The 42861-nt window shown below is 73.1% G+C and carries 26 protein-coding genes and 1 riboswitch; of the genes, 9 read left to right on the forward strand and 17 right to left on the reverse strand.

The features are described from left to right. Position 1: 1 nt before the first annotated feature. From VF746_28265 to VF746_28280, 4 genes are all read right to left on the reverse strand, one after another. Entirely contained in the window at positions 2-499 is a 498-nt protein-coding gene (locus VF746_28265) for a GNAT family N-acetyltransferase (GenBank protein HEX8696346.1), read from the reverse strand. Next, on the reverse strand, positions 496-1488 hold the full coding sequence (locus VF746_28270; protein ID HEX8696347.1) for an NAD-dependent epimerase/dehydratase family protein: 993 nt from the start codon (positions 1486-1488) through the stop codon (positions 496-498). The genes VF746_28265 and VF746_28270 overlap by 4 nt, the downstream gene beginning before the upstream one ends. A 456-nt stretch (positions 1489-1944) precedes the next feature. Continuing rightward, complete coding sequence (locus VF746_28275; protein HEX8696348.1) at positions 1945-2637, reverse strand: HAD family hydrolase; 693 nt, start codon at positions 2635-2637, stop codon at positions 1945-1947. Positions 2638-2781: 144 nt separating this feature from the next. Next, positions 2782-4248: a trypsin-like peptidase domain-containing protein gene (locus VF746_28280; GenBank protein HEX8696349.1), complete on the reverse strand. Its 1467-nt coding sequence runs from the start codon at positions 4246-4248 to the stop codon at positions 2782-2784. 612 nt (positions 4249-4860) lie between these two features. On the opposite strand from VF746_28280, the gene VF746_28285 reads away from it, so the two are divergent. Next, positions 4861-5079, forward strand: coding sequence for a KTSC domain-containing protein (locus tag VF746_28285; GenBank protein HEX8696350.1), 219 nt, complete (start codon positions 4861-4863; stop codon positions 5077-5079). 81 nt (positions 5080-5160) lie between these two features. On the opposite strand, the gene VF746_28290 is transcribed toward VF746_28285, so the two are convergent. The 3 genes from VF746_28290 to VF746_28300 form a co-directional block, all read right to left on the reverse strand. Beyond that, entirely contained in the window at positions 5161-7284 is a 2124-nt protein-coding gene (locus VF746_28290; GenBank protein ID HEX8696351.1) for a prolyl oligopeptidase family serine peptidase, read from the reverse strand. Positions 7285-7641: 357 nt separating this feature from the next. After that, positions 7642-8679, reverse strand: a complete 1038-nt coding sequence (locus VF746_28295) for an ABC transporter permease (GenBank protein ID HEX8696352.1) — start codon at positions 8677-8679, stop codon at positions 7642-7644. Next, the gene (locus VF746_28300) at positions 8672-9625 is read right to left on the reverse strand and encodes an ABC transporter ATP-binding protein (protein ID HEX8696353.1); all 954 of its coding nucleotides are present in this window, start codon (positions 9623-9625) and stop codon (positions 8672-8674) included. The genes VF746_28295 and VF746_28300 overlap by 8 nt, the downstream gene beginning before the upstream one ends. A 198-nt stretch (positions 9626-9823) precedes the next feature. Between VF746_28300 and VF746_28305 the strand changes: the two genes are divergently transcribed. From VF746_28305 to VF746_28330, 6 genes are all read left to right on the forward strand, one after another. Beyond that, entirely contained in the window at positions 9824-10186 is a 363-nt protein-coding gene (locus VF746_28305) for a hypothetical protein (protein HEX8696354.1), read from the forward strand. A gap of 519 nt (positions 10187-10705) precedes the next feature. Continuing rightward, positions 10706-10802, forward strand: a riboswitch (cyclic di-GMP riboswitch). Between the two features lie 12 nt (positions 10803-10814). Further along, entirely contained in the window at positions 10815-11501 is a 687-nt protein-coding gene (locus tag VF746_28310) for a M23 family metallopeptidase (GenBank protein HEX8696355.1), read from the forward strand. A gap of 544 nt (positions 11502-12045) precedes the next feature. Then, entirely contained in the window at positions 12046-12555 is a 510-nt protein-coding gene (locus tag VF746_28315) for a hypothetical protein (GenBank protein ID HEX8696356.1), read from the forward strand. A 383-nt stretch (positions 12556-12938) separates the two neighbouring features. Beyond that, entirely contained in the window at positions 12939-13247 is a 309-nt protein-coding gene (locus VF746_28320; protein HEX8696357.1) for a PadR family transcriptional regulator, read from the forward strand. A gap of 1 nt (position 13248) precedes the next feature. After that, the gene (locus VF746_28325; GenBank protein HEX8696358.1) at positions 13249-15918 is read left to right on the forward strand and encodes an ABC transporter permease; all 2670 of its coding nucleotides are present in this window, start codon (positions 13249-13251) and stop codon (positions 15916-15918) included. Positions 15919-16132: 214 nt separating this feature from the next. Continuing rightward, entirely contained in the window at positions 16133-17593 is a 1461-nt protein-coding gene (locus VF746_28330) for a surface-adhesin E family protein (GenBank protein ID HEX8696359.1), read from the forward strand. A 580-nt stretch (positions 17594-18173) separates the two neighbouring features. On the opposite strand, the gene VF746_28335 is transcribed toward VF746_28330, so the two are convergent. The 7 genes from VF746_28335 to argC all read right to left on the reverse strand — a co-directional run bounded on the left by VF746_28335 (position 18174) and on the right by argC (position 28287). Beyond that, positions 18174-21362, reverse strand: a complete 3189-nt coding sequence (locus VF746_28335; protein HEX8696360.1) for a hypothetical protein — start codon at positions 21360-21362, stop codon at positions 18174-18176. Positions 21363-21888: 526 nt separating this feature from the next. Then, positions 21889-23307 carry an argininosuccinate lyase gene (argH, locus tag VF746_28340; GenBank protein ID HEX8696361.1) on the reverse strand — a complete coding sequence of 473 codons (1419 nt, stop codon included), beginning with the start codon at positions 23305-23307 and terminating at the stop codon, positions 21889-21891. A 104-nt stretch (positions 23308-23411) separates the two neighbouring features. Then, on the reverse strand, positions 23412-24653 hold the full coding sequence (locus VF746_28345) for an argininosuccinate synthase (GenBank protein HEX8696362.1): 1242 nt from the start codon (positions 24651-24653) through the stop codon (positions 23412-23414). Between the two features lie 133 nt (positions 24654-24786). Beyond that, complete coding sequence (locus tag VF746_28350; GenBank protein HEX8696363.1) at positions 24787-25329, reverse strand: N-acetyltransferase; 543 nt, start codon at positions 25327-25329, stop codon at positions 24787-24789. Continuing rightward, the gene (locus VF746_28355; protein ID HEX8696364.1) at positions 25329-26510 is read right to left on the reverse strand and encodes an acetylornithine/succinylornithine family transaminase; all 1182 of its coding nucleotides are present in this window, start codon (positions 26508-26510) and stop codon (positions 25329-25331) included. The genes VF746_28350 and VF746_28355 overlap by 1 nt, the downstream gene beginning before the upstream one ends. Beyond that, the gene (gene argB, locus VF746_28360) at positions 26507-27286 is read right to left on the reverse strand and encodes an acetylglutamate kinase (protein ID HEX8696365.1); all 780 of its coding nucleotides are present in this window, start codon (positions 27284-27286) and stop codon (positions 26507-26509) included. The genes VF746_28355 and argB overlap by 4 nt, the downstream gene beginning before the upstream one ends. Continuing rightward, positions 27283-28287, reverse strand: coding sequence for an N-acetyl-gamma-glutamyl-phosphate reductase (gene argC, locus VF746_28365; GenBank protein ID HEX8696366.1), 1005 nt, complete (start codon positions 28285-28287; stop codon positions 27283-27285). The genes argB and argC overlap by 4 nt, the downstream gene beginning before the upstream one ends. Positions 28288-28640: 353 nt before the next feature. Between argC and VF746_28370 the strand changes: the two genes are divergently transcribed. Next, positions 28641-28955 (forward strand): hypothetical protein, encoded by a 315-nt coding sequence (locus tag VF746_28370; GenBank protein HEX8696367.1) that lies wholly within the window; start codon positions 28641-28643, stop codon positions 28953-28955. 131 nt (positions 28956-29086) lie between these two features. On the opposite strand, the gene VF746_28375 is transcribed toward VF746_28370, so the two are convergent. The 3 genes from VF746_28375 to VF746_28385 form a co-directional block, all read right to left on the reverse strand. Continuing rightward, complete coding sequence (locus tag VF746_28375) at positions 29087-34099, reverse strand: amino acid adenylation domain-containing protein (GenBank protein ID HEX8696368.1); 5013 nt, start codon at positions 34097-34099, stop codon at positions 29087-29089. 350 nt (positions 34100-34449) lie between these two features. Then, entirely contained in the window at positions 34450-39474 is a 5025-nt protein-coding gene (locus VF746_28380) for an amino acid adenylation domain-containing protein (protein ID HEX8696369.1), read from the reverse strand. Positions 39475-39681: 207 nt separating this feature from the next. Next, the gene (locus VF746_28385; protein ID HEX8696370.1) at positions 39682-40926 is read right to left on the reverse strand and encodes a PLP-dependent aminotransferase family protein; all 1245 of its coding nucleotides are present in this window, start codon (positions 40924-40926) and stop codon (positions 39682-39684) included. Positions 40927-41416: 490 nt separating this feature from the next. Here VF746_28385 and VF746_28390 point away from each other — a divergent pair, with 490 nt between their 5' ends. Next, complete coding sequence (locus VF746_28390; GenBank protein HEX8696371.1) at positions 41417-42364, forward strand: helix-turn-helix domain-containing protein; 948 nt, start codon at positions 41417-41419, stop codon at positions 42362-42364. The last annotated feature ends 497 nt before the right edge of the window (positions 42365-42861 follow it).

The following is a 42861-nucleotide window of genomic DNA, read 5'->3' on the forward strand; positions in this document are numbered from 1 at the left end:
GTCAGTACGGCTCGCCCGAGAAGCGCATGTAGGGGACGGGGACGAAGCCGAGGCGCTCGTAGAGCGGGCGGCCGTCCTCGGTCGTGTGGAGCACCAGGTCGTCGACGCCTGCCTCGCGCGCCCAGGCCAGCAGCTCTCGCATCAGCCCCTCGGCCAGGCCGCCGCGCCGCCACGCCGGCTCGGTGTAGACGTTCACGATCCACCCCTGCACGGGCGCCTCGGCCAGGCGCCCGTCCGCCGTGGGGCGCGGCATCAGCGCGCGGAGCTGCACGCCCGCGCTGGCGGCCACCTCGTCCGGCCGCTCCGCGGGGACGGCGACCCACGCCACGTACTCGCCCGCGGGGATCGCCCGCTCGTAGAAGGCGCGCGACGCGGCCACCAGCGGCGCGTAGAGCTCCTCGGCGAGGCCGCCGATCTCGCGGAACATCTCGGCGCGCTGGCGGGCGAGCGCCTCCGCGTCGGCGGCGGTGGCGCGGCGGACGCCGAAGCGATCGCTCATCCGCCGCTTCCGCGCGCGTGCCACTCGGCCAGCAGCTCCGCCTCGCGCCCGGGGGAGAGGCCGCCGTTGCGCGCCTCCGCCTTCCGCGTGGGCTCCCAGGCCGCCGTGTCGCGCGCGGACTCGGCCAGCGGGCGCAGGCGCAGGCCCGCCTCCACGGCGCGGCGGTTGGAGAGCGTGAAGAAGTCGGCCTCGGACGGGTCGGCCCAGAACGGCAGGTCTTCGCCCCAGGGCTTGAAGCCGCGGGCGTGCAGGAAGGCGTCGTCCACCCAGGTGAAGCGCGCGTCGGAGCCCGCCACGTCGCGGATGGTCTCCAGCATCCCGCCGAGGGTGGTGGGCCGGTCGGGGCCGACGGCGTTGAAGGTGCCGGACGTCCTCTCCGTGGCCGCGTGGAGGAGGAAGGCGGCCAGGTCGCGCGCGTCGATCCCCTGCACGGGGCGCGCGGGATCGCCGGGAGCCAGCACCTCGCCGCCCCGGCCCACGCGGCGCACCCAGTACGGGAAGCGGTCGGTGTAGTCGCCGGGGCCGATCACCACGCCGGGGCGTACGATCGCCGCGTCGGGACGGCGCTCCCGCACCACCGTCTCGCACGCCACCTTCATCGGCCCGTAGGCGCCGCCCCTCCAGCTGGTGCTCGTCCAGTCGGGGTCGTAGAGCGGCCCGTCCTCGTCCATCCCGGCGCGCGGCGCTGCGCTGTAGACGGAGATGGTGGAGACGAACACGTAGTGCCCCGCCGTCGCGGCGGTCGCCTCCACCGAGCGGCGCACCCAGGCGGGCACGTACCCGGAGGTGTCGATCACCGCGTCGAACGTCCTCGCCCCGAGCTGCCCCAGCCCCTCCGCGCGGTCGCCGGCGACGTGCTCCACGCCCGGGAAGGCACGCGGATCCGTCTTCCCGCGGTTGAAGAGCGTCACCTCGTCGCCGCGCGCGAGCGCCATCTCCACCAGGTGCCGCCCGATGAAGCGCGTCCCCCCCAGCACCAGCAGCCGCATCTCTCTGTCTTTCTTGAGATTGTCGAGTCGAAACAGCCAACGGCAACGGCAACTACGGGTTTGGGCGTGTCCCCCTCAAGGGGGCCGGGCTGCGCGCGCCGTAGGGCAACAAACAACGTTGCCCAACGGCGCCGGGCCACGGTCGCGCCAAACCCCACGGCGCGCCCGCGTCCCGGCCCTCCGGGCGCGCATCCCTCACGCGGGGTTCGTCGCACGAAGCGCCTTGCGGTCCGTAGGGGCGAGCATGCGAGTCCGAGCACAGGTGGCATCGGCGCCGAGGCCGCCTGCCGCGCATGTACTGGCATCCGCCGGGCGAGGCATGCCTCGCCCCTACGAGGATCCCGCTCCCGCAGCGAAGCCGCAGAGTCCACCCTCTCCCGAAGTTGGGAGAGGGTTGCCGCTCTAAGGCGGCGGGTGAGGGCCCCCGCGCCGGAGCCCGCCGAGCGCGCGAAGACCTCACCCCGTGATCGCCTCCCACACCGCGTCCACGTCGCCCAGGTCGCGGAAGACGTGGTCGGGCCCGCACGCCGCCAGCTCGTCGAAAGGGTGCTTCCCCGTCGCGACGGCGATGGTGCGCACTCCCAGGTGCGCTCCGCACGCCACGTCCAGCGGCGTGTCGCCGATGATCACGATCTCCTTCCCCGCGAACTCGAGGCCCACCGCCTCACGCGCCCGCCGCGCCGCGATGGCCGGCAGCTCGGGGCGGTGCGCGTGGTCGGACCCGAACGCCCCCACGCGGAAGCGGTCGAAGCCGAGCCCCGCCGCCTCCAGCTTGATGCGCGCGCCCTCGCGCACGTTGCCGGTGAGCAGCCCGGGCACCAGCGGCGCGCCCGCCCCCTCGATGCGCTCCAGGAGCGGGGCCACGCCGGGGAGCGGCCGCACCTCCACCGTGCGGATCTCGCGCTCCAGGTTCTCCACGTAGCGCCGCCACAGCTCCGGCAGCCCCGCGTCGATCGTTCCGTCTTCGATCCCGCCCGCGCGCAGCAGGTCGCGCACGATCTCCGGGTCGGTGCGCCCCGCGAACGAGTATTCGCCGATCGGCCCCGTGGTGCCGAACACCGCCACGAGGGCGTCGCGCACGGCGCGCTTCCCCGCCCCGTCCGCCCGCAGCAGGGTCCCGTCGATGTCGAAGAGGATCAGGCGGCGCATGAACTTCCAGTGCTAAGTGCTAAGTGCGAAGTGCGAAGTGCGTCGGATGGAAGCTCCGTACCGCCGCGCGGGCACCCAACGTAGAGGAGCCCCGGCGGGTCGGCCACCCCGCCGGGGCTCCCCGGACCTGTCTCGTGGCCGCGGCTATCCGCCGATGCTGAACTGCACGGAGCCGACGCGGCCGTTGCGCTCCACGTACAGCACCACCCAGCCGCGCACCTGCTGCAGCACCTGCGCGGCCTCCTCGGCCGAATTCACGCGCACGCGGTTGACCTGCAGGATCAGGTCGCCCTCGCGCAGGCCCACGTTGCGCGCCTCCTCCGAGAGGCCCACGATCAGCGCGCCGCGCTCGCTCGCCAGGCCGCGCTCCGAGCGGATGGCGGGGGTGAGCGTCACCAGCTGGAAGTCGCGCAGCGCCTGGATGCGCTCGGCCGTCATCGAGGGGATGTCGCCCGCCGTCACCCGCACCGAGCGCTCGGCGCCGCCCTCCGAGACGCGCACGTCCACCGTCTGCCCGAACGCCGTGTTCAGCAGCGCCGCGTCCCAGTCCAGGGGCGTGCGCACGGGCTTGCGCCCCACGGCGCGGATCACCATCCCCTCGCGCAGCCCCGAGCGCGCGGCGGGCGAGCCGGGGACCACGCGCGAGATGCGCACCCCCTGCATCCGCCGGAGTCCCTCGGCGGGGACCGCCTCCACCTCGGCGCCCACCCAGGCGCGGCGGATGCGCCCGTCGTCGGCCAGGTCCAGTGCGATGCGGCGCGCCCGGTTGATCGGGATGGCGAAGCCCAGCCCCTCGCTCCCGCCGGTGCTGGAGAGGATCGACGAGTTGACGCCCACCACCTCGCCCAGCGCGTTCACCAGCGGTCCGCCCGAGTTGCCGGGGTTGATGGCCGCGTCGGTCTGGATCATGTCCAGGTAGTAGCCGCGCTGCCCGTCGTTCTGGGGGATGATGTTGCGCCCGGTGGCGCTCACCACCCCGGCGCTCACGCTCGGCTCCGAGTTGGAGAGGAGGAAGCCGAACGGGTTGCCGATAGCCACCACCCACTCACCCGTCATCAGCCCGTCCGAGTCGCCCAGCGGCGCCACCGCGAGCGCGCCACCGCGCACGCCCTGCAGCCGCAGCAGCGCCAGGTCGTTGATCTCGTCGGTGCCCACCACCTCGGCGTCGAGCTCGCGCCCGTCGGCCAGGGTGACCACCACCGCGCTGGCGCCGCGCACCACGTGCTCGTTGGTGAGCACCAGCCCGTCCTCGCGGATGACGAACCCCGAGCCGAGCCCCGCCACCTCGCGCGCGGCGCCCGGCGGCAGCATCAGCTCCTCGAAGATCGAGCGCGGCACCACCCGCTCTCTCCGCACCACGTTCACGCTCACCACCGCCGGCGCCACCCGCTCGGCCGCGGCCACGATCGCCGTCCGCCGCGACGAGTCGAGCTGCGCCGCCGCCCGCTGGCGCGTGAGCCCGGGCTCGACCTTCGGCCACTCGGCCGGGGCGGCGCCGCCGCCGGGGGCCTGCCCGTGCGCCCCCTCCTCGGCGGGGCTCTCGCGGCAGGCGGCCAGTACCAGGAAGGCGATGGCGATGCGGTGCAGGCGCGTCAGGCGTCGCTGGGTCATGGGCTCGCTATCCGTCTGCTGAAGGGGTCGGCAGAGTCGCGCCTGCGTTTGATGCCGGAGAGGCGCGCAGAGTTCCCCACCGTCCGAGCCGACACGATTCCACCCCCCGCCCCGCCGCCGCAAGCCCCGCCGGTGACCCTCACTGGACTCTAATCCTCGGAGACAGCCACCCGCGCGGCCGCCGGCAGCCCCCGCCCCTGGCGCGCTTGGCGCGCGACGGGCGGGACGCAGTCCATCATCGTCAATCAGCCGATGTCATCCCGAAGGCGCCGCTGCACCGATCCCGCATCCGCGCCAGATCTCGGCGGCGCCTGAGGGATCTACTCCGCCTTCCTGGCGGCTGGTCTGATGCGCGACAGGCAGCGCCCAGACTGGTGTTCTCCCTCTCCCGCGCAGCGGGGGAGGGCCGGGGAGGGGGCACCTCGCCCGCCGCCGCACCGATGCCGGTCGGAGCAGAAAGTACCCACGGTGAACACCGGCGCGATCCCGCGCGGCGTCTGTGCTCCCTCGCCACAAGTGTACGAAGTGAACGCTTCTTGCTAGAGGGGTTTCTCCCCGGGCGCCGAGCGGTTTCGGCACCGAGACCCAGGAGCAAGGAGCGGGACCGTGAAGATGCAGCGCGTGGACTCGTCGGCCGTGAGCCGGGTGGGATACGAGGAGCCGGAGCACCTGCTGCGGCTGGAGTTCAGCAACGGCGGCGTCTACGACTACCTGGAGGTGCCCGAGGAGGAGGTCGGGCAGCTTCTCCAGTCCGACTCCATCGGCCGCTACGTGAACCGCCGGATCAAGCCGCGCTACCGCCACCGGCTGGTGCGTCCGCCGCGGGCATAACCCAAGTGCGAAGTGCGAGGTGCGAAGTGCGAAGTGCGCCATCGCAATCAGCACTTCGCACTCAGGACTTCGCACTTCGCACTATTTCTTCAGCACCCGGTCGAAGAACTCCGCGACCGCCGAGTTCACCCGCACCCAGTTGGCGTGGCGCATGAAGTGGTGCGTGTCGTCGGGGATCACCAGCTCCTCGTAGGGGACGCCCGCCGCCTCCAGGCGCCGCGCCAGGTCCACCGTCTGGCTGAAGCGCACGTTGCGGTCGTCGTCGCCGTGGACCAGCAGCACCGGCGACCTCCAGGTGGCCACCGACGCCACCGGCGACGACCGCCACGCCACCTCGGCCGCCTGCTCGCGGTCGTTCTTCTCGTAGCGCCACTCCATCCCCCCGAAGCGCCGCCCGCCGTCGGACGTGAAGTCGTGCACCCCGTGCAGGTCCACCCCCGCCGCGAAGAGGTCGGAGTCGCGCGCCAGGGCCAGCGCCGTGAGGTACCCGCCGTACGAGCCGCCGTAGATCCCGATCCGCCGCGCGTCCACCTGCGGCAGCAGGCGCAGGTACTCCCCGGCCGCCTTCACGTCCTGGTACTCCGCGGCGCCCTGCGCCCCCGCGCTCGGCGGGCGGTGGAAGTCGTGGCCGTAGCCGATCCCCAGCCGGTAGTTGACCGCCAGCACCACGTAGCCCCGGCCGGCCAGGTACTGGTTCACGGCGTACGCGTTCGAGTAGTAGTCCGAGTAGTGCCAGCCCAGCAGCATCTGCCGCGGCGGACCGCCGTGCACGAACACCACCGCCGGCTTCTTCGCCGGCCCGCCGGGGCGCTCGAAGAGCTGCGCGTGCACCACCACGCCGTCCGGCGCGCGGAAGGTCACCTGCCGCGGGACGACGAGCCGCGCCGCCGGGTAGTCCGCCGGGATGCGCTCCTCGCCGATCCAGCGCGCCGCGCCGCCCTCCACCGGCATCACCGCGGCGAGCGGCGGGCGCCGCGCCTCGGCCCCGATGAACGCAATCGCCTGCCCGTCGCCGGTCACCACCGGCGTCCACTCCAGCCCCGCGCCGGGCGTGAGCACCCGGGGCGCGGCGCGGTCGACGGGCACCGTCACCACGTGGCGCCGGTCGATGTCGCCGGGGTCGGAGCCCGCGTTGCCGGCGAACACCAGGAAGCGCCGGTCGGGGCTCAGGATGACGTACTCGGCCATGTAGCCGCCCGGCGTGAGCAGGAGCGGCTCGCCCCCGGTCTCGGCGATCGAGTAGAGGTGCGGCCAACCGTCCAGGTAGGAGAGGAAGACGATCCGCCCGCCCGCGGCCCAGTGCAGGTTGGTGCCGCCGTGCGTGGTGGGGAGCGAGCCGAGGAGCGTCGCGGGGCTCTTCCACAGCAGCCGGGCCTCGCCCGTGGCGGCGTCGGCCGTCCAGATCGCCCACGGGACGGGGCGGCGCTCCAGGACCGGCTCGGGCGGCCCCCCGGCGCCCGGCCGGCGCACGAAGGCGATCCGCCGCCCGTCCGGCGACCAGCGCGGCGAGCCGTCGCGCGAGGTGGAGGGCGCCAGCCAGAGGATCGGGGTGGAGTCGTTTGCGTAGACGCCGACGAACGAGTGGTCGCCGCGGCCGGAGACGAAGGCCAAGCGCGACCCGTCGGGCGACCACCGCGGGTCGCCGTTGTCGCCGCGCGCGGTGAAGAGGCGCTTCGCCGGGGCCGAGCCGTCCACCGGCGCCGTCCACACCTGCCGGTCACGCACGAAGGCGATGCGGTCGCCGCGCGGGGAGAGCACGGGCTCGTCGCCGTCCGCAATGAGCTTCGGCTCGCCCCCCGCGAACGGCACCGACCAGATCTGCACCTTCGGCGGGACGGGCGCGAACGTCGGGTTGACCGGCACGTCCTCGTCGAAGTTGGAGCCGTGGTCCCCGCCGCGCGCGTAGACCACGTACCGGCCGTCGGCCGAGACCTGGATCGCGGTCAGCTCCTGTCCGTCGTCCTCGTCGTACGGCGTGAGCCGGCGCGCCCTCCACTCCGGCCCTTCCGCCACCCAGACGTTGCGCTTCCCCTGCTCGTTGAGCGCCCAGGCGATCCGGCTTCCCGACGCCGAGGCGGCGAGCCCGTTGGGGAACGGGTAGCTCTTCACCTGCTCCATCGTGAAGCCGCCCTGCCCGAGCGCGGGCCCGGCGCAGGCGCCCAGCAGGCAGAGGATGCCGAGGGAGCGGAGGATGGGTTTCGGCATGGGATGGCCTTACGTGGGGGGAGGAGTTGCGAATAGGGTGAATCGTCCTGTCATGCGCGAACCCTCGTTCACCCGTCGCGCGAAGCGCCGAAGTCCCTCCCCTGAAGTTCGGGGGAGGGACAGGCGCCCCAGGCGCCAGGGCGGGGGCTGCCGCGGCCGCGCCGGAGCCGGTGGCGGAACGGAGCCACGGTAGCGAGCTTCGTGCAGAGACTGCCCATAGATCCTTCGGGAGCGTCCAACCATCTGTGCGAATGCAAGTTACGCGCGGACGCCCCCTCAGGATGACATCTCCTTGTGGACACCGGCCCCCTCGCACTTCGCACTTCGCACTTCGCACTTCGCACTTCGCACTCGGACTTACTGCCAGCGGAAGATCCGCAGCGCCAGGACGAACGTGACCACCGTCCACGCGGCCAGGATCGCCACCTCGTGGGCGTACGCGGGGAACGGGAGACCGTCGTTGTAGACGGCGCGCAGGGCGTCGACCATGGCGGTGAGCGGGAGCGCCTGGATGAGCGGCTGCACGGCGTCGGGGTAGCGCGAGGCGGAGAAGAACACGCCCGACACCACGAACATCGGCAGCATCACCAGGTTCAGGATCCCGCTCACCCCCTCGATGGTGCGCGGCCGCGCCGAGCAGAGCAGCCCCAGCCCCGAGAAGGCGATCCCGCCCAGGAGCGCCACCCCCGCCAGCGCCAGCAGCGACCCGCGCACCTGCACCCCGAACGCCAGCCAGGCGAAGATCACGATCGGCGGCACCTCCAGCACGATGAACGACATGCGGGCGACGATCTGCGACACCAGGAAGTCGCGGCGGCGCATCGGCGTGGCGGTCAGGCGCTTGAGCTGCTTCTTGGAGCGCATCTGCACCAGCCCGAAGGCGATCCCCCACATCCCCGTGCTCATCAGGTTCAGCCCGATGAGCCCCGGGATCACCCAGTCGATGTAGCGCCCGCCCGGCTGCCGCTCGCGGTCCTCGCTCGTCGCCACCGGCCGGGTGCCCCCCGCGCCGCGCTGCACCGCCGCGTCGGCCACGAGCCGCGCCGCCCGGCTCTCGTCGCGCGCGGGGTCGTAGCGGTAGACCAGCGTGTCGCGCCCCGCCAGCAGCACCCCCACGTCGCCCTTGCGCAGCGCACGCTCCGCCTCGTCGGGCGAGAGCACGCGCGCCTCCACCTCGGCCGAGGCCCGCAGCGCCGGCAGGTAGCGCTCGGCCACGCTGCCGCGCTCCACCCCCACCCGCGCCCGCTCCGCCGGCGACTCGCGGAAGGCGAGCCCCAGCCCGATCGCCATCATGATCGGGAAGACGAAGGTCCAGAACAGCGCCTCGGGCTCGCGCAGGAAGCTGTTGAGCCGCAGCAGGATCAGCTCGCGCAGGGGGGAGAGCCGCTCACTCATCGCGCAGGGCCCGCCCGGTGAGTGCCAGGAACACGTCGTCGAGCGTGGCGTGGTGGGTGTTGAGGCTGGTCAGCTCGCCGCCCGCGCGGCCGATGAGCGCCAGCAGGGCCGGGACGGCGCGGTGCGGCTCCTCCACCGCCAGCAGCGTGGTGTCGGCGCGCGGGGTGACGCGGGTGATGCCGGGAATCGTGCGCAGCGCCGCCTCGTCCGGCGCCGGCGTGGCGGCGAACTCGATCACGTGCGCGCCGCCCAGCGAGCGGATCAGCTCGGCGGGGGTGCCCTGGGCGATGATCTCGCCGCGGTCCATGACGGCCACCCGGTCGGCCAGGCGCTGGGCCTCGTCCATGAAGTGCGTGGTGAGCAGGATGGTGCCGCCCTTCGCCCGGAACGCCTCGGCCACGTCCCACAGCTGCCGCCGCGACTGCGGGTCGAGCCCCGTGGTGGGCTCGTCCAGGAAGAGCACGTCGGGGCTGCCGGCCAGCGCGCACGCCACCGACAGCCGCTGCCGCTGCCCGCCGGAGAGGCTGCGCACCTGCGTCCTGCGCTTGTCGCCGAGCTGCACGAAGTCGATCAGCTCGTCCACCGAGGGCCCCCGCGGATAGAACGAGCGGAAGAGGCGCACGATCTCCTCGGCGGTGGCCCGGTCGGAGAACTCGCTCTCCTGGAGCTGCACCCCCAGCCGCTCGCGGATGGCGGGGGCGTCGCGCTCCCAGCGCATCCCCAGCACCTCCACCTCGCCCCCGTCGCGCGGGGTGAGGCCCTCCAGGATCTCCACCGTGGTGGTCTTCCCCGCCCCGTTGGGCCCCAGCAGCCCGAAGCACTCGCCGCGGCGCACCTCCAGGTCCAGCGCCTTCACCGCCACCGTGTCGCCGAAGCGCTTGTGCAGCCCCCGGCAGCGGATCGCCGGGGCCCCGTCGGTGGACGCGGTCGGAAGGGTCGAAAACAAGCGGGCGCGGCTCGGTAGAAGAACGTGGCGTCGGGAACGGCGGACAATCTACACGACAAAAGACGGATGGGCAGGAGGGGTCTGGCCCCTCCTGCGTATCCATCGTCTCCTGCCGCCGCTTGTCCACTTTGTCCTTTCCAGATCCGCTGAATCGTGGTACCTTTGGGGAAATCAGCGCTCCCCTTCCAGGAGAACGGCTTGAGCAACAGGAAGATCTCCGTGGAGGTGGACGAAGAAACCGCCCGCCTCATCGAGGAAGTTGTGCGTGCCGAGGAGCGCAGCGAATCCCGGATCGCCGCGGAGGCGCTGGAGCTGTACGTCCGTCTCCCCGACGCCGGGCGTGTATCTCTTCGCTACGTGCTGGCGAACGGGACGCCGGACGACTTCGCCCGCATGCTGCGCGAGGTCGCGCGCGCAATGCTCGATGCCAGGTATGAGATCTCGCACGCCCGTTTGATCGCGTCGATCAAGATCGAAAATCCCGAGCGGTTCCAGACGGAGGAAGACATCATCGCCGAAGCCGTGCGCCTGACCTCGTTCCCGCAAAAGCAGCCCGACTGAGTTCCTCCGCACGTCTGCCCTCCGATTATGCTGACCACCGGCGCGTCGCGGATCTGCACGCGTCCATGGCAGCTCTCCATTTGGATCTCCGCACAGTGTGGATCAGGGAAACGCCGGACAGGTTTATACGCCGATCGTCTGACAGGTAGGCGCGCCCGCAACCGACACTATGACAAGGATCGTTCCAAGATCCGCAACCTTTCTTTCCCGAGCAACGGCGCTTCCGGATCTCCGCACGCCCACGACAGCGACGTCCTATCAGTTTTCAGGGCACCGACTTACGTCGGTCGGTGTATGGGGCGGCGAGCGGAAACTCTGGCGCGTGGGCGGAGGGCGCATTATCATGGGCGGCGTTCCTGCTCACAATCGCGCCACACCGGAGCCACGCCCCCGCGGCGGACGTGTGCGTTCGGCCGTTTCCGTTCACGCCAGGCAGAGGAGACCAGGACCGCGCCGGGCAGTTCGCGGTACGCAGTCCGAGTGGTACGCAGCCCACCCCGGCCCGGAGGAGCCGGGATCTCACGACAACGGCAAACCCGTCGAAAGGCGGGGACGCAAAGCTACGAGGCTACCGCGGGCGCGCCGCACGCACCGCCACGCCAGTCGAGCCGCCGAACGAGACAACGCCATGCACGCCACACTCTCACACCCCCCGATCCGGTTCGTCTTGCGCGTCGTCGTCACCCTGCTCACGCTCTGCTTCGCGGCGGCCGCGGCCTCCGTGAGCCTGTCGGCCCAGACTCCCGCCTCGGCGCGGATGTCGGCGCTGCTCGAGGAGGCGCGCCGCACCTCGGAGCGCACCAATCCGCGCGGGGAGCCGGCCGCCGAGCCCGCGCAGCAGCCCCGGCGCCTGGGCCTGCTGGTCCCCGTGCTGGGGATCACCCCGGACCGCCTGCGCAACACCTACGACGACTCGCGCTCGGGCGGGCGCCGGCACGACGCCATCGACATCCACGCCCCGCGCGGCACGCCGGTGGTGGCGACCACCGACGGCACCATCATCAAGCTGCACAGCGGCGCGCGCGGCGGGCTGTCGCTCTACCAGATGGACGACGACGGCCGCACCCGCTACTACTACGCGCACTTGGACCATTACGCCCCCGGTGTCGCCGAGGGCGTGCGGGTGCGCCGCGGCCAGGTGATCGGCTACGTGGGCGACACGGGGAACGCCCAGCCCGGCGACTACCACCTGCACTTCTCCATCGCCGTGCTGCGCGACCGCTCGCGCTGGTGGTCGGGCGAGAACCTGAACCCGTTCTACATCCTGCGCCGCTCCTACGAGCGGATCACCGGCGCCCGCGACCGCGACAACTAGCGCCGGACGCGCGGGACGATCGAAGACACGGCCGGGGCGAGCAGCCCCGGCCGTTCGCGTTTCTGTCCGGCGTCGGCGCCGGTGCGGCAACCCCCGCCCTGGCGCTGCGCGCGACGAAACCAGGCGCAGAGCGAGGTGGCACGGCGAGGGGTCGGGGAGAACCGGGACCGGGGAGCCGGGGACACGCCGAGCCGCGCGTTCCTCGTTGTGAAAGGTCGAAACCCGCGCTCGACCCCTTGCCTCGGCGCCAGCGAGTGAATATACTCAGGGGCGAGCATTTTAAGACTTAATACGACAAACCGGCACATCGCACCATCCAAACGGTTCGCGAGAATTCACCACGCGGCTCCGCTCATCCTGCGCGCGAGCAAAGCGGGTTACGCGGACTGGCCCAAGCGCGTTTCGAGACTTTTAGCAATCCACTGTGTGCACTCGAGTCGTCCGTTCCCCAGCCGCCCCGGACCGGGACGGACGCACGCGATCCGGGGCAGCCATCTCGGGAGGTTCCACCATGCTTCTGCGTTGCATTCCTCTGGGAGCGGCCGTGGTGCTGGCGCTCGCGGCCTGCTCCGACCAGCCCACCGCGCCCCGCCAGGGCCTCGGCTCGACGCCGCACGCCTCCGTCACGCCGGGCCGCGTGGCGATGCACCGGCTGTTCAATGCGGCCACCAACGACCACCAGTACTCGGTGTACCCGTACACGGACACTCCCCCCTACACCCTCGAGCACTACAACTACTTTTTCCTCGAGCCCGCCCCCACCAGCGGGCACATCCCTCTCTTTATCTGCGTGCCGGGGGCGTCGTCGACGAGCAGCGACCACTGGCTCTCCACCGACCCGGGTTGCGAGGGCCGCGATGTCATCGTGGTGGAGGCGTATTCGGGCTACATGGCCACGTCGCAGCTTCCCGGCACCGTTCCGCTGTACCGCCAGTACAACGCGCTGCTGGATGACACCTTCCACACGATCAGCCTGTCGGAGGCCCAGTACGCGGAGGCCCACTACAACTACTCGACCCCGGTGTTGATGGGCTACGTCTACCTCACGGAGTGAGCCGGCCCGCGTAGGGCGGGGCGCGGGGCGTGGAGCAGGTGACAGCCCGCCGGGCGGGTGGCCCGGCGGGCTGGATTTTTCCCCGTCGGTTCTACTGTCGGTTGCTGCTGCGAGATGCTGAGCGCGGCGGTAGGAATCGTGTGGATTGCGTGCGCACATCCGGTGATTTCGCCGTTTTCCGAGCATCTTGCCGGGGCTGCCGCGGCTTACGTGATCTGCGAGGCTTTCCGTCGTTGTAGCCGCGGCTTTGGCCGCCTTTTCGATCGAGAAGCTTGACAGCGCGGCGGGAGACCGCGCATCTTCCCCTCACGTGATTAGGTGAACGTCTTGAGGGGAGAGATGCCGTGGCCGGGGACGACTCGCTCGACCTGATCTAGGGGACGCTGGCCGTCCTCATCCTGCGCACCCTCTCGTGGGGGCCGATGCACGGCTACGGGATCTCGCAGTGGATCCGCGGCCGCACACAGGAGGTGCTGGACGTGCAGGACGCGGCGCTCTACCAGGCGCTGCGGCGCATGGAGCGCAAGGGGTGGATCGAGGCGCAGTGGGGAGTCTCTGAGAACAACCGCCGCGCCCGCTACTACTCGCTCACCCCCGCGGGGCGCGAGCAGCTGCGCACGCAGACCTCCACCTGGCGGCGCTACGCCGAGGCCGTCTTCCGCGTGCTGGACCCCGCGCCGGAGGAGGCCTGACATGCCGCGCATCCCGGGCGTCCGCCGCGTCTTCCGCCTCCCCTGGCGCACGCGCGCCGACATCGGCGCCGAGGTGGACGAGGAGCTCCAGTTCCACCTGGACATGCGCGCCGACGAGCTGGCGCGCGGCGGGATGGAGCGCGAGGCGGCCCTGGCCCAGGCGCGCCGCGAGTTCGGCGACCTGGAGGAGGCGCGCCGCTTCTGCCGCGACATGGACGCGCGCCTGGAGCGGCGCTCCCGCCGGGCGGACTGGCTGGACGGCCTGGCCCAGGACCTCCGCTTCACCGCGCGCTCGCTCCTGGCCAACCCCGGCTTCACGGCGGCCGCGGTGCTGGCGCTGGCGCTGGGGACGGGCGCGACCACGGTGATCTTCAGCGCGGTGGACACGGTGCTGCTGCGCCCGCTCCCGGTGGCGGAGCCCGGCGGGCTGGTGACGCTGCGGGTGGAGGAGGGCGACGGCTCGCTGGCGGGGGGCGTGTCGTACCCGTTCTACCGCGAGGTGCGCGCGGCGGGCGCCCGCGCGCTGGACGTGGCCGCCGCGCACTACGGCGAGGTCTCCTTCCGCGCCGGCGACCAGGCGGAGGTGGTGCTGGGGGTGGACGCGTCGGACAACTACTTCGGCGTGCTGGGCGTGCGCCCGGCGCTGGGGCGGCTGTTCGGCCCGGCGGAGGAGCCGGTGGGGGCGAGCCCGGCGGTGGTGATCAGCCACGCGTTCTGGCGGCGCCGCTTCGGGGGCGACCCGGGGGTGGTGGGGCGGACGGTGCGGCTCAACCGCGCGCCGTTCACCGTGGTCGGCGTGGCGCCGGAGGGGTTCGGGGGGACGATCGTGGGGGTGAGCGCCGACGTGTGGGTGCCGGTCTCGGCGTACGAGCTCCTGCACCCGGGGCGCTCGCTGGCGCGCGAGCGCGGGGGGCACACCTGGCTCAACCTCATCGGCCGGCGGCGGCCGGGGGTCACGCGCGAGGGGACGGAAGCCGCGCTCGACGCGGCGCTGCGCTCGGTCCCGCCCGAGTTTCCCTCCGCCAGCCCCAACCGCGGCGCGCGGCTGCAGCCGCTGACGGGGGTGCCCCCCCAGGCGCGCGGCGCGGCCACCCTGTTCATGTCGCTGCTGCTGGCCACGGCGGCGCTGGTGATGCTGATCGCCAGCACCAACGTGGCGGGGATGCTGCTGGCGCGCGCCGCGGCCCGCCAGCGCGAGATCGCCATCCGGCTGGCGATCGGCGCGGGGCGGGGGCGGCTGGTGCGGCAGCTCCTCACCGAGAGCGTGGTGCTCTTCCTGTTGGGCGGGGCGGGCGGGACCCTGCTGGCGGTGTGGGCCGTGCGCCTGCTGCGCGGCGTGCGCCTGCCGCTCCCGGTGCAGGTGTCGCTCGACTTCCCCGTCGACCTGCGGGTGCTGGCCTTCGCGCTCTCCGTGTCGCTGGTGACGGGGCTCGTCTTCGGGCTGGCGCCGGCGGTGGCGGCGTCGCGACCCTCGCTGGTGCCGGCGCTCAAGGAGGGGAGCCCCCGGGGCGGGCGCCGCGGCCGGCTGCGGGGCGCGTTCGTGGTGGGGCAGCTCGCCATGTCGCTCCTGCTGCTGCTGTCGGCGGGGCTCTTCGTGCGGGCGCTGCAGCGGGCGCTGGCGGTGGACACGGGGTTCGACCCCGACGGGGTGGTGGTGGCGTCGCTGGACCTGGGCGCGCACGGCTACGACGCGGAGCGTGGGCAGCGGCTGCAGCGCGAGCTGCTGGAGCGCGTCCGCGCCACGCCGGGGGTGCTGGCGGCCGGGCTGGCAACGATGGTGCCGCTCTCGGGGGAGTGGGACGAGACGCGGGTGCGCCCGGCGGAGGGCGGCGACACGGCGGCCGCGGGCTTCAACGCGGTGGACGGCGAGTACTTCCGCACGCTGGGGATCCCCCTGCTGGCCGGCCGCACGTTCACCGACCGGGACCGCACGGGCGCGCCGCCGGTGGTGGTGATCAACCGCACGCTGGGAGAAAGGCTGTGGCCCGGCCGGAGCCCGGTGGGGCAGCGGATGCAGGCCAACGGCATGGAGGCGGAGGTGGTGGGGGTGGTGCCGGACGGGAAGTACGAGTCGATCCGCGAGGAGCCCCGCGCGTTCCTCTACGTCCCCGCGGGGCAGGTGTACAGCGAGCGGGTAACGCTGCACGTGCGGGCCGCGCCGGGCGCGGAGGGCGCGGCACTGGGGGCGCTGCGCCGCGAGCTGCGCGCGCTGGACCCCGACCTGCCGCTCGGCGCGCCGATGCCGATGGCGGCCATGACGGGCGCCGCGCTGGTGCCGCAGCGGATCGCGGCGTGGCTGATCGGGCTGTTCGGGGTGGTGGGGCTGGTGCTGGCGGCGGTGGGCGTGTACGGCCTGCTCGCCTACTCGGTGAGCCAGCGCACGCGGGAGATCGGGGTGCGCATGGCGCTGGGGGCGGAGCGCGCCGCGGTGCTGCGGCTGGTGCTGGGCCAGGGGGCGGCGCTGGTCGCGGCGGGCGTGGCGGTGGGGCTCGCGGGCGCGCTGGCGGCCAGCCGCGTGCTGGCGGGGATGCTGTACGGCCTGAGCGCCACCGACCCGCTCACCTTCGTGGCCGTGCCGCTCCTGGTGGCCGCCGCGGGGCTGCTGGCGAGCTGGCTCCCCGCGCGGCGGGCGACCCGGGTGGACCCGCTGGTGGCCCTGCGGGCGGATTGATACCGATCCGGAAAAATTTGGCGTTCGGGGCGTATGTACATTATCCTTGCCACAGCGATTCGGGGGCGCGGCTGTTGGCGTAGAAAAAAGTCGGCGACCCGGACGACGCTGGAACCCGGGGTTTCCGGAACGAGCTGACGGGGGCGGCCTACCGGGCGCCCGTCGTATTTTCCGGAGCCGCCCCGGCCACCCCCGGCCCTTCATTCGATCACCCGTGCGATACGCTGCATTCCTCCTCCTGCTCATGTCCGCCCCGGTGGCCGCTCAGCCGGCGCCCAGCGCGCCCCTGGCCGATCACTTCCGGTTCCTGGTCGGCTCGTCCGAGCGTCGCTTCGAGGACATCACCGGCGTCGATAGCCTGGGCCCGGGAGTCCGCTCCAGTACGTACCTCTTCCCGGAAGCCCGCATGGCGCGGGTCGAGACCTCGCCCGAGGGGACCCGCTACGTTGCCGTGATGGATCCCGAACCCCCGGCGTCTCTCGATCGCCGCGCCGGGTCTCTCGTTGCGGAGCTGTCGCGGGTACTGCCGGGGTTCACCCTCCTGAAGGACGATACCACGGGGGTGGCGCGCTTCGTCGAGTGCCGGGCGGGGTCCGGGGGCACGACGCTGTCGGTGGGGTCTGCCGGCACGGGTGCCACCCGTTCGCTGACCATCTCTCTGCTGCGCCCGGTGGCCCGGTGCCCGGAGAACACCGGGCCGCAGCCCGTGCCGCTGAGTCTGCCGGATAGCCGCTGGACCCGGGTGGCGGCGTCCGCGGATCACGTCCACGCGGTGGATCTAGGGTCCGTCATTCCGGAGGGCCGGTACCGGCTGGCATGGGTACGGGTCACGCCCCGCACCGCTGGCGGCGCGGGGAAGCCGTCGTACGAGCACCAGTTCCAGCGGAACCGCTATTCCTGTCCCGAGCGGCGGTTCGAGACGGTCCACGGCGCCAACGTGGCCGGCGGTCGGGTGATCTGGGAGACGGGCTCGAATGGACGCTGGACGGAGCCGGCAGATTCGAGCGTCGGTGCTTCCACCGTGGCGGCCGTCTGCGCGGCGGCGCCGGCGGGCACATTCAACGGCGTCGGGGGGGCGCAGGACTTCCCACCCGCCTGGGTCCGCGGCTCAGCCCCTCCCGTCCCGGCCCCGCTCCCGCCGCTGGAGCCGGCTTCCCGCTTCACTCACGTCTATTCGACCCTTCTGGGAGAGCAGTACCTGCTCGATCCACAGACCGTGCAGGCGGTGGATACGCTCCGCTATGCGTGGGTCAAGGTCGTATCCCGCCTCTCCCTGACGATCGAGAACACTCCCTTCGACTACTCCCTGAATCACTTCGCCTTCGACTGCCGGCGCTCTCGGGTGCGGCTGGGACGCGTCGCGTACGTCCGGGCGGACAGCGTCGTGCTTCAGGGCTACGGCGTGGACGAGTGGACCGAGATGCGGTCGAATCCGCTGGTGCGGCGGGTGTGCCGTGCTCGCGTCCCGGCGCCGACGAGCACCCCGCCTTTAGAGGATGGACCCGGAGCCGGGGTACCGAAGCGGGGCGGTGCTGCGGCTGGTGCTGGGCCAGGGGGCGGTGCTGATCGCGGTCGGAGTGCGCTCCGGGTGGCCGCCGCGGGGCTGCTGGCGAGCTGGCTCCCCGCGCGGCGGGCGACCCGGGTGGACCCCCTGGTGGCGTTGCGGGCGGATTGATGAAGACCGGATGATCAGCCGGTGCTGGCTGTCATCCTGAGGCCCAATCACACAGCGCCAGCAAAATGCTGGAATGATCGCAGGGCCGAAGGATCTACCAGCCGCCGCCACGTAGGTGGGGCGCGGCAGCGGCACGGATGGCGACTGCGCTTCATCCCTCGATCGCCAGGTTGTTTCATCCGGATTCGGCTGAACGACAGGCCGATCGGGGGATGTGCCTGGCGGGCATCCGTGCCGCTGCCGCGCCCAACCCACCTGCCAAGGTGAGAAGATTCTTCGGCCCTGCGGTCATTCGTGCCGATGCCGGTTCCGTGTGGCCGGGCCTCAGAATGACAGCGAACGGAACAATGAACAGAGCGGGAGCGGCGAGGGTGACTCGCGGCTCCCGCTCTCACGTCGGTCCGGCTTCGATCTACAGGTGCAGCCGGAGCGCGGCGATCTGGCCGGCGACGGCGTCGGGGGCGGTGCCGCCGGTGCCGGAACGCGCGGCCAGCGACGCCTCGGGCGAGAAGAGCGCGGCGAAGTCGGCGCCCTCGAAGTGCGGCGACAGGCGGGCGAAGACGCTTCAGAGGCTGGGCCCCTAGGGACCGATGGGACCGGGCACCCCCGGCAGACCGGGCAGACCGGGCAGACCGGCAGCCCCAGGCACCCCCGGCACACCGGGCAGACCGGGCACACCGGCAGCCCCGGGCACGCCGGCGAGCCCCTGCGGGCCGATTGGACCGATCGGTCCAATCGGTCCCGGGGGGCCGGCAGGTCCGATTCCCCCCAGTCCGCCCACTCCGCCCGGTACCGCCACGCCCGGCGGCACCGGCAGGAGCGACGGGTGGATGAGGCTGGCCTCGTCCACCAGCTTGTCGGGGTCCACGTTCAGCAGCGTCAGCAGCCCCTTGAGCGCTTCGCCGTACGCGCCCGGCGCCGCGAGCTGCACGATGGTCGCGGCGCCCACGTCCGCCAGCAGGTTGGCCGCGTCGGGGTCGTCGGGCCGCACGTCGGAGATCACCAGGGCGCGGTCGCCCTCGAAGCCCACGATGGGAAGCCGCCACAGCGCATGGTCGCCATCGAAGTTGGCCAGCTCCGGGGCGTCGTCGCGCAGGGCGGGGGACGCCTGCGCCTCCTGCGCCAGGATGCCGAAGTAGTAGGTGCGGTTGCGGTTGATGTGGCGAAACAGCGGGTTGTGAGACGTGTCGATGAACTGCGGATTGGGGTTCAGCTCGCGCTTCTGGGTGGCGTTGGGCGCGGCCACCGTCACCTCCAGCCCCGTCGCGAAGGTCTCCGTCTGCTCCGGCGCCGTCGCGGGCGATCCGCCGAACCAGAAGCGGAGCTGGTTCACCGTCACCCTGGCGCTGGCAAAGATCTGACCGAGGTTGGACCCCAGCAGCGACAGCGGCAACACGGGCGGACGAAGGCTCAGGGAGAGGTCCACCTCCCCCAGCACGCCGGGAAGGGTGGGGGTGATCGCCAGCCAGCGGCGGACGCTTCCCGCGCCCGGGGTGAGGCGCACCGTCACGGTCTGGTCGCCGATGGCGATGCTCAGGTCGGCTTCGAAGAGCGTCGCGGAGTAGTCGACGGCCACGTGCACCGCCGAGATGGGCGCGCCGCCCGCCAGCCGGTTGACGACGGCGTTCCCCAGCACGTCGAAGTGCGGGGCCAGCCGCGGCTCCAGCAGGGCCGGCTCGAAGAGCCGGCGGTACTCGAAGGCGATCTCTTCGTCCGTGAACAGCGGCTGCAGCGGGCCCTGCGCCGGTGCGGCGACGCGCACGCTGGTCACCTCCACCACGTCCTCCACGTGCGTGCTCACGGCATAGTTCTCGTACACCGTCCAGTGCAGCAGGTTGGAGACGCGCGACAGCAGCGGCGACACCTGCCCCACCTGCCGCGCCGCCGTGGTCTGCAGGTCGCGCAGCGCGCTGGACGCCATGCGCACCGTGCGGTTCACCTCGGAACGGGCCGTCTGCAGCAGCGAGTTCACCTGCAGCGAGGTGTTCACCCGGCTGGTGGTGTTGGCCCCGGCAAAGAGGCCGGCCCCGGTGCGGACCCCCAGCTCGGCGCCGGAACTGCCCCCGAAAAGCCCGCCGATCGCCGCGCCCACGGATCCCAGCACGCCTCCCAGCCTGCCGACCCCTTTCCCGCCCAGCCTGCCGAAGCCGCTGGCGCTCACCCGGGTTTCCGAGCGGGTGGCCACGTCGAGCAGCGTGTCCACGCTGGAGGCCTGGTTCATCACGTTGCGCACCAGTTCCTGTGCCAGCGCGGTGGCCTGGTCCACCGACTCGGTCACGCGCTCCGCCGCCTGCTCGGCCGTGCGCACCACGTCCTGCACGATCTTTCCCGGGTCCAGCGCGTCCACCGCGGTGATCTCGCCCAGCGTGTATCCCAGCAGCATCCACTCCTGCCGTAACCGCACCAGGTAGCGCCGGGGCGGGTTGCGCCGCGCCAGGCCCGTGGAAGCGGTGGGCAGGACGTCCCCTCCCTGGTTCGCGTAGGTGAAGGTGGTGGGCGAGGGGACCGCGGTGACGGTGAAGGTGCCGTGGAAGCTGGCGTCGGCCGTGCCGCCGATGCTCACTTTGTCGCCGGGCGCCAGGCCGTGGGGCGTCTCCGTGACGATGGTGGCGACGGCCACGGCCCCCGCACGGGCGATGGACTTCACGTCCGCCCCCACGCTGATGCGCGGGACGGTGAGCCGCCGCACCAGACGCGTGCGCCCGGAGCGAAAGTCGTCGGGCGCCGCCAGGTTGCCCAGGACGGGGTCGGGAAGGCGGCCCATCAGGCGCGTGACGTCCTCGCACAGCTCCACGGTGAAGTCGCTCGGCAGGCGCTCCAGCGGGTTGTCGATCGTGGGAAGCAGCGAGGTCGGAAGACTCGGGACGATGAACTCCACCAGCACGTGCTGCGTGGTGGCGGGAACCGTAACCAGCTGCGACTGCGTGAGGTCCAGCAGCGACACCTCGCCGTCGCTGGCGGTGCCTGCGGCGCGCGTGGGAAAGCGAAGCAGCGCCAGGCCGATGGAGTTGGTGGTGGTGAGGTCCACGAGCTTGGTGCGGATGGCCTGCGCACTTGGTGCGAACGTGGCCGTCACCGATGGCGGGCCCGGGTTCGCGTAGCTGAACGTGTTCGGCGCGGCGGGAACGGTGGGGATCACGGTGACCGCGCCGTCGAAGCTCGCGTCCCCGGTCTGGACGGTCACACTGTCCCCCACCACCAGGTTGTGGGGCAGGGTCGTCGTGATCGTCGCCACCAGGCCGACTGCGTCCCGTGCCGCGGTGCCCACCTGGAACTTCGTGTGCTCCACCAGCCGCAGCCCGATTCCCGGCAGGGTATTTCCGCTGGTGTCGCGCACCAGCGCCAGCACCACGGGCACGCGGCGCCCGTCGCTATGCTGGGTGGCGTAGTGGCTCAGGACGGGCGGGTTGTTGAGCAGCTGCTGCAGGGGGGAGCCGGCCTGGGCGATTCCGGCCGTGAAACCGGGGAAGGCGGTGAGGGCGGCTTTCTGCACGCCGGAATGCAGGAAGAGCTGCGGCGGTTTGTAGGTCGCAAGGTGGTCGGCGATCCCCGCCTGCAGGGTTCCCTGAACCATCGGCCCGATCGCCGCCTTCAGCATCTCCTGCGTCGCGGCGGTCCCGACGCTGTGCGTCACCTGCGTCTGGACGAGCGGCGCGACCTTCTTCGCCACCGCCTCGTCAATCAGCTCCTGGATGTCCGGTGCGGCCGCGGGGGCCGGCGCTCCGGTGCCTGCCAGCAGCTTGCTGAACCATCCGGTACCGTTTGCCATGAAGGAGCCTCAATGAAAGAGATGGATGATACGGAAAGGCCGATTCAGGCATATACGCGCCCAGCAGCCACAAATGCAAGGATTCTGGTACCCGCGTCGAAGGGACACCGGGAAGGCAGGCGGCAGTGAGCGGGAGGGACTGGCGTCCGGAGCGGAGCCGCGGCCTCAAGCGCAGAGGGCCGGCGGCGGATGCGTTGCGTCGGCGGACAAACGCGCGGTACACCATCGGCGCCAGGATCAGCGCCATGCCGAGCAGCTTTGCCAGCCGTGCGCCGCTACCCGCCGCGGGACTCGTCGCCGTCGGCACGGCAAGCACCGGCAGCGCAACTCGCTGTTTGATATCATTCAGGGCGGTGACCCGCGGCTAGTCCTGCAGTGCCGGATTGCTGCCAGGGAGTCAACGGAGAAACGACTCTGCTGACTCCCTTGATTCCGTGTGAAACATTTCCAGATCTCACCTAACGAACAGAGCGGGAGCGGCGAGGGTGGCTCGCGGCTCCCGCTCTCACGTCGGTCCGGCTTCGATCTACAGGTGCAGCCGGAGCGCGGCGATCTGGCCGGCGACGGCGTCGGGGGCGGTGCCGCCGGTGCCGGAGCGGGCGGCGAGCGACGCCTCGGGCGAGAAGAGCGCGGCGAAGTCGGCGCCCTCGAAGTGCGGCGACAGGCGGGCGAAGACGCGCGGCTCCAGCTCGTTCAGCCCGCACCCCAGCTCCTCGGCGGCGCGCACCAGGCGGCCCACCGTGCCGTGCGCCTCGCGGAAGGGCACGCCGCGGCGCACCAGGAAGTCGGCCAGGTCGGTGGCCAGCATGGCGGCGTCGACGGCGGCCCGGCAGCGCCCGGCGTCGATCTCCATCGTCCGCACCGTGCCGGAGACGGCGGGAAGGAGCGACTCCAGGGTGTCGAAGGCGTCGAAGAGGGCCTCCTTGTCTTCCTGGAGGTCCTTGTTGTAGCCGGACGGCAGCCCCTTGAGCGTCGCCAGCACCCCGGTCAGCCCGCCGATCAGGCGCCCGGCCTTGCCGCGGGCCAGCTCCATGGCGTCGGGGTTGCGCTTCTGCGGCATCAGCGAGCTACCGGTGGAGAAGCGGTCCGACAGCGTCACGAAGCCCCACTCCTGCGAGGAGAAGAGCACCAGGTCCTCCGCCAGCCGCGAGAGGTGCACCCCCACCATCGCGGCCACGAACAGCAGCTCCGCCACCCAGTCGCGGTCGGCCACGGCGTCGATGGAGTTGGCCGAGACGCCGTGGAAGCCGAGCGTCTCCTTGAGCAGCACGCGGTCGACCGGGAACGGGCACCCGGCGATGGCGCCCGAGCCGAGCGGGAGCACGGCCACGCGCTCGCGCGCCTCGGCCAGCCGCTGGCGGTCGCGCGCCAGGGGCCAGGCGTGCGAGAGGAGCCAGTGCGCGGCGGACACGGGCTGCGCGCGCTGCAGGTGGGTGTACGCCGGCATCACCGTCGCCCGGTGCGACTCCGCCTGCTCCAGCAGGGCGCGCTGCAGGTCGCGCAGCGCCGCGTCGAGCCGCGCCACCGCGCCGAAGGCCCAGAGGCGCGAGTCGGTGGCCACCTGGTCGTTGCGCGAGCGGCCGGTGTGCAGCTTCCCGGCGACGTCGCCCGCCTCCTCGTAGAGCAGGCGCTCCACCAGCGAGTGCACGTCCTCGTCGGGCGCCGCCTTCCAGTCGTCCTCCGTCCACCGCTCCAGCCGCGCGGCCACGCGGTCGAGCCCCGCGCAGAGGGCCAGCCACTCGGCGTGGGTGAGCACCCCGGCCGCGGCGATGGCGCCCGCCCACGCCTGGCTCCCGGCGATATCCTCGCGCCAGAGGCGGCGGTCGACGGGGAGCGAGCGGTTGAGCCGGTCCATCTCCTGGGCCGGCTCGGCCGCGAACCGGCCGCCCCAGAGGCGGGGGGCGGGGATCGGCTCCGTGGCGAGCGAAAGAGCGGTGTCGGTCATCGGTGCCTCGCGTAGACGAAAAAGTGCCCAGGTTCTAGTGCCCAGTGCTCCGCGCCGAGGCCCCTTTCCTGGGCACTGGGCACTGGGCACTGGGCACTTCCCGTTCAGTCCGCCGCCACGTCCAGCAGCCGCGGCCCCGCCGCGGCGCGCTCCTGCTCCTTCAGCGCGCCCACGCGCATCGGCAGCGCGAAGAGGCGGATGAAGCCGGCGGCGTCGGCCTGGTCGTAGACGTCGTCCTCGCCGAAGGTGACGAAGCGCTCGTCGTACAGCGAGTACGGGCTGGTGCGGCCGGCAACGGTCGCGCTCCCCATGCACAGCTTCAGGCGCACGTCGCCCGTGACCCGCCGCTGGGTGACGTCCACCAGCGCGTCCATCGCCTCCCGCTCCGTCGTCCACCAGCGGCCCTCGTAGACCAGGTCCGCGTAGCGCGGGGCGACGGCGTCCTTGAGCGCCAGCGTGCGCCGGTCGAGCACCAGCTGCTCCAGCTCGCTGTGCGCCAGGTAGAGGAGCGTGCCGCCGGGCGTCTCGTAGATCCCGCGCGACTTCATCCCCACCATGCGGTCCTCCACCAGGTCCACCCGGCCCACGCCGTGCAGCCCGCCCACCTCGTTCAGCCGCTCCAGCAGCGCCACCGGCGAGAGCGCCTCGCCGTCCACCGCGACGGGGTAGCCGCTGTCGAAGGTGATGGTCACGTACTCGGGCTTGGCCGGCGCATCCCACGGTGCGCGGGTGAGGAGGAAGATGTCCTCCGTCGGCTCCCAGCCCGGGTCCTCCAGCGGCCCGCCCTCGTGCGAGACGTGCCAGATGTTGCGGTCGCGCGAGTAGATCTTCTCCCGGGTCGCGGCGACCGGGACGCCGTGCGCGGCGGCGTAGTCGAGGGCGTCCTCGCGGGAGCGGATGTCCCACTCGCGCCAGGGGGCGACCACCTTCATCTCGGGGGCCAGGCAGGCGTAGGTGAGCTCGAAGCGCACCTGGTCGTTGCCCTTCCCCGTGCAGCCGTGCGCCAGCGTGTCGGCGCCGATCTGCCGCGCCACCTCCACCTGCCGCCGGGCGATGATCGGCCGCGCCATCGAGGTGCCCAGCAGGTACTTGCGCCCGTAGACGGCGCCGGCGCGCAGCGTGGGCCACACGAACTCGGTGAGGAACGTCTCGCGCAGGTCCTCCACGTAGCAGGCCTTCGCGCCCGAGGCGAGCGCCTTGGCCTGCAGCCCCTCCAGCTCGTCGCCCTGTCCCACGTCGGCCGCCACGCACACCACGTCGGCGCCGTAGTTCTCCTTCAGCCAGGGGACGATGATCGAGGTGTCGAGGCCGCCCGAGTAGGCGAGGACGATGGTGTTGTTCGGCATCTTCGCGATCCCCCGGTTTATGTCCACGGTTGCTGCTGCTCGTTCTACGGGAGTCCTAAGTCCTTAGTGTTTTAGTCCTTAGTCCTTAGTGACTCACTCCGAATCTCTCGCACTTAGCACTAAGGACTAAGGACTAAATCACTTCCTTCACCACCGCGATCTCGTCGCACGCGTGCAGCTTGGGACAGCTGCGGCAGTCCGACCACACCTTCAGCGGGAACATCTCCTTGGGCACGGTGCGGTAGCCCAGCTTGTGGAAGAAGACGTCCTGCAGCGTGAGCGCGAACACCGTCCCGATCCCGTGGCGGCGCGCCTCGGCCTCGATCGCCGTCACCAGCTTGCGGCCCACCCCCAGCCCGTGCGCGCCCTCGTCCACCGCCAGCGAGCCCAGCTCGGCCAGCTGCGGGGTGTAGACCCGGAGCGCGCTGCAGCCGATGACGCGCCCCTCGTGCTCGGCGACCACGAACTCGCGGAAGTTGCGGCTCAGCTGCTCGACCGTCTTCGGCAGCATCAGCTCGCGCTTCGCGAAGCCGTTGATGAGCGGCTCCACCTGGAGCATGTCGGCCACGCGGGCCGGGCGGACGACCACGGCGGGGGGCACCGCGAGCCCCGGGGCGCCCCCCGGGAACACCCTGCCGGCCAGCTCCACGGCAGAAGCGGTCTCGAGCAGCATCATCAGAGCACCTCGTCCAGGATGTCCACGGCCTGCGCCAGCTCGTCGTCGCCCACCACCAGCGGCGGGACCAGGCGCACCACGTTCGGGCCGGCGGTGCAGAGCAGCAGCCCGGCCTCCAGCGCCCGCGCCACCACGGGGGCGGCGGGCCCGTCCAGCTCGATCCCCCAGAGCAGCCCCGCACCGCGCACGTCCTTGATGGACGGATGGCGCGTCACCAGCTGCTGAAGATGGTTCGCCAGCAGGTGCGACTTGCGCTGGACCTCGGCCAGGAAGCCGGGGTCGCCGATGGTGCGCACCGCGGCCAGCGCGGCGCTCGCCACCAGCGGCCCGCCGCCGAAGGTCGTGGCGTGGTCGCCCGGCTGGATCGCCGCGGCCACCCGCTCGGTCAGCAGCACGGCGCCCATCGGCAGGCCGCCGGCGAGCGGCTTGGCCAGCGTCATCAGGTCCGGCGTGACCCCGGCCTGCTCGTGCGCCCACAGCGTCCCCGTGCGGCCCAGCCCCACCTGCACCTCGTCGAACACCAGCAGCGCGCCGGCCTCGTCGCACAGGTAGCGCAGCGTCTTGAGGAACGCCGGGGGGACGGGGAGCACGCCGCCCTCGGCCTGGACCGGCTCGATGAAGACGGCCGCCGTCCGGTCGGCGCGGATCAGCCGGTCGGCCCCGGCGGTGTCGCCCACGTCGCAGAAGCGCACGCCGGGCATCAGCGGGCGGAACGGCTCCTGGTAGGCGGGGCGGTCGGTGGCCGCCAGCGCGCCCATCGTGCGCCCGTGGAAGCCGCCGTGGAAGGCGACGATCTCGGCCTTGTGCTCGCCGCCCTGCTCGCGCGCCCAGCGCCGGGCGAACTTCAGCGCGCCCTCGTTGGCCTCCGCCCCCGAGTTGCAGAAGAAGACGCGGTCGGCGAACGAGCGCTCGGCCAGCCACTCGGCCAGCTCGGCCGCGGGGCGGGTGTGGAAGAGGTTGGAGGTGTGGATGAGCCCCGCCTCCAGCGCCTCGCGGATCGCCGCGGCGATCGCCGGGTGCCCGTAGCCCAGCGCGTTCACCGCGATCCCCGCGGTGAAGTCCAGGTACGCCCGCCCGTCCTCGTCGATCAGCCGGCACCCCTGGCCGGCGGTGAACACGGGGCCGCTCCTCTTGTAGACCTCCAGCAGCGCGCCCGTGGCATCCAGCGTGGCAGTCGTCATCCTAGCGCCTTTCTCGCCAGCGGCGGCGCCCCCGCGGTGACGCAGGTCCCCGCCCGTGTGTCGTCCAGCATCTCCACCCCGCCGATCCGCACCCGCCCCACCGCGGCCGCGGCCTTCGCGGCGAAGCGGAGCTTGGGCGCCATCCCCCCGGCCGCCGTCCCTTCCTCGATCAGCCGCTCCACCTCTTCGGCGGCGACTTCCCCGACCACCGCGCCGTCCGCCAGCACGCCGGCGACGTTGGAGACGAAGAGGAGCTCCGCGGCCCCCAGCACCGCCGCCACCGCGGCGGCGGCCTCGTCGGCGTTGACGTTGAGCGGCCCGCCGTCCGGCCCCCGCGACACGGGGGAGAGCACCGGGGTGAGCCCCTGCGCCAGCCAGCCGGAGAGCAGCTCCGCCCGCACCGCCACCACCTCGCCCGTGCGCCCCAGCGCGCCGCCGTGGGAGGGGCGGGCCTGGATGAGCCCCGCGTCCTCGCCCGAGACCCCCAGCGCGTCCACCTTCGCGCCGACGAGCGCGGAGACGATGCGCTTGTTCACCAGCCCGGAGAGGACCATCGCCACCACCCGCATCGTCTCCGGCGTGGTCACGCGCAGGCCGTCGCGCCACTCCGGCTCGGCGCCCAGGGTCCGCTGCAGCGCGGAGACCTCCTTGCCGCCGCCGTGGACGATCACCGTCCCCCCGTCCCGGGCCGCGACCGCGCGCGCGAGGCGCTCCAGCCAGGCGGGGTCGTCCACCTCGTGGCCGCCCACCTTCACCACCACGGCCCCCGCGCTCACGCCAGCCCTTCCCGCTCGCAGAGGCCGAACATCAGGTTCAGGTTCTGCACGGCCTGCCCGGCCGCGCCCTTCACCAGGTTGTCGATGGCCGCGAACACGGTGAGCATCGGCGCCGCCACGCCCGCCACGGCCGCCACCCCGAGCGCCACCCGGTTGGTCCCCACCACGTCGGCCAGCGTGGGCGGCCGGCCGGTGACGACGTCGACGAACGGCTCGCCCGCGTAGTCGGCCTCCCACAGCTCCGCCGGGTCGCCCGGGAGCGGCTCGCGCAGGGTGACGTGGATCGTCTCCAGGATCCCGCGCTTCACCGGCAGCAGGTGCGGGGTGAAGACCAGCTCCGGCGCCGCCGCCCCGCCGGGCCCCGCCAGCCCCGCCGCCTGGTCGCGCATCTCGGCCAGGTGCCGGTGCACGTTGCCGACGGAGTAGGCGCGGTAGTCCTCGGCCACCTCGGCGAAGAGCATCTCGCGCTTCGGCGAGCGCCCCGCCCCCGTCACCCCCGACGCCGCGTCCACGATCACCGGCCCGGCGACCATCCCCCGGCGCAGCAGCGGCGCCAGCGCGAGCAGCGCGGCGGTGGGGTAGCACCCCGGGTTGGCCACCAGCTCCGCCCCCGCGATCCGCGCCCGGTGCAGCTCGGGGAGGCCGTAGACGGCGCCGCGCCCCCACTCCGGCGTGCCGGGGCCGACCACCCGCAGGTCGTTCGACAGGTCCACCACCTTCGCGCCGGCCTCGCGCGCCGCCTTCACCCACCGCGCCGACTCGCCGTGCGGCAGGCACGAGAGCACCGCGTCGCAGCGGTGGAGGGGGGCGTCTTCGGCCCGCACCAGCGGCAGGTCGGGCGCGCCGCGCGCCAGCCGTGAAAGAGAAGCCCCAGCCTCCGATTCGGAGCTAGCCAGGGCGATCTCGCACTTCCCGTGTCCCGCCAGGAGGCGGACCACCTCCCTTCCGGCGTATCCCGACGCGCCGAGCACGCCGACGCGCAGGACAGAATCCCTATTCATTGGAGAGAATTTATATCCGCAACCATGAATAGTCAACCGTTTGTGTGAATAGATATCCTGCAGAAGCCGGGCCACTGCTGGAGTAGGAGGGGCGAGGATCGAGGATAATGATGCGAACCGGGGTGTCGCAGGCGGCTGAAGCCACGGCTACAACTACAGAAAGCCTCGCCGACAAGCTTCGGTGCGAGGGTGAGTTTCGTGTGGGCGAGGCTTCAACCGCACGTGGGAGGAGGGCCGGCGCGCGTCGCGAGCGGGCGTGCGGGAGGCATGGAGTCTGGCGGATCGGACCGGCGTGCGTGACCTTGGGGCGCCGGTCGATTGCTCCGCCATCATGCCTCCACCGGAACTCGCCCATGAAGATCCAGTGCGCGTGCGGCTACCTGATCTCCGACGGCGGAGACGCCCTCCCCCACAAGGCGCACTTCATCGCGGACCAGGACTGGGAGGCGTTCTGGAACGAGGTGGACGCGGCGGTGGAGCGGTCGGGGCCGTCCGCGCGGGCGAAGGAGGCCGCCTGCATGCGGCTGCGCAGCCTGGGCATGTTCCGCCAGGCGTGGCAGTGCTCTTCGTGCGGGCGCCTGTGGGTGGACGACGCGTCGCACACCGCGCACCCGTTCGCACCCGAGCCGGGCGAGGCGCCGGCGCGTGTCTTCAGCAGGAAGGGATAGAGGCTGCTGCAAAGATCCGAAAACTGCAAATCTCTCACAGAGGACACAGAGGACACGGAGGAAAAGCAGTTCTCTGTGTCCTCTGTGTCCTCTGTGAGAGACCGGGGTTTCCCAGCCTGGCGCACGAGGATCTATGGGATCTGGTTGGCGAGGAGGCGCTCGGCTTCTTCTTCCGACAGCCCCTCGATCCAGGCGAGCAGGGTCTCGTCGGCGGCCGGGGCGGGGCGGCGGCGCGCCTCGACCAGCGCCGCCAGGTCGCGGACGGTGGGATACTCGAAGAGCGCGCCCACCGGGACCTCGGCCCCCAGCCGCGAGCGCAGCCGGGAGACGACCCGCGTGGCGCGCAGCGAATGGCCGCCCAGGTCGAAGAAGTTGTCCCCGGCGCCCACGCTCTCCACCTCCAGCACCTCGCGCCAGATCGCCGCCACCGCCTGCTCGGTGGCCGTGGCCGGCGGCTCGGACCCGCGGACGGACGCACACGCCTCGGGTGCGGGGAGGGCACGCCGGTCGATCTTCCGCGAGGGGGTGAGCGGGAGCGCGTCCATCCGGACGATCGCGGAGGGGACCATGTAGGGAGGCAGCCGCGAGGCCAGGTGCTCGCGCAGCGCGGCCGCGTCGAAGTCCGTCCCCGGCGCGGGGACCACCCAGGCGGCCAGGTAGCGGTCCTGCGCCGAAGCGCCGCGCGCGGCGGCCGCCGCCTCGGCCACGGCCGGGTGGGCGCGCAGCACGGCCTCCACTTCGCCGGGCTCCACGCGGAAGCCGCGCACCTTCACCTGGTCGTCGAAGCGGCCCAGGAACTCCAGCGCGCCGTCCGCCCGCCAGCGCCCGCGGTCGCCGGTGCGGTACAGGCGCGCGCCCGGCTCGCCCGAGACGGGGTCGGGGACGAAGCGCTCGGCGGTGAGCGCCGGGCGGCGCAGGTAGCCGCGCGCCAGCCCGTCGCCGCCCACGTACACCTCGCCGGGGACGCCCACGGGCGCGGGCCGCATCGCCGGGTCCAGCACGTAGGCGAGCGAGTTCGCGATCGGGCGGCCGATCGGCACCGGGACGCCGGGCTCGGCGTGCCCGATCTCGTGCCAGGTGGACAGGGTGGTGTTCTCCGTGGGGCCGTAGACGTTCAGCACCCGGCGCGGCGGGCGCCCGTCCAGGATGCGCCGCAGCACCGCGGGGTCGGGCGCCTCGCCGCCGGTCACGAGCGCGTCCATCCCGGCGAAGACGTCCGGCTCTTCCGCCACCACGTGCGCCAGGAAGGCGGGGGGGAGGAAGACCGTGCCGACCCCCTCCTCCCGCAGCGTGCGCGCGAGGGCGGGCGGCGACAGCATCTCCTCGCGGTCCAGCACCACCACCCGGCCGCCGTTCAGCAGCGGGCCGAACACCTCCCACAGCACCGTGTCGAAGGAGATGCTGATCCCCTCGCTCACGCGGTCGCCGGGTCCGAGCCGCACGTAGTCCGTCTCGCACACCAGCCGCACGATCCCGCGGTGGACGATCCCGCTCCCCTTCGGCGTCCCGGTCGACCCCGACGTGTAGAGGATGCACGCGAGAGACTCGGGGAAGACGGGGGCCGGGGCGAGCGGCCCGGGATCGTCGCCGCCGAGGCCGCGCGCGAGCGAGAGCACGGGGCCGGCCCAGCCGCCGAGCGAGGCGGGGACTTCGTCGCGGACCACGAGCACGGCGGCGCGCGCGCCGGCCAGCATCAGGGCCAGCCGCTCCGGCGGGTAGGCCGGGTCGAGCGGGAGGAACGCGCCGCCCGCCTTCAGCACCCCCAGGAAGACCGCGATCGTCTCCGGCGAGCGCTCCATCGCCACGCCCACCGGGTCTTCGGGGCCCACGCCGAGCGCGCGGAGCCGCCGCGCCAGCGCGTCCGAGGCCTCGTCCAGCTCCGCGTACGTCAGCGTCCGGCCGTGGTGCGCCACCGCGACCGCGTCCGGCGTCCGGAGCGCCTGCTCGGCGAAGAGCTCGTGCACCGTGGCGTCGCGCGGGTACGGCGTGGGCGCGCCGCCCAGGCGGACCACCTCGCGCTCCTCCTCGACCGACATCAGCCGCAGCTCCGAGACGCGGGCGGCGGGGCGGGCGAGCGCGTCCTCCAGCAGCGCCTGGTAGTGGCCGATCATCCGGCGGATGGTGGCGGCGTCGAAGAGGTCTTCCGCCCACTCCCAGATCATCACCACCTCGTCCAGCCCCGCGCCCTGCTGCGCGCGGGGGATCACGACCACGTTCAGGTCGAACTTGGCCGACTGGTTCCCCAGCCCCTCCTCCACCGCCAGCGCGGCCCCGGGGAGGCGCATCTCCGGATACGGCGCGTGGTGGAAGGAGAACGCCACCTGGAAGACGGGGAGGTGCCCCAGCGAGCGCTCGGGGTGCACGGCGGCCACGATCTCGGCGAACGGCACGTCCTGCCGCGCGAACGCCTCCAGCGCCGCGCCGCGCGCCCGGTCCACCAGCGCCTCGAACGCCGGGTCGCCCGAGACGTCGGCGCGGATCGGGATCGTGTTCACCACCATCCCGATCAGCTCCTCCGTCTCGCGCAGCCGCCGGTCGGCCACGCCGCTGCCGACGCAGAAGTCCGTCTCGCCCGTGTAGCGGTGCAGGAGCGCCTGGAACGCGGCGGAGAGCGTCATGTACAGCGTGACCCCGCGCGCGCGGCTGTAGCCGTCCGCCGCCTCGTAGAGGTGCCGGGGGAGACGGAGCCGGAAGCCGCTGCCGCGGAAGCTCATCTCCGGCGGACGGGGGCGGTCGGCGGGGAGCTCCAGCACGGGGGGCACCCCCTCCAGCCGGCGCTTCCACCAGTCGAGCTGACCCCGCGCCTCGTCGGTCTCCATCCACGCCCGCTGCCACGCCGCGAAGTCCGCGTACTGGACCGCCAGCTCCGGGAGCGGCGACGGCTCGCCGCGCAGGAACGCGGAGTAGATCGCCGTCAGCTCGCGCAGGAACACGCCGAAGCTCCAGCCGTCGTGCACCAGGTGCTGCTCCACGCAGACGAGCACGTGCTCCTGGTCGGCGAGCCGCGCCAGGCTCCAGCGCGCCAGCGGGAGCGCCGCCAGGTCGAACGGCCGCGCGAACTCCTCCTCCAGCAGCCGCCCGAGCGCCGCCTCGCGCTCGTCTCCGGGGAGATGACGGAAATCGGCGACCGGGAGACGGACGGCCCACGGCGGGTGGATGCGCTGCACCGGGGCGCCGTCCACCGCCGGGAAGGTGGTGCGGAAGATCTCGTGGCGGCGGACGATCTCGGTGAGCGCCCGCTCCAGGGCGGGGACGTCGAGGGCGCCGGAGACGCGCACCGTCGCCTGGAAGTTGTAGGAGCGGATGTCGGGGGCGAGCTGGTGGAAGAACCAGATCGCCTCCTGCGGGAAGGAGAGCGGCAGCGGCCCGTCGCGCGGCGCCCGCGGGATCGTCACCCCCCGGCCGTCGCCCGGCGCCACCAGCCGCGCCAGCTCCTCCACCGTGGTCAGCGAGAAGAGCGAGGCCAGCGGCAGCTCGGCGCCCAGCCGCTCGCGCACCCGAGCCGCGATCTGCGCCGCCCGCAGCGAGTGGCCGCCGAGCGCGAAGAAGTCGTCGCGCACCCCGACGCGCTCCGCGCCCAGCACCTCGGCCCAGATCCCCGCCAGCGCCTCCTCGGCCGGCGTGCGCGGGGCCACGTACTCGGCCTCCACGTCGCGCGCGGGGTCGGGCGCGGGGAGCGCCAGCCGGTCCACCTTGCCGTTGGGCGTGCGCGGGAGCGCGGGGAGGAAGACGACGGCCTCGGGCACCATGTAGTCCGGCAGCCGCCCGCGCACGAAGGCGCGCAGCTCGGCCGCGGAGGGCTTCTCACCGTCGACGGCCACGTACGCCGCCAGGCGCCGCTCGCCGCGCTCCTCCCAGGTGGAAACGGCCGCCTCGCGCACGGCGGGGTGGGCGAGGAGCGCCGTCTCGATCTCCCCCGGCTCCACGCGGTAGCCGCGCACCTTCACCTGGTGGTCGATGCGACCCAGGCACTCCAGGTCGCCGTCGGGGAGCCGGCGGCCCAGGTCGCCGGTGCGGTACATCCGCGCGCCGGGCGCGGCGAACGGGTCCGGGCGGAAGCGCTCCGCCGTCATCCCCGGCGCGCCCAGGTAGCCGCGCGCCAGCCCCGCGCCCGACATCCACACCTCGCCCACCTCGCCGGGGGCGGCCTCGCGCAGCTGCTCGTCCAGCACGCGCACCGCCGTCCCGTCCACCGCCCGGCCGACGGTCATCGCCCGCTCGCGGCCGGGCTCGACTTCCTTGCAGGTGGAGTAGGTGGTGTCTTCCGTGGGCCCGTAGAGGTTGAGGACGCGCCGGACGTGGCCGGGGGCGTAGAGCTCCTGCGCCAACTCGTTGCGCAGCGGCTCGCCTCCCAGTCCCAGCACGCGCACGCACGGCGGGACGGCGCCCAGCCGCGCCAGCTCCGCCGCCGCCGAGGGCACCATGCAGGCGGTCGTGACCGGCTCCTCCAGCGTGGCCAGCGACAGCGCGTTCTCCACCAGGACGATGGTGCCGCCCCAGCAGAGCGTCCCGAAGATCTCGGCGATGGAGACGTCGAAGCAGACCGAAGTGGAGGCCAGCACCGACGCGCGCTCCTCGTCCGACAGCGTCTTCCGCAGCCACTGCAGCACGGCCACGGTGCCGCGGTGCTCGATCTGCACCCCCTTCGGCCGCCCCGTGGAGCCGGACGTGTAGATGACGTACGCCAGGTTCTCGGGATGCACCGCCGCGTCCGGCCGCGCCGCATCGAGCCCGTCGATCTCCTCCCGCTCCGCGTCGACGCGGACGACCCGCCCCGTGTAGCCGTCGATCGATTCCGCCCGCGCCGCGTCCGTCACCAGCACCGGCACGCGCGTGTCGGCCAGCATGTAGGCGACGCGCTCCGGCGGGTACGCGGGGTCGAGGGGGACGTACGTGCCGCCCGCCTTGAGCACCGCGAGCAGCGCGGCGACCAGGTCCGGCGTCCTCGGCAGCAGCACCCCGACGGGCACCTCCGCGCCGACGCCCAGCGCGCGCAGCCGGTGCGCCAGCCGGTTGGCGCGCGCGTCCAGCTCCGCGTAGGTAATCGTCTCACCGTGGAAGCGCACCGCCGGCCGGTCGGGCGTGGCGGCCGCCTGCCTCTCGAACAGGTGGTGGATGCAGGCGGCGGAACTATCGTGGGTCATTCGAGGAAACGGAAGGAAGGGCGGGAAGAACTGCGGAACGGTGGGTTTGCCGAATTCATCAGCTCAGCGTGCAACCAGGCTCCCCGAAAGTATGTCATTCCGAGCGGCGCCGCATCGCCGAAGACGTTGATTACACTGAAGCCGTGCGGCGCCCGAGGAATCTACTCACCCCGCGGCGTGGCTGGCTCCGCGCACTGATCCGGCCTCGCCGCAGCCGCGGGTAGATTCCTCGGGAGCCCGGCCGACTTCGGCGGCGAGGGTAGATCGGCGCATCGGGCTCCACTCGGAATGACATCTCTCTTTGAAGACGGCCCGGAGCCGCGACTCTGGACCGCGTGGTCCCGGCGCCCTCAGCCGTCACCGACGGCGCCCTCGGCCAGGAGGCGCTCGGCTTCCTCTTCGGAGAGGCCCTCGATCCACGCGACCAGGGCCTCGTCGTCCACGGGGGCGGGGCCGCGCAGCTCGTCCACCCGCGCCGCCAGGGTGCGCACCGTGGGGTTCGCGAAGATCGCCCCCACCGCGAGCTTGACCCCCAGCCGGGTCTGCACCCGCCAGACGATGCGCGTGGCCCGCAGCGAGTGCCCGCCCAGGTCGAAGAAGTCGTCGTCGGCGCCCACCCGCTCCACGTCCAGCACCTCGCGCCAGATCTCCGCCATCACCCGCTCGGTGGGCGTGGCGGGCTCGGCGAAGGGCGCGGCCGAGACGGCGGCGTCGGCGGCGGGGAGCGCGCGGCGGTCGATCTTCCCCGAGGGCGTGGTGGGGACCCTGTCGACCACGACGAAGGCCGAGGGCACCATGTACGCCGGCAGCCGCGCCGACAGCGCCTCGCGCAGCTCCGCCGGCTCCGGCGCCCGGCCGTTCGCGCCCGCCACGTACGCGGCCAGCCAGCGGTCGCCCGCGTCGTCCCGGCGCACCACCACGGCGGCCTCGGCCACCGCGGGGTGGGCGCGCAGCACCGCCTCCACCTCGCCGATCTCCACGCGGAAGCCGCGCACCTTCACCTGGTGGTCCAGGCGGCCCAGGTAGTCCAGCACCCCCGACGCCAGCCAGCGCGCTTTGTCACCCGTGCGGTAGAGCCGCGCGCCCGCCTCGCCCGAGACGGGGTCGGGGACGAAGCGCTCGGCCGTCATCGCCGGCCGGTCCAGGTAGCCGCGCGCCAGCCCGTCGCCGCCGATGTAGAGCTCGCCGGCCACGCCCTCGGGCACCGGGCGCATCGCCTCGTCCAGCACGTAGAGCCGCGTGTTGGCCACGGGGACGCCGATCGGCACGGACGCCGCGCCCGGCTCCACCCGGTCCACCACGTGCCACGAGGCGTAGGTGGTGCTCTCGGTGGGGCCGTACACGTTCAGGATGCGCCCCGGCGCGCCGTCCCGCAGCACGCGCTCCAGCACCGGGGCCTCCAGCGCCTCGCCGCCCAGGAGCAGGTGCGCCACGCTGGAGAACGCGTCGGGGACCTCGCCCACCGTCTGCCGGAGCGCCGTGGGGGTGAGGAAGAGCGCGCTCACCCGCTCCTCGCGCAGCCGCTGGGCCAGCACCGGCGGGGAGAGCAGCTCCTCGCGCTCGAACACCACCAGGCGGCCGCCGGCCAGCAGCGTCCCCCAGATCTCCCACAGCGACACGTCGAACGACGGCGTGGTCGCCTGCGCCACCACGTCCGTCTCGGAAAGCCGGAGGTAGTCGCTGTCCCGCACCACGCGCACGATGCCGCGGTGCACGATGGCGATCCCCTTGGGCGTGCCCGTGGAGCCCGAGGTGTAAAGCACGCACGCCAGCGACTGCGCGAACGCCGGGGCGCCCTCCCCGTCCGCCAGCGCCTCCGCGGGGTGTCCGGCGAGCCCGGCGAGCGAGACCACGGGGCCGGCGAAGGAGGCGAGCGAAGGGGGGACCTCGCCGCGCACCACCAGCGCGGCGGCCCGCGACTGGTCCAGCACCCAGGCCAGCCGCTCGGCCGGGTGGTCGGGGTCCAGCGGCACGTAGGCGCCGCCCGCCTGCAGCACGGCCAGGAACGCCACCACCATGTCCGCCGAGCGCTCCATCGCCACGCCCACGCGGCTCTCCGGCCCCACGCCGAGCGCGCGGAGCCGCCGCGCCAGCCGGCCCGCCTCGGCGTCCAGCTCCGCGCAGGTGAGCGAGCGGCGCCGGTCGCGGACGGCCACCGCGCCGGGGGTGCGGCGCGCCTGCTCGCGGAAGAGCGCGTGCACCGTGGCCTCGCGCGGGTACGGCGTCGGCGCGCCGCCCAGCGCCACCAGCCGGCGCTCCTCCCCGGGCGGCAGCAGCCGCAGGCGGGAGACCGGCTCGTCCGGGCGGGCCAGCGCGTCGTCCAGCAGCGTCTCGAAGTGCCCCGCCATCCGGCGCACGGTGGACTCGTCGAACAGGTCCTCGGCCCACTCCCAGATCATCACCACCTCGTCGCCCGCCCCCTGCTGCGCCCGCACGATGGCGATCACGTTCAGGTCGAACTTGGCGGACTGGTTCCCCAGCCCCTCCTCGACGTCCAGCGTGGCCCCGGGGAGCCGCAGCTCGGGGTACGGCGCGTGGTGGAAGCTGAACGCCACCTGGTAGACGGGGAGGTGCCCCAGCGAGCGCTCCGGGTGCACCTCGGCCACGATGCGGGCGAACGGCACCTCCTCGCGCGCGTACGCCTCCATCGCCTCGCCGCGCACGCGCTCCACCAGCGCGTGGAAGGCGGGGTCGCCGGAGAGGTCGGCGCGGACCGGGATGGTGTTCACCAGCATCCCGACCAGCTCCTCGGTCTCGCGGGCGTGCCGGTTCGCCACCGCGCTTCCCACGCAGAAGTCCGCCTCGCCCGTGTAGCGGTGCAGGAGCGCCTCGAACGCCGCGAAGAGCGTCATGAACAGCGTGACCCCCCGGGCGCGGCCGTACGCGTCGGCGCCCGCGTAGAGCCGCGGCGGCAGCGCGAGCCGCAGCGACCCGCCGCGGGCGGTGAGCTGCGACGGGCGCGGCCGGTCGGCGGGGAGCTCCAGCACCGGCGGCGCGCCCTCGAGCTTCTCGCGCCACCAGTCGAGCTGCTCGCGCGCCTCGTCCGTCTCCATCCAGGCGCGCTGCCACGCGGCGTAGTCGGCGTACTGGACCCGTGGCTCGGGGAGCGGCGACGGCAGGCCGCGCAGGAAGGCGGAGTAGAGGGCGACGAGCTCGCGCAGGAAGATCCCGAAGCTCCAGCCGTCGTGCACCAGGTGGTGCTCCACCACCAGCAGGACGTGCCGGTCGTCGGCCAGCCGGTAGAGCGTCCAGCGCACCAGCGGGAGCGCGGCCAGGTCGAACGGCCGCCGGAACTCCGCCTGGAAGCGGCGCCGGAGCTCCGCCTCGCGCTCGTCTTCGGGGAGATGACCGAGATCGGTGACGGGGAGATGGACGGCCCAGGGCGCGTGGATGCGCTGCACCGGCGCCCCGTCGGCTTCGGGGAAGGTGGTGCGGAAGATCTCGTGGCGGCGGACGATCTCGCCGAGCGTCCGCTCCAGCGCGGGGACGTCGAGCGCGCCCGAGACGCGCACCGCCGCCTGGAAGTGGTACGAGAGCGTCCCCGGCACCAGCTGCTGGAAGAACCAGACGGCCTCCTGCCCGATGGAGAGCGGGATCGGCCCCTCCCGGGGAGCGCGGGGGATCGCGGCCGCCGCCCTTTCCGCCGGGGCCGCGACGCGCCGCGCCAGCTCCGCGACGGTGGGCATGGCGAAGAGGTCGGCCAGCGACAGCTCCGCGCCCAGCCGCTCGCGCACCCGCGAGGCGATCCGCACCGCGGCGAGGGAGTGGCCTCCCAGGTCGAGGAAGGCGTCGGTGGCGCCCACCCGCTCCACGCCCAGCACCTCGGCCCAGATCGCCGCGAGGGCGGCCTCGGCCTCCGTGCGGGGGGCGACGTATTCGCCGCGGGCGGCCGGCGCGGGCGCGGGGAGCGCGGCGCGGTCCACCTTGCCGTTGGGGAGGCGCGGGAGCGCGGGGAGGAAGACGATGGCGCCCGGCACCATGTAGTCGGGGAGCCGCTCGCCCACGAAGCGGCGCAGCTCGCCGGGATCGGGCGCCTCGCCGGCGGGGACGACGTACGCCGCCAGGAGCTGCGCGCCCCCCTCGCCGCGCGCCGCCGCCGCCGCGTCGGCCACCGCAGGGTGGGCCCGGAGCGCCGCCTCCACCTCGCCGGGCTCCACGCGGAAGCCGCGGACCTTCACCTGCTCGTCGGCCCGGCCCAGGATCTCCAGCTCGCCGCGCTCGTCCAGGCGCCCCAGGTCGCCGGTGCGGTACATCCGCGCGCCGGGCGCCCCGGCGTGGGGGTCGGGGCGGAAGCGGTCGGCGGTGAGGGCGGGCGACCCGGCGTACCCGCGCGCGAGCCCGGCGCCCGCGACCCACACCTCCCCCGCCTCGCCGGGGCCGACGGGGTGCAGCCCGGAATCCAGCAGGTGCACCGCCTTCCCCGGCAGCGGGCGGCCGACGCTCACCGGCCCCTCGCCTGGCGTCAGCTCGCCGCCGGTGGAGTAGGTGGTGTCTTCGGAGGGGCCGTAGAAGTGCATCACCCGGCACGACCGCCCCAGCGCACGCAGGCGCTCCGCGACGTCGGGCGCCATCGCCTCGCCGCCGACGGCCAGGGTGCGCAGCGTGGGCGGCAGGCGCCCGGCGCCGAGCAGCTCCCCCGCGGCGGAGGTGATCACGAAGGCGGCCGTCACCGGCTCGACCTCCCCCGCCAGGGCCAGCACGTTATCCACCAGCGCCACCGTGCCGCCCGACGCCAGCGGTCCGAAGAGCTCGGGGATGGAGGCGTCGAAGCAGACCGACGACGCGGCGAGCATGGTCTCCCGCTCGCCAGCCGGGTAGAAGCGCTCGAACCAGCGCAGGAGGTGCACGGCGCTCCTGTGCTCGATCTGCACCCCCTTGGGCCGGCCCGTGGAGCCCGAGGTGTAGATGACGTACGCCAGGTTCTCCGGATGCACTGCCGCGTCCGGCCGCGCCGCGGGCAGCCTGTCGATCTCCTCCCGCTCCGCGTCGATCCGGACGATCTCCCCCGTGTAGCCAGCGACCGATCCCGCCCGCGCCGCGTCCGTCACCAGCACCGGCGCGCGCGTGTCGGCCAGCATGTAGGCGATGCGCTCGGGCGGGTAGGCAGGGTCGAGGGGGAGGTACGCGCCGCCCGCCTTGAGCACCGCGAAGATGGCGACCAGCAGGTCCGCCGTCCTCGGCAGCAGCACCCCGACGGGCACCTCCGGCCCCACGCCCAGCGCGCGCAGCCGGTGCGCCAACCGGTTGGCGCGCTGGTCCAGCTCCGCGTAAGTGAGCTGCTCCCCGCGGCAGCGCACGGCGGGCCGGTGAGGCGTGGCGTCCGCCTGCCGCTCGAAGAGGCGGTGGATGCAGGCGGCGGAGAGGTCGTCGGTCATCTCGAAGACGGCAGGAGGACGACGGGAAGAAAACCGCGGAACTGCAGGGTACAGGGGACAGGGTACAGGGGACAGCCGACCACAACGCGCCGCCCCCGCACCGATTCGTCATGTCCACCCTCTCCCGAAGTCGGGAGAGGGTTGCCGCTCTAAGGCGGCGGGTGAGGGCCCTCGCGGCCGCGCGGACGCTCGTCCGCGGAGCGAGCCCTACCCCACCGCCTCGCGCACCACGCGCCCCAGCCGCGCGATCCCCTCCTCGATCTGCGCGACCGTGGGGTGCGAGAAGTTGAGCCGCATGGCGCTGGCCCCGGCGCGGCCCCCGTCCACGGCGAAGGCGCTCCCGGGGACGTAGGCCACGCCCTCCGCCTCCAGCGCCACGCGCAGCAGCGCGGTGGTGTCGACCTCGCCGGGAAGCTCCACCCACACCAGCGCCCCGTGCCGCGGCACGCTCCAGCGCGTCCCCGCGGGGAAGTGGCGCTCCAGCGCGGCGATCATGGTGTCGCGCCGCAGGCGGTACGCCGCGCGCACCGTCTCCAGGTGCACCCCGAAGCGCCCGGAGGCCAGGTACTCCGACACCAGCCCCTGCGCGAAGGTGGAGGTGTCGATGTCGCTGCCGTCCTTGGCGCTGGCCAGCACGTCCATCATCTCCTCCGGCGCCACCAGCCAGCCCACGCGGAAGCCCGGCGCCATCACCTTGGAGAGCGAGCCCACGTAGAAGATCCCGCGCTCCTCCATCGCCCTGAGCGGCGGGAGCGGGCGGTCGTAGTGCAGCAGCCCGTAGGCGTCGTCCTCGATCACCCGCACGCCGAAGCGGCGCGCCAGCCGCACCAGCCGCGCGCGCTTCTCCAGGCTCACGCTCACCCCCAGCGGGTTGTGCCCGTCGGTGATGCAGTAGACGAACGCCGGCCGCTCGCCCTCCTCCAGCAGCGCCTCCACCGCGTCCACGTCCATCCCCGTCTCCAGGTCGCTCTCCACCGCCAGCACGCGGGGGCGGAAGGGCTCGATCACCTGGCGGAAGCCCATGTAGACGCGCCGCTCGCAGACGATCGTCCCCCCCGGCTCCAGGAAGAGCCGCGCCAGGATGGAGAGCGCCTGCTGCGCGCCGGTGGTGAGGAACACCTGCTCGGGGCGGCAGCGCACCCCGCGCCCGGCCATGAGCGCCGCCACCTGCTCGCGCAGGCGCCGCGGGGGGGTGCGGTACTGGAGCGCGCCCGGGTCCGACGCCAGCACCCGCTCCGCCGCGCGCGCCCACTCCTCCACCGGGAACAGGTCGGGCGCCGGCAGCCCCAGCGCGAAGGAGATCACCCCGGGGCGCGCCATCAGCCCCATCATCTCCCCGATGACGGAGGGACGCAGGTCGTGCGTCCAGGCGGCCAGCTCGGGCGCCGGGGCGAAGGGAACCGCGCCGGAGTCCGGCGGCGGGAGGAGGACGGAGGTGTCGTGGACCGTCATGCGCACCTCTCCAGACCGCGGGAGGCGGCGGGGGTCGAGGGCGGGAAAGTGCCGCGGGCGGAGGGCGGGACCGGCCGGCGGAACGCCAGGACGGAGCGGCCACCGCGCGGACGCGAACGATAACAGCGCGCTCGTATCTGATGCAACCCGTTCGCGGAATCTGTTACGGCGAGGACGGTTGGGAGTGCGTGAGTGCGAGAGTGCGAAAGTGCGAGAGTGCGTGAGTGCGTAGGGTCGAGGCATGCCTCGACCGGCAGGGCTGGCTGGACGCGCCGAGCCTGCGGAACGCACCGAATCCAGTCCGCGCAGGCGGACTTCGCGCCGTTGCAGCGGGTGGTTTCAACCACCCGTATATCAACCACCCCCGCCGCACGTGGACGGAGTGGTCGAAACGCTGGACAGCGGGCGCGGGGGGAGTTAGGTTGTGTACGTCTCGCGTATGACGCGAGCGGCCACGAATCCTGATTCACCCGACGAAACCAGACACGCGATGCAACCCGTAGCCCGCCCGCTGCTGGTGCTCCACTCCGACAACATCTTCAAGGAGCGGCTGCGCCGGATCGGAAATCAGCGCTTCAAGAGCCAGTTCGTGAACGACTGGGACGGGCTGCGAGTGGCGCTAAAAGAGTCGCCGCCCGCCGCCCTCGTCGTCGTCGACCCGTACACGCACAGCTACGGCACCGAGGCCGAGCTGGCGCCCGAGCTGCGCTCCATGCTGTGGGAGTTCCCCACCGCCACGGTGATCGCCGCGCTGGAGGTCAAGCGCGGCCGGATGCGCGACCTGCGCACGCTGGGCGAGTGGGGGGTCAAGGAGGTGATCGCCCTCGACGAGGAAGACACCCTGGAGGCCATCTCGCGCCGGCTGCGCTCCGCGCAGGGGCGGCCCCTGCAGAGCCTGCTGGAGCGCTCGCTGCCGGCCACGCTGTCGGGGCGCGCGCGCACGCTGCTGATGGCCGCCGCCGAGGTGGTGGCCGAGGGCGGCCACGGGCGCGACCTGGCGGCGTCGCTCCGGCTGTCGGAGCGCACCCTGCTGCGCTGGGCCGAGCAGGCCGACCTGCCGCCGCCGCGCCGGATCCTGGCGTGGATGCGCGTGCTGCTCGCCTGCGAGCTGCTGGACGACCCCGGCCAGACGGTGCTCTCGGTGGCCTACACCTGCGGCTACGCCTCGGACAGCTCGCTGCGCCGGGCGGTGCAGGAGTTCACCGACGTGCTGCTCACGGAGCTGCGCAAGCAGGGCGCCTTCGCCACCGCCTCGGAGAAGTTCCTGGCGGAGCTGGAGGAGACGCGCGAGCAGGGCCGCGCCCGCCGCAAGGCCGAGCGCGCCGCCGGCGGCGCCGAGCGTCCCGAGCGCCCCGCCCGGCGTGCCGAGCGCGATGCCGGGACCGAGCGTGCCGGGACAGGGCGTGCCGCGCGCGCCAGGCCCGCGATCATGAACTGACCGCCGGCGATCCGCGCCGCGACGCCACGACAGGCCCGGGCTCCCCAGCCCGGGCCTGTCGCTTTGCATCGGGGGAGAAGTACGAGAGTACGGAAGTACGAGGAATCGCTCGGCGCGCTTCGATCCAGCATCGGTGCGGCCCACGGGTGGGTGCCCCCTCCCCGGCTCTCCCCCGCTGCGCGGGCGGGGGAGAACATATCGCGGGAGCAGGATTCGGAGCCGGACCCGAGCAGTTCCGTACTTCCGTACTTCCGTACTTCCGTACTTCCGTACTTCCGTACTTCCGTACTTCCGTACTTCCGTACTTTCGCACTTCGCACCCCGCACTTCGCACTTTCCCCCGCCGCGGCGTGCTTCCTGCTGATCCTCCCCGCCGCCGCCCGCGCGGGGAACCTTCGCGCGCGGACGGCGGATCAACGGGTCCGAAACCGCAGTTGCTACCGTCACTCAGAATTCCCGCGAGGATGGCGAACAGGCAGGCCCCGGCGCGCCGCGCG

The organism is Longimicrobium sp., assembly GCA_036389795.1.
GTDB lineage: Bacteria > Gemmatimonadota > Gemmatimonadetes > Longimicrobiales > Longimicrobiaceae > Longimicrobium.

Coding starts and splice junctions, on each gene's coding strand:
- VF746_28390 (HEX8696371.1), top strand. CDS start 41,417: ATGCAACCCGTAGCCCGCCCGCTGCTGGTGCTCCACTCCGACAACATC.
- VF746_28290 (HEX8696351.1), bottom strand. CDS start 7,284: ATGCCGAAACCCATCCTCCGCTCCCTCGGCATCCTCTGCCTGCTGGGC.
- argH (HEX8696361.1), bottom strand. CDS start 23,307: ATGACCGACACCGCTCTTTCGCTCGCCACGGAGCCGATCCCCGCCCCC.
- VF746_28345 (HEX8696362.1), bottom strand. CDS start 24,653: ATGCCGAACAACACCATCGTCCTCGCCTACTCGGGCGGCCTCGACACC.
- VF746_28325 (HEX8696358.1), top strand. CDS start 13,249: ATGCCGCGCATCCCGGGCGTCCGCCGCGTCTTCCGCCTCCCCTGGCGC.
- VF746_28275 (HEX8696348.1), bottom strand. CDS start 2,637: ATGCGCCGCCTGATCCTCTTCGACATCGACGGGACCCTGCTGCGGGCG.
- VF746_28385 (HEX8696370.1), bottom strand. CDS start 40,926: ATGACGGTCCACGACACCTCCGTCCTCCTCCCGCCGCCGGACTCCGGC.
- argC (HEX8696366.1), bottom strand. CDS start 28,287: ATGAATAGGGATTCTGTCCTGCGCGTCGGCGTGCTCGGCGCGTCGGGA.
- VF746_28355 (HEX8696364.1), bottom strand. CDS start 26,510: ATGACGACTGCCACGCTGGATGCCACGGGCGCGCTGCTGGAGGTCTAC.
- VF746_28280 (HEX8696349.1), bottom strand. CDS start 4,248: ATGACCCAGCGACGCCTGACGCGCCTGCACCGCATCGCCATCGCCTTC.
- VF746_28375 (HEX8696368.1), bottom strand. CDS start 34,099: ATGACCCACGATAGTTCCGCCGCCTGCATCCACCACCTGTTCGAGAGG.
- VF746_28380 (HEX8696369.1), bottom strand. CDS start 39,474: ATGACCGACGACCTCTCCGCCGCCTGCATCCACCGCCTCTTCGAGCGG.
- VF746_28310 (HEX8696355.1), top strand. CDS start 10,815: ATGCACGCCACACTCTCACACCCCCCGATCCGGTTCGTCTTGCGCGTC.
- VF746_28265 (HEX8696346.1), bottom strand. CDS start 499: ATGAGCGATCGCTTCGGCGTCCGCCGCGCCACCGCCGCCGACGCGGAG.
- VF746_28285 (HEX8696350.1), top strand. CDS start 4,861: ATGCAGCGCGTGGACTCGTCGGCCGTGAGCCGGGTGGGATACGAGGAG.
- VF746_28270 (HEX8696347.1), bottom strand. CDS start 1,488: ATGCGGCTGCTGGTGCTGGGGGGGACGCGCTTCATCGGGCGGCACCTG.
- VF746_28350 (HEX8696363.1), bottom strand. CDS start 25,329: ATGATGCTGCTCGAGACCGCTTCTGCCGTGGAGCTGGCCGGCAGGGTG.
- VF746_28335 (HEX8696360.1), bottom strand. CDS start 21,362: ATGGCAAACGGTACCGGATGGTTCAGCAAGCTGCTGGCAGGCACCGGA.
- VF746_28295 (HEX8696352.1), bottom strand. CDS start 8,679: ATGAGTGAGCGGCTCTCCCCCCTGCGCGAGCTGATCCTGCTGCGGCTC.
- VF746_28370 (HEX8696367.1), top strand. CDS start 28,641: ATGAAGATCCAGTGCGCGTGCGGCTACCTGATCTCCGACGGCGGAGAC.